Annotated in this window: 56 protein-coding genes (1 of these 56 only partly in view); 41 read left to right on the top strand and 15 right to left on the bottom strand. The window is 73.4% G+C overall.

What is annotated here, in order from left to right; all coding sequences use genetic code 11:
• Positions 1–146, top strand: the end of a protein-coding gene (locus OP86_RS09175) for a hypothetical protein (RefSeq protein WP_030059958.1). Its footprint begins 220 nt before the window's first position; 146 of the gene's 366 nt are visible here — the last part of the coding sequence; its start codon lies off the left edge, out of view; it ends in the stop codon at positions 144–146.
• Between the two features lie 11 nt (positions 147–157).
• Here the strand turns inward: OP86_RS09175 and OP86_RS09170 are convergent, their stop codons facing one another.
• Positions 158–1,057: a HipA family kinase gene (locus tag OP86_RS09170; protein WP_033331428.1), complete on the bottom strand. Its 900-nt coding sequence runs from the start codon at positions 1,055–1,057 to the stop codon at positions 158–160.
• Between the two features lie 91 nt (positions 1,058–1,148).
• Between OP86_RS09170 and OP86_RS09165 the strand changes: the two genes are divergently transcribed.
• The 9 genes from OP86_RS09165 to OP86_RS09125 all read left to right on the top strand — a co-directional run bounded on the left by OP86_RS09165 (position 1,149) and on the right by OP86_RS09125 (position 12,015).
• A complete protein-coding gene (locus OP86_RS09165) occupies positions 1,149–1,589 on the top strand; it encodes an SRPBCC family protein (protein ID WP_030059956.1) in 441 nt (146 codons plus the stop codon).
• A gap of 261 nt (positions 1,590–1,850) precedes the next feature.
• On the top strand, positions 1,851–3,005 hold the full coding sequence (locus OP86_RS09160) for a glycosyltransferase (RefSeq protein ID WP_030059955.1): 1,155 nt from the start codon (positions 1,851–1,853) through the stop codon (positions 3,003–3,005).
• 391 nt (positions 3,006–3,396) lie between these two features.
• Positions 3,397–4,920: a sugar transferase gene (locus OP86_RS09155; protein WP_030059954.1), complete on the top strand. Its 1,524-nt coding sequence runs from the start codon at positions 3,397–3,399 to the stop codon at positions 4,918–4,920.
• 4 nt (positions 4,921–4,924) lie between these two features.
• Positions 4,925–6,271 carry an O-antigen ligase family protein gene (locus tag OP86_RS09150; RefSeq protein WP_030257955.1) on the top strand — a complete coding sequence of 449 codons (1,347 nt, stop codon included), beginning with the start codon at positions 4,925–4,927 and terminating at the stop codon, positions 6,269–6,271.
• Positions 6,268–8,043: a lipid II flippase MurJ gene (locus OP86_RS09145; protein WP_063832332.1), complete on the top strand. Its 1,776-nt coding sequence runs from the start codon at positions 6,268–6,270 to the stop codon at positions 8,041–8,043. The genes OP86_RS09150 and OP86_RS09145 overlap by 4 nt, the downstream gene beginning before the upstream one ends.
• Complete coding sequence (locus OP86_RS09140; RefSeq protein ID WP_078588825.1) at positions 8,033–8,905, top strand: polysaccharide deacetylase family protein; 873 nt, start codon at positions 8,033–8,035, stop codon at positions 8,903–8,905. Before OP86_RS09145 ends, OP86_RS09140 begins: the two co-directional genes overlap by 11 nt.
• Positions 8,902–10,017: a glycosyltransferase gene (locus OP86_RS09135; RefSeq protein ID WP_030257950.1), complete on the top strand. Its 1,116-nt coding sequence runs from the start codon at positions 8,902–8,904 to the stop codon at positions 10,015–10,017. Before OP86_RS09140 ends, OP86_RS09135 begins: the two co-directional genes overlap by 4 nt.
• Before the next feature lie 49 nt (positions 10,018–10,066).
• Positions 10,067–10,858, top strand: coding sequence for a Wzz/FepE/Etk N-terminal domain-containing protein (locus OP86_RS09130; RefSeq protein WP_051829881.1), 792 nt, complete (start codon positions 10,067–10,069; stop codon positions 10,856–10,858).
• On the top strand, positions 10,855–12,015 hold the full coding sequence (locus tag OP86_RS09125; RefSeq protein ID WP_051829880.1) for a GNAT family N-acetyltransferase: 1,161 nt from the start codon (positions 10,855–10,857) through the stop codon (positions 12,013–12,015). The genes OP86_RS09130 and OP86_RS09125 overlap by 4 nt, the downstream gene beginning before the upstream one ends.
• 4 nt (positions 12,016–12,019) lie before the next feature.
• Here OP86_RS09125 and OP86_RS09120 read toward each other — a convergent pair whose 3' ends face one another.
• Positions 12,020–13,261, bottom strand: a complete 1,242-nt coding sequence (locus OP86_RS09120) for a glycoside hydrolase family 26 protein (protein ID WP_106973368.1) — start codon at positions 13,259–13,261, stop codon at positions 12,020–12,022.
• Positions 13,262–13,629: 368 nt separating this feature from the next.
• Here OP86_RS09120 and OP86_RS09115 point away from each other — a divergent pair, with 368 nt between their 5' ends.
• The 9 genes from OP86_RS09115 to OP86_RS33440 all read left to right on the top strand — a co-directional run bounded on the left by OP86_RS09115 (position 13,630) and on the right by OP86_RS33440 (position 20,630).
• Positions 13,630–14,643: a PQQ-binding-like beta-propeller repeat protein gene (locus OP86_RS09115; RefSeq protein WP_030257943.1), complete on the top strand. Its 1,014-nt coding sequence runs from the start codon at positions 13,630–13,632 to the stop codon at positions 14,641–14,643.
• A 219-nt stretch (positions 14,644–14,862) separates the two neighbouring features.
• Entirely contained in the window at positions 14,863–16,461 is a 1,599-nt protein-coding gene (locus OP86_RS09110; RefSeq protein WP_030059941.1) for an ABC-F family ATP-binding cassette domain-containing protein, read from the top strand.
• A gap of 327 nt (positions 16,462–16,788) precedes the next feature.
• Positions 16,789–17,022: a helix-turn-helix domain-containing protein gene (locus tag OP86_RS09105; RefSeq protein ID WP_030059940.1), complete on the top strand. Its 234-nt coding sequence runs from the start codon at positions 16,789–16,791 to the stop codon at positions 17,020–17,022.
• A 262-nt stretch (positions 17,023–17,284) separates the two neighbouring features.
• Positions 17,285–18,091 (top strand): enoyl-CoA hydratase/isomerase family protein, encoded by an 807-nt coding sequence (locus OP86_RS09100; protein WP_030059939.1) that lies wholly within the window; start codon positions 17,285–17,287, stop codon positions 18,089–18,091.
• Between the two features lie 179 nt (positions 18,092–18,270).
• The gene (locus OP86_RS09095; protein ID WP_078588823.1) at positions 18,271–18,780 is read left to right on the top strand and encodes an Asp23/Gls24 family envelope stress response protein; all 510 of its coding nucleotides are present in this window, start codon (positions 18,271–18,273) and stop codon (positions 18,778–18,780) included.
• Between the two features lie 56 nt (positions 18,781–18,836).
• On the top strand, positions 18,837–19,028 hold the full coding sequence (locus OP86_RS09090; protein WP_030059937.1) for a hypothetical protein: 192 nt from the start codon (positions 18,837–18,839) through the stop codon (positions 19,026–19,028).
• The gene (locus tag OP86_RS09085) at positions 19,028–19,375 is read left to right on the top strand and encodes a hypothetical protein (RefSeq protein ID WP_030059936.1); all 348 of its coding nucleotides are present in this window, start codon (positions 19,028–19,030) and stop codon (positions 19,373–19,375) included. Before OP86_RS09090 ends, OP86_RS09085 begins: the two co-directional genes overlap by 1 nt.
• Positions 19,372–19,986 carry a DUF6286 domain-containing protein gene (locus OP86_RS09080; protein WP_051829879.1) on the top strand — a complete coding sequence of 205 codons (615 nt, stop codon included), beginning with the start codon at positions 19,372–19,374 and terminating at the stop codon, positions 19,984–19,986. Before OP86_RS09085 ends, OP86_RS09080 begins: the two co-directional genes overlap by 4 nt.
• Positions 19,983–20,630 carry a hypothetical protein gene (locus OP86_RS33440; RefSeq protein ID WP_051829878.1) on the top strand — a complete coding sequence of 216 codons (648 nt, stop codon included), beginning with the start codon at positions 19,983–19,985 and terminating at the stop codon, positions 20,628–20,630. Before OP86_RS09080 ends, OP86_RS33440 begins: the two co-directional genes overlap by 4 nt.
• Before the next feature lie 22 nt (positions 20,631–20,652).
• On the opposite strand, the gene OP86_RS09070 is transcribed toward OP86_RS33440, so the two are convergent.
• Positions 20,653–21,414 carry an SDR family oxidoreductase gene (locus tag OP86_RS09070; protein ID WP_030059930.1) on the bottom strand — a complete coding sequence of 254 codons (762 nt, stop codon included), beginning with the start codon at positions 21,412–21,414 and terminating at the stop codon, positions 20,653–20,655.
• A 134-nt stretch (positions 21,415–21,548) separates the two neighbouring features.
• On the opposite strand from OP86_RS09070, the gene OP86_RS09065 reads away from it, so the two are divergent.
• Both OP86_RS09065 and trxA read left to right on the top strand, forming a co-directional pair.
• Entirely contained in the window at positions 21,549–21,956 is a 408-nt protein-coding gene (locus tag OP86_RS09065; RefSeq protein ID WP_030059929.1) for a MerR family transcriptional regulator, read from the top strand.
• 3 nt (positions 21,957–21,959) lie between these two features.
• Positions 21,960–22,322, top strand: a complete 363-nt coding sequence (gene trxA, locus OP86_RS09060) for a thioredoxin (protein ID WP_030059927.1) — start codon at positions 21,960–21,962, stop codon at positions 22,320–22,322.
• Here trxA and OP86_RS09055 read toward each other — a convergent pair.
• Both OP86_RS09055 and OP86_RS09050 read right to left on the bottom strand, forming a co-directional pair.
• Positions 22,319–23,119 carry an SURF1 family cytochrome oxidase biogenesis protein gene (locus OP86_RS09055; RefSeq protein WP_030059925.1) on the bottom strand — a complete coding sequence of 267 codons (801 nt, stop codon included), beginning with the start codon at positions 23,117–23,119 and terminating at the stop codon, positions 22,319–22,321. The two genes, trxA and OP86_RS09055, sit on opposite strands and share 4 nt — an antisense overlap.
• A 31-nt stretch (positions 23,120–23,150) precedes the next feature.
• Positions 23,151–24,146, bottom strand: coding sequence for a DEDDh family exonuclease (locus OP86_RS09050; protein ID WP_051829877.1), 996 nt, complete (start codon positions 24,144–24,146; stop codon positions 23,151–23,153).
• Positions 24,147–24,273: 127 nt separating this feature from the next.
• On the opposite strand from OP86_RS09050, the gene OP86_RS09045 reads away from it, so the two are divergent.
• The 4 genes from OP86_RS09045 to moaA all read left to right on the top strand — a co-directional run bounded on the left by OP86_RS09045 (position 24,274) and on the right by moaA (position 28,620).
• Complete coding sequence (locus tag OP86_RS09045; RefSeq protein ID WP_030059922.1) at positions 24,274–25,317, top strand: zinc-dependent alcohol dehydrogenase family protein; 1,044 nt, start codon at positions 24,274–24,276, stop codon at positions 25,315–25,317.
• Between the two features lie 268 nt (positions 25,318–25,585).
• The gene (locus tag OP86_RS09040) at positions 25,586–25,942 is read left to right on the top strand and encodes a DUF485 domain-containing protein (RefSeq protein ID WP_051829876.1); all 357 of its coding nucleotides are present in this window, start codon (positions 25,586–25,588) and stop codon (positions 25,940–25,942) included.
• Complete coding sequence (locus tag OP86_RS09035; protein WP_030059917.1) at positions 25,939–27,558, top strand: solute symporter family protein; 1,620 nt, start codon at positions 25,939–25,941, stop codon at positions 27,556–27,558. The genes OP86_RS09040 and OP86_RS09035 overlap by 4 nt, the downstream gene beginning before the upstream one ends.
• Before the next feature lie 75 nt (positions 27,559–27,633).
• The gene (gene moaA, locus OP86_RS09030) at positions 27,634–28,620 is read left to right on the top strand and encodes a GTP 3',8-cyclase MoaA (RefSeq protein WP_030059915.1); all 987 of its coding nucleotides are present in this window, start codon (positions 27,634–27,636) and stop codon (positions 28,618–28,620) included.
• On the opposite strand, the gene OP86_RS09025 is transcribed toward moaA, so the two are convergent.
• The 6 genes from OP86_RS09025 to OP86_RS09000 all read right to left on the bottom strand — a co-directional run bounded on the left by OP86_RS09025 (position 28,617) and on the right by OP86_RS09000 (position 34,528).
• Positions 28,617–28,862, bottom strand: coding sequence for a hypothetical protein (locus tag OP86_RS09025; protein WP_030059914.1), 246 nt, complete (start codon positions 28,860–28,862; stop codon positions 28,617–28,619). The genes moaA and OP86_RS09025 overlap by 4 nt on opposite strands.
• Positions 28,863–29,137: 275 nt before the next feature.
• On the bottom strand, positions 29,138–29,521 hold the full coding sequence (locus OP86_RS09020; protein WP_030059912.1) for a DUF3099 domain-containing protein: 384 nt from the start codon (positions 29,519–29,521) through the stop codon (positions 29,138–29,140).
• Positions 29,522–29,684: 163 nt separating this feature from the next.
• Positions 29,685–30,233 (bottom strand): RNA 2'-phosphotransferase, encoded by a 549-nt coding sequence (locus tag OP86_RS09015; RefSeq protein WP_030059910.1) that lies wholly within the window; start codon positions 30,231–30,233, stop codon positions 29,685–29,687.
• A 31-nt stretch (positions 30,234–30,264) separates the two neighbouring features.
• Positions 30,265–31,662, bottom strand: coding sequence for a metallopeptidase TldD-related protein (locus OP86_RS09010; protein ID WP_030257929.1), 1,398 nt, complete (start codon positions 31,660–31,662; stop codon positions 30,265–30,267).
• Positions 31,662–33,224 (bottom strand): TldD/PmbA family protein, encoded by a 1,563-nt coding sequence (locus tag OP86_RS09005; RefSeq protein ID WP_418952606.1) that lies wholly within the window; start codon positions 33,222–33,224, stop codon positions 31,662–31,664. Before OP86_RS09005 ends, OP86_RS09010 begins: the two co-directional genes overlap by 1 nt.
• A gap of 158 nt (positions 33,225–33,382) precedes the next feature.
• Positions 33,383–34,528: an MBL fold metallo-hydrolase gene (locus tag OP86_RS09000; RefSeq protein WP_030257922.1), complete on the bottom strand. Its 1,146-nt coding sequence runs from the start codon at positions 34,526–34,528 to the stop codon at positions 33,383–33,385.
• 313 nt (positions 34,529–34,841) lie between these two features.
• Between OP86_RS09000 and fabG the strand changes: the two genes are divergently transcribed.
• Both fabG and fabI read left to right on the top strand, forming a co-directional pair.
• Complete coding sequence (gene fabG, locus OP86_RS08995; protein ID WP_030059898.1) at positions 34,842–35,561, top strand: 3-oxoacyl-[acyl-carrier-protein] reductase; 720 nt, start codon at positions 34,842–34,844, stop codon at positions 35,559–35,561.
• A gap of 2 nt (positions 35,562–35,563) precedes the next feature.
• Positions 35,564–36,331 carry an enoyl-ACP reductase FabI gene (gene fabI / locus OP86_RS08990; protein ID WP_030059896.1) on the top strand — a complete coding sequence of 256 codons (768 nt, stop codon included), beginning with the start codon at positions 35,564–35,566 and terminating at the stop codon, positions 36,329–36,331.
• A gap of 157 nt (positions 36,332–36,488) precedes the next feature.
• Here the strand turns inward: fabI and OP86_RS08985 are convergent, their stop codons facing one another.
• A complete protein-coding gene (locus OP86_RS08985) occupies positions 36,489–37,163 on the bottom strand; it encodes a FadR/GntR family transcriptional regulator (RefSeq protein ID WP_030059894.1) in 675 nt (224 codons plus the stop codon).
• 113 nt (positions 37,164–37,276) lie between these two features.
• On the opposite strand from OP86_RS08985, the gene OP86_RS08980 reads away from it, so the two are divergent.
• The 3 genes from OP86_RS08980 (at position 37,277) to OP86_RS08975 (ending at position 39,460) form a co-directional block, all read left to right on the top strand.
• Positions 37,277–38,584, top strand: coding sequence for a CynX/NimT family MFS transporter (locus OP86_RS08980; protein WP_418952607.1), 1,308 nt, complete (start codon positions 37,277–37,279; stop codon positions 38,582–38,584).
• 102 nt (positions 38,585–38,686) lie between these two features.
• On the top strand, positions 38,687–38,809 hold the full coding sequence (locus OP86_RS38700) for an SGM_5486 family transporter-associated protein (RefSeq protein ID WP_267883116.1): 123 nt from the start codon (positions 38,687–38,689) through the stop codon (positions 38,807–38,809).
• A gap of 123 nt (positions 38,810–38,932) precedes the next feature.
• On the top strand, positions 38,933–39,460 hold the full coding sequence (locus OP86_RS08975; RefSeq protein WP_030059892.1) for a SixA phosphatase family protein: 528 nt from the start codon (positions 38,933–38,935) through the stop codon (positions 39,458–39,460).
• Positions 39,461–39,568: 108 nt separating this feature from the next.
• Here OP86_RS08975 and serB read toward each other — a convergent pair whose 3' ends face one another.
• Positions 39,569–40,825, bottom strand: a complete 1,257-nt coding sequence (serB, locus tag OP86_RS08970; RefSeq protein WP_030059890.1) for a phosphoserine phosphatase SerB — start codon at positions 40,823–40,825, stop codon at positions 39,569–39,571.
• 222 nt (positions 40,826–41,047) lie between these two features.
• Between serB and OP86_RS08965 the strand changes: the two genes are divergently transcribed.
• The 3 genes from OP86_RS08965 to OP86_RS08955 all read left to right on the top strand — a co-directional run bounded on the left by OP86_RS08965 (position 41,048) and on the right by OP86_RS08955 (position 45,820).
• Positions 41,048–43,645 carry an FHA domain-containing protein gene (locus OP86_RS08965; RefSeq protein WP_030257918.1) on the top strand — a complete coding sequence of 866 codons (2,598 nt, stop codon included), beginning with the start codon at positions 41,048–41,050 and terminating at the stop codon, positions 43,643–43,645.
• Between the two features lie 413 nt (positions 43,646–44,058).
• Positions 44,059–45,156: a GAF domain-containing sensor histidine kinase gene (locus tag OP86_RS08960; RefSeq protein WP_234434960.1), complete on the top strand. Its 1,098-nt coding sequence runs from the start codon at positions 44,059–44,061 to the stop codon at positions 45,154–45,156.
• The gene (locus OP86_RS08955) at positions 45,149–45,820 is read left to right on the top strand and encodes a response regulator (protein ID WP_030059885.1); all 672 of its coding nucleotides are present in this window, start codon (positions 45,149–45,151) and stop codon (positions 45,818–45,820) included. The genes OP86_RS08960 and OP86_RS08955 overlap by 8 nt, the downstream gene beginning before the upstream one ends.
• A gap of 156 nt (positions 45,821–45,976) precedes the next feature.
• Here the strand turns inward: OP86_RS08955 and OP86_RS08950 are convergent, their stop codons facing one another.
• The gene (locus tag OP86_RS08950) at positions 45,977–46,780 is read right to left on the bottom strand and encodes a hypothetical protein (RefSeq protein ID WP_030059884.1); all 804 of its coding nucleotides are present in this window, start codon (positions 46,778–46,780) and stop codon (positions 45,977–45,979) included.
• Between the two features lie 150 nt (positions 46,781–46,930).
• Between OP86_RS08950 and OP86_RS08945 the strand changes: the two genes are divergently transcribed.
• From OP86_RS08945 to OP86_RS08915, 7 genes are all read left to right on the top strand, one after another.
• Positions 46,931–47,722, top strand: coding sequence for an ABC transporter ATP-binding protein (locus OP86_RS08945; protein ID WP_030059883.1), 792 nt, complete (start codon positions 46,931–46,933; stop codon positions 47,720–47,722).
• Between the two features lie 120 nt (positions 47,723–47,842).
• Complete coding sequence (locus OP86_RS08940; RefSeq protein ID WP_030059882.1) at positions 47,843–48,265, top strand: NfeD family protein; 423 nt, start codon at positions 47,843–47,845, stop codon at positions 48,263–48,265.
• Between the two features lie 10 nt (positions 48,266–48,275).
• Positions 48,276–49,325 (top strand): SPFH domain-containing protein, encoded by a 1,050-nt coding sequence (locus tag OP86_RS08935; RefSeq protein WP_030059881.1) that lies wholly within the window; start codon positions 48,276–48,278, stop codon positions 49,323–49,325.
• Between the two features lie 238 nt (positions 49,326–49,563).
• Complete coding sequence (locus OP86_RS08930; protein ID WP_030059880.1) at positions 49,564–50,322, top strand: sulfite exporter TauE/SafE family protein; 759 nt, start codon at positions 49,564–49,566, stop codon at positions 50,320–50,322.
• 72 nt (positions 50,323–50,394) lie between these two features.
• A complete protein-coding gene (locus OP86_RS08925) occupies positions 50,395–50,574 on the top strand; it encodes a DUF1272 domain-containing protein (protein ID WP_030059879.1) in 180 nt (59 codons plus the stop codon).
• Positions 50,575–50,619: 45 nt separating this feature from the next.
• Positions 50,620–50,925 (top strand): 4a-hydroxytetrahydrobiopterin dehydratase, encoded by a 306-nt coding sequence (locus tag OP86_RS08920; RefSeq protein WP_030059878.1) that lies wholly within the window; start codon positions 50,620–50,622, stop codon positions 50,923–50,925.
• A 139-nt stretch (positions 50,926–51,064) separates the two neighbouring features.
• Positions 51,065–53,104, top strand: a complete 2,040-nt coding sequence (locus OP86_RS08915) for an outer membrane protein assembly factor BamB family protein (RefSeq protein WP_030257913.1) — start codon at positions 51,065–51,067, stop codon at positions 53,102–53,104.
• A 121-nt stretch (positions 53,105–53,225) separates the two neighbouring features.
• Here the strand turns inward: OP86_RS08915 and OP86_RS08910 are convergent, their stop codons facing one another.
• Positions 53,226–53,756 (bottom strand): HNH endonuclease, encoded by a 531-nt coding sequence (locus OP86_RS08910; RefSeq protein ID WP_030257910.1) that lies wholly within the window; start codon positions 53,754–53,756, stop codon positions 53,226–53,228.
• Positions 53,757–54,049: 293 nt separating this feature from the next.
• Between OP86_RS08910 and tyrS the strand changes: the two genes are divergently transcribed.
• Positions 54,050–55,327: a tyrosine--tRNA ligase gene (gene tyrS, locus OP86_RS08905; RefSeq protein WP_030059875.1), complete on the top strand. Its 1,278-nt coding sequence runs from the start codon at positions 54,050–54,052 to the stop codon at positions 55,325–55,327.
• The last annotated feature ends 425 nt before the right edge of the window (positions 55,328–55,752 follow it).

Below are 55,752 nucleotides of genomic sequence, written 5' to 3'. Positions count from 1 at the left end.
GCCCGCTGGTCGGGCTGGGCCTCGCGGCCCTGATCGCCCGGACACAGGGGCTGCCCCGGGACGTCAGGTTCCCGGTGATCGCCTTCGGCCTGCTGCTCGGCACCGCGGTCGAGTACTTCGGCTGGGTCCGCCCCGCGATCGGCTGACGCCCGGGGCCCTACTCCTCGTCGAAGTGGTGCTCCCAGGCCGTCTCCACCGACGGCTTGCCGTGCAGGTCCGGCACGTCCCGCAGCCAGGCCGGCCGCCCGGCCCGGGTCCGGGCCGCCCGCCGCCGTTCGGCCTCGCGCAGCTGATCGGGCGTGGCGAAGCCCTCCGGGAGCCACTCCTCGGAGAGCACCGCCCGGGCGGCCAGGTGGGCGACGTACGCGTGCCGGACGGCGTCCACCGAGTCGAAGCCGGGCTCGTCGGCCAGCCACTCGTCCGGGACGAGGGCCAGCACCTCCTCCAGCAGCGGCACCGTGACCAGCGGGCCGAGCTCCTCGTCGGCCAGCCGGACGTCCGGGGCCGAGCCGCCGAGCGCGTGCGCGCTGAGGTCGTAGCGCTTGCCGACCGCCGCCTCGGCGCCCGCCCAACGGTGGTGGAAGATCAGCGCGGCGCCGTTGTCGATCAGCCAGAGCCGCTGGTGCCAGACCACCAGGTTGGGGTTGTGCACGGTGCGGTCGACGTTGCCGGTGAGCGCGTCCAGCCAGACCACCCGGCCGGCCTCGACGGAGTCCACCGGGACCAGCCCGGGCCGGTAGTCCCGCGCTCCGGGCAGCAGGTCCATGCCGAGGTTGAGGCCGGCGCTGGCCTTGAGCATGTCCTGGATCTCGGTGTCCGGCTCGTCCGCGGCGACGACCGGGTCGAAGTCCACCAGCCGCAGCTCCGGCACCCGCAGGTCCAGCCGCCGGGCCAGCTCGCCCACGATCACCTCGGCGATCAGCGCCTTGCGGCCCTGCGCGGCCCCGGTGAACTTGACCACGTACGTTCCCAGGTCGTCGGTCTCCACCACACCGGGCACCGAGCCGCCGGCCCGCAGGGGGTCGACGTAGCGCACCGCAGTCACCAGATCGAGCACACCGGCCACCCTATCCCGCCGCGTCACGGGCGTGACCCTGTGATTGGCTTGCCGGTGAGAGCGCGACCCACCACACGAGGAGAGCAAGGTCATGGGACAGGTGCAGGCCACCACCGAGCGGGTCTACGATGCCACCCCCGAGCGGGTGTACGAGGCGCTGGCCGACTACCAGGTGACCCGCCCGAAGCTGCTGCCCGCGCAGTACAGCGAGTACGAGGTCCGGGTCGGCGGCACCGGCGCGGGCACCCAGGTGCACTGGAAGCTGCAGGCCACCGAGAAGCGGGTGCGCGACTGCCTGTTCACCGTCTCGGCGCCCACGCCCGACCGGCTGGTGGAGAAGGACGCCAACTCCAGCATGGTGATCACCTGGACCGTCTCGGCCGTCGGCGAGGGCCGCTCCAAGGTCACCGTGACCGCCACCTGGCAGGGCGCGACCGGCATCGGCGGCTTCTTCGAGCGCACCTTCGCCCCGAAGGGCCTGAACCGGATCCACGACCAGGTGCTGGCCAACCTGGCCGCCGAGGTCCGCTGAGCCCCGCTGAGTTCTGCTGAGGCCCGCCGAATTCCGCTGAGGACCGCCGGAACCGGAATCGCCGGGATCGCCGGGATCACCGTGATCGCCGGGGCCGCGCGAATCGAGCCGTGCATTCTTCAACACGCCTGAATCGCCCCGAAATTCGATTGGCTCGGCCACCCGTACGAGCAGCAAGCCGTACGGGTGGCCGAACCGCCACCTGCGGGTGACGAGGGCCGCTCGGCGCGGGGGAGCCATCCTAGGCTCGCCGCCGTGCATATGACGATCCTTCACATTTCGCAACCGGTGGACGGCGGCGTCGCCCGCGTCGTCACCGACCTGGTCCGGGGGCAGCGCGCCGCCGGCCACCGGGTGCTGGTCGCCTGTCCGCGCGGCGGGCGGCTCGCCGAGGAGGCCACCGCCGTGGGCGCGCTGGTCCAGGACTGGCCGGCCGAGCGCTCGCCCGGCGCGGGCACCGCCGCCGAGGCCTGGCGGCTGCGCCGGATCGTCCGGGCGGCCGCGCCCGACGTGGTCCACCTGCACAGCGCCAAGGCCGGGCTGGCCGGCCGGCTGGCGGTGCGCGGCGCGGTGCCGACCGTCTTCCAGCCGCATGCCTGGTCCTTCGCCGCCGTCGACGGCGCGCTGGCCGCAGCCACCCTGCGCTGGGAGCGCTTCGCCACCCGCTGGGCGCACCGGCTGCTCTGCGTCAGCGTCCAGGAGCGGGCCGACGGTGTGGCCGCCGGGGTGCACGCCGACTGGGCCGTGGTGCCCAACGGCGTGGACGTCCGGCACTACGCGCCCGCCGACCGCCGGGCCGCCCGGATCGCGCTCGGCCTGGACCTGGACGCCCCGCTCGCGGTCTGCGTCGGGCGGCTCTGCCGGCAGAAGGGCCAGGACGTGCTGCTGGCCGCCTGGCCGGAGGTGCTGCGCCGGGTGCCGCAGGCCCGGCTGGCGCTGGTCGGCGGCGGTCCGGAGGAGCAGCGACTGGCGGAGCTGGTCCGGGCGACCCCGGAGCCCTCCCGGGTCCGGCTTGTCGGTGATGTGGCGGACCCGCGCCCGTGGCTGGCGGCGGCGGACCTGGTGGTGCTGCCCTCGCGCTGGGAGGGGATGGCGCTGGCCCCGTTGGAGGCGATGGCGGCCGCCCGTCCGGTGCTGCTGACCGACGTGCCGGGTGCGCGGGAGTGCCTGCCGCCGTCGGAGCGGGAGCAGGCGGTGGTCCCGTCCGAGGACGCCCCGGCCCTCGCCACCCGAATGGCCGAGGCGCTGTCCGATCCGATCGAATGCGAGCGACGCGGCGCACGGCTGCGCGACCACGTCGTCGCCCGTCATGACGTGCGCACCGTGGTCGAACAGGTGGACGTCCTCTACCGCCATCTGCTGGGTGCCGGACCGGCCGCGGGGCGGGGCCGGTCCCGTGTCCCAGAGCGGATCTGATCGTTTCACATGCCGTGAATGCCCGCCGTTTCGGCGTTGTCGTATTCGCACCCTCAACCGGATATGGGGCGAGGCGTCAAATCCGAAGTAACTATTAATGGGTGGCGGGAATGAAACGGCAAGTCAACTTCCAGCCGGTGCCATCGGGTTATGTATGGTCGGATTTCGCCTGCTTCGTTCATATTTTTTTCCGGGAATTCACGGCCGAGCCCCTCGCAACCGAGTCTTTCGTGACCGGTCCCGTCGCGATCGGCCCCGCCGAGGGAGATCCGAACGCCGCCAGCGGCAGCAGGTGCTGTCAGGACCGCGCCCGCCGGGCCGGGACGGCCCCGCGCCAATCGGTGCCGGGGCACCGTCACCCCGGGCACACAGCAGGGGAGATCGTGCGCTGATGACCATTGACCACGACAGTGTGCCGCGAGCGGGCGGGCCGCTGTCCGGCCCCCGCCGACCCGGCACCGGCCTGCTCGACCGCCCGGCCGGAACGGCGCGCCAGCGCGCGGTCCCGGCGCCGCGCCGGCACCGCGGGGCGGTCCGCAACCGGCTGGCCCTGCCGCTCGCCCTGGTCCAGGCCGACACCATCGCGTTGTGCTCCGCCACCGGCATCGCCAACCGGGCCCTCGACCCGGGCGCCCCGCTCGACCCCCTGCTCGGCGTCCCCGCCGTCCTGCCCCTGCTGCTCCTGCTCAACCTGGCCGGCGGCCTCTACCGCTCCCGGCTCACCCTGTCCGTCCTGGACGAACTGCCCGCGCTGGCCGCCCGGGCGGTGGTCGCCGCCGCCTTCGCGGTCACCCTGTCCGGCTGCCTGGGCGGCCACTGGCCCGAGTGCGGCCCGGCCACCCCGGCCCGCCTCACCGTCCTGCTCGGCGCCCAGCTGCTGATCGCCGGCGTCGGCCGCGCGATCCTCTACCACATGGTCCGGCGGATCCGCCGCAGCCGCCCCAGCCCCGTCCTGGTTCTCGGCGCCGGCCGGCTCGGCCGCCGGATCGCCGCCGCCCTCCGCGAGCACCGCCAGTACGGGATGCGCCCGGTCGGCTTCCTCGACACCGCCCCGCCACTGCCGACCGACGACACCGACCTGCCCGTCCTCGGCGGTTGCGAAGTGCTGGAGCGCGAGGTGCGCCGGCACCGGATCCAGCACGTGATCGCCACCGCCGGCGGCGGCGACGAGGCCGAGACCGCCACCGCCCTGCGCGAGGCCGCCCGGCTCGGCTGCCAGGTCTGGCTGGTGCCGGCGCTCCGTGAGTACGGCTCGCTGCCCACCACCCCGATCGCCGGCACCGACCACCTGTGGGGCTTCCCCTGCCTCCGGGTCGGCCGCCCGGCGATGCGCCGCCCCGGCTGGGCCGCCAAGCGTGCCCTGGACATCACCGTCGCCGCGATCGGCCTGCTGCTGCTCGCCCCCGTGCTGGTGCTCTGCGCCCTCGCCGTCCGCTTCGACACCGGCCCCGGCGTGCTCTTCCGCCAGCAGCGCACCGGGCTGGACGGCAAGGTCTTCACCGTCCTCAAGTTCCGCACCCTGCGCCCGAGCAACGAGCACGAGTCGGCGACCCGCTGGAACATCGCCCAGGACCACCGGATGGGCGCCGTCGGCCGACTGATGCGCAAGAGCTCGCTGGACGAGCTGCCGCAGCTGTGGAACGTCCTGCGCGGCGACATGAGCCTGGTCGGCCCGCGCCCCGAACGCCCGTACTTCGTCATGCGGTTCGGCCAGGCCTACCCCGAGTACGCCGACCGCCACCGCGTCCCGGTCGGCCTCACCGGCCTCGCCCAGGTCAACGGCCTGCGCGGGGACACCTCCATCGAGGACCGGGCCCGGTTCGACAACCGGTACATCGAGAGCTGGAGCCTCTGGCAGGACGTCAAGATCCTGTGCCGCACCGCGGTCCTGATGCTCCACCCGGACGGGAGCTGACCGCGTGGCCCTGCCCCTCACGGCCCTTCCCCGCCCATCCTTACGGCGCGCCCTGCCCGCCGTCGCGGACCGGCCCAGCCTGCTCGCCGCGGCCACCGTCCTGCTGGTCTGCGTGCCCACCGGCGAGAAGGACGTCACGGCCGCCGTCCACATCACCGCCGCCGACCTCGCCTCGCTGGCCCTCGTCGCCCTCACCGCGCTGAACCTGCTGCGCGGGCGGCTGCCCGCCGTCGACCGGACCACCTGCCTGCTGTTCGGCGGGATCGTCGTCGCCGCCGCCGTGGCCACCGTCGGCTCGATCGACCCGGCCACCAGCGTCACCGGCTTCGTCCGGCTGACCCAGGTGTTCGTGCTGGTGCCCGCCGGGGTCCTCTGCTCGCTGCGCGACCGCACCGACCAGCGCCTGGTCCTCGGCTCCTTCGTACTCGCCGCCCTGGTCCAGGGCGTGGTCGGCGCGAACCAGTACCTCACCCGCACCGGCGCCTCCTACACCGGCCAGCCGATCCGCGCCGTCGGCACCTTCGGCGCGCTGGACATCATGGCGATGTCCACGGTGGTCAGCTACGGGCTGCTCGCCGCCCTCGCCCTCGCGCTCGGCGAACGCGGCACCGGCGGCAACGCGCGGCTGCGGCGGGCGATGTTCGCCGCCGCCGCCTTCCTCGCCTTCCCACTCGCCGTCTCCTTCAGCCGCGGCAGCTGGATCGCCACCTGCCTCGCCGCCACCGTGCTACTGCTGCGCGCCGACGCCCGGCTCGCCGTCCGCAGCGCCGTCCTCGGCCTGGCCGCCGTGGTCGTGCTGGTCGGCGGCCTCGGCCTCGGCGGCTCCGGCGTCACCAAGCGGATCAGCTCGATCGGCTCCGTCTCCGCCGCCCCCGACCAGTCCGTCTCCGACCGCTACGACCTGTGGGCCACCGCCGGGCGGATCTGGCAGGACCACCCCGTGCACGGCGCCGGCCCCAAGGCCTTCCAGCAGCTGCGCGACAGCCACGCCCCGCTGCGACTGTCCTCCGGCAGCGACGCCGCCGACGCCACCATCGGCTTCCAGCGCGAGCCGCTGCTCTCCCCGCACAACATGTACTTCCTGGTGCTCAGCGAGCAGGGCCTGATCGGCATCGTCGCGTACGCCGCGCTCTTCCTCGCCCTCCTGATCGGCTGCCTGCGCCGCTCCCGCGGCCCCGGCCTCGCGGCGCTCGCCCTGCTCACCTGGGTGCTGGTCGACTTCCTGTACGCCGACATCGGCGGCACCACCACCGTGCTGACCTCCGTCGTCCTCGGCCTGGCCGCCCGCGCCGCCGCCGGGGACGCGGGCCGCCCCGAGCGCCCCGGCGGCGAACGGGCGATGACACCGTGACCACCGACCAGCCGGCCGCCCTGACCCCCGCCCTCCCGGCCCCGCGCAGCGCCCCCGGCGGGCGGTGGGCCCCCGGAGCCGGCCCGCCGCCCCGCGGCGGCTTCCTCGCCAAGGCCTTCGGCGTCACCGCCGTGCTCAGCGCCGCCGGCTCCGGCCTCGGCCTGCTGCGCGACCTCCTGCTGGCCCGCTACTTCGGCGCCAACCAGGGCACCGACGCCTTCCTGGTCGCCTGGACCGTCCCCGAGACGGCCGCACCGCTGCTGATCGAGGACGCCATGTCCTTCCTCATGGTGCCCGCCTTCGCCCTCGCCCTGGTGCTGCGCGAGGAGGACCCGGACGCGCCGGACCCGGTCCGCCAGCTGGTCCGCGCCACCCTGCCCTGGCTGCTGATCGCGCTCAGCGGCCTCTCCCTGGCCGCCGCCCTCGGCGCCCCGCAACTGGTCGAGCTGCTCGCCCCCGGCCTGCCCGACCCGGGCCTGGCCGTCACCTGCACCCGGATCACCGCGATCACCGTGCTGCCCTTCGGCGTCGTCGGCTACCTGGCCGCCGCGCTGCGCGCCCACCACCGCTTCACCGCCCCGGCCGGCATCTACGTCGTCTACAACCTCGGCATCCTCGCCGTCCTGCTCGGCTTCCACTCCGCCCTCGGCGTGAGCTCCGCCGCCCTCGGCGTCGCGGCGGGCAGCCTGCTGATGGCCGGACTGCTGGTCGGCCCGTTCCTGCGCGGGCTGCGCCGGGGCCCGTCCGGCACCGGCCGCGGCCGCGGCCGCCGTCCCCGGCCGGCGCTGGTGCTGATGCCGCTGGCCCTGCTGCCGGTGGGCGCCTTCACCCTGACCCGCCAGTCGCAGGTCTTCGTCGAGCGCTACCTCGGCTCGGCGCTGCCGCCCGGCACCATCTCGCACCTCAACTACGCCGCCAAGGTCTCCCAACTCGCCATGACGGCAGGCATCCTGATCTGCACCGTCACCTTCCCGCTGGTCGCCCGGGCGCTCGCCGCCGGGGACCTCACCGCCGCCCGCGACCGGGTGGAGAAGGACCTCGGCCAGGCGGCGGCCGTCGTCCTGCTCGGCACCGCCTTCCTGATGGCGTGCGCCCCCTCCGTGGTCTCGCTGCTGTTCGAGCGCGGTGCCTTCGGCCCCCACGACACCGCCGCCACCGCCGACGTCATCCGGGTGTACAGCTTCGGCCTGCCGGCCCAGGCGCTGATCGGCGTGATGATCCGCCCGTACTTCTCGCTGCGTCCGGTGGTCCGCCGGGCCGACGACCCGGCCACCGAGGACGGCGGCCGCCGACTGCTGGACTGGTACCCGGCCGCCGCCATGGTGCTCGGCCTCGGCGTCACCGTCGCCACCGGCCTGCTCGCCACGTCCCGTTTCGGCGCCCTGGGGCTCGCGGCCGGAAACGCCGCCGGCATCACCACCACCGCCGCGCTGCTGCTGCGCGGCCTGGTGCTGCGCGGCATCCCGCTGCGGCTGCGCCGGGTGCTCGGCGGCCACGGCCGGCTGGTGGCCGCCGCCGCCGGGGCCAGCCTGCTCGGCACCGCCGCCGCCGGACTGGCCGTCGACCCGCTGCTCTCGACCCTCCTCGGGGGCCTCACCGTGGCGCTGGCCTTCGCCGCCCTCGGCACCGGTCTCGGTGCCCGCGAGGTGCGCGGTCCGGTCCTCGCCGTCGCCCGGGCCGTTGGGCCGGCCCGGACCCCGCCAACCGCCGCCGAGCCAACCGCCGCCGAGCCAACCATCGGCGAAGAAGGGAAGCGTCCCGATGGACAATGAACGGGGAACCGTCCGTTCGGCCCGGAAGGGCGTCGGCAGTGTCCCGCCGCACCGGGCACGACTGCCCAGGAGCCGTCACCCGGTCGGCGAACCACCGAACCCGGGCTCCGGCTCGCCGTGGATCCTGATGTACCACTCGGTGGCGGTCGAGAAGGAGGACCCGTACCAACTGACCGTCAGCCCCGAGCGGTTCGCCGAGCAGATCGCCTGGCTGCACCGGACCGGCCGGCGCGGCGTCGCGGTCCGCGAGCTGATGCGGGCCCACGCCCTCGGCCGGGACGACCGGCTGGTCGGCCTCACCTTCGACGACGGCTACGCCGATTTCGCCCGGTACGCCGTGCCGATCCTCCAGGCGTACGGCTTCACCGCCACCGCGTACGTGGTCCCCGACCTGCTCGGGCGGGACAACGACTGGGACGTCGAGGGCCCGCGCAAGAAGCTGCTCACCGTCCATGAGGTCACCGAACTCGCCGCCGCCGGCTGGGAGATCGGCTCGCACGGCCTCGGCCACCAGGCGCTGCCCGGCCTGCCGGCCGAGGACCTGGCGGTGCAGGCCCGGGAGAGCCGGCGCCTACTGGAGGAGGTCGTCGGCGGCCCGGTCACCGGCTTCTGCTACCCGTACGGCGCCGTCGACCTGCCCGCCGCCCAGGCCGTCCGTGACGCCGGCTACGACTACGCCTGTGCCATCGCGCACTCCCCGCTCACCGGCCGCTTCGCCCTGCCCCGCTGCTACGTCGGCGACCGCGACGGCGCCTGGCGGCTGCGTGCCAAGAAGGGCCGGCTCCGGCTGCGCGACGCCGTCACCGAGCTACGCCGCGCGCGCCGTGAAGGCGAGCGGGCGGGGACGGAGCGCCGGCCATGAAGGTGCTGCACATCGTCACCGGGCTCGCCTCCGGCGGCGCGGAGCGCCAACTCCAGCTGCTGCTGCGGCACTTGCCGGCGCACCAGCAGTGCGAGGTGCTCGCCCTGACCAACCCCGGCACGGTCGCCGCGGCCCTGCGCGCCGACGGCGTGACCGTCCACCACCTCGGCATGCGCGGCAACCGGGACCTCGGCGCGCTGCCCCGGCTGGTCCGGCTGGTCCGGGCCGGCCGCTACGACCTGGTGCACACCCACCTCTACCGGGCGCAGCTGTACGGCCGGCTGGCCGCGCGGCTGGCCGGGGTGCGTGCGGTGGTCTCCACCGAGCACTCGCTGCACGCCGGGGTGATCGAGGGCCGCCCGGTCACCCGGGGCGTCAAGGGCCTCTACCTGGCGGCCGAGCGGCTCGGCAGCACCACCGTCGCGGTCTCCCGCCAGGTCGCCCAGACCCTGCGCGCCTGGGGCGTCCCGCCGGCCCGGATCGAGCTGATCCCCAACGGCATCGACACCGGCCGCTACCGCCTCCCGCCCGTCGAGCGGGCCGCCGCGCGCCGCCGGCTGCGGGCCGAACTCGGCCTGCCGCAGGGGAGCTGGGTGGTCGGCGGGGTGGGCCGGCTGGTCCCCGGCAAGCGCTTCGAGGTGCTGGTGGAGGCGCTCGCCGAGCTCGACCCGGCGACCCGGCTGGTGCTGGTCGGCGAGGGCCCGGAGCGCGCCGCGCTGCAGCGCCGGGCCGACGAACTCGGCGTCCGGGAGCGGCTGCTGCTCACCGGCGAACGCGACGACGTGCCCGAGCTGCTGACCGCCCTGGACATGCTGGCTGCGCCCTCCACCGCGGAGACCTTCGGCCTCGGCGTCCTGGAGGGCCTCGCGGCCGGGCTGCCGGTGCGGCACAGCGCCTGCCCGGCGCTCGACGAACTGCCGCCCAGCGCAGCCCCGCAGGCCCGCCGCATCCCCTCCGAGCCCGGCGCCTACGCCGCCGCGCTGCGCGACCTGCGGCACCTGAGCGAGCACATCGCCGACCCGCTGCCGCACCCCCCGGCCGTCGGCCACTACGACATCGCCCGGGTCGCCGCCGACCTGGGCGCCCTCTACGACCGGCTGGCCCGCGCCTGACCGCCCGCCACCGCCGGAACCGCCGTCCCATCCCCAAGGAGCCACACCCATGACCACACCGCGTCGAACCGCCCGCCGCCTGGCCCGCCGTTGGTGGCCGGTGGCGCTCGCGGTGCCGCTGGGCGCCGCGGCCGGCGCCGGGTACGCCGTCGTCTCGCACCCCTCGTACTCCGCCAGCGCCTACGTCCTGGTGGTCCCGCAGAACCCGGGCGAGGCCGCGACCGCGACCAACTTCGCCCAGGCGTACGGGCGGCTGGCGGGCCAGCCGCAGGTGCTCGCGGTGGCGGCCGGCGAGACCGGCCACACCCGGACCGAGCTGGAGTCCCTGGTGCACGGGACGACCTCCCCGGACGCGCCGATGATCGAGATCACCGGCACCGGGCCGCGCGCCCAGGAGGCCGCCCGGACGGCCGACGCGGTGGCGGACTCGCTCGTCGCCTTCGCCAACACCAGCAGCAAGGACACCAACGTCCGGTTGGTGACGCTGGCCCCGGCCGCCGCGCCGGACAAGCCGACCACGCCCTCCGGGAAGCTGGACGTCGCGGTCGGCGGCGCGGCCGGGTTGCTGCTCGGCGCGCTGGTGATGACGACCCGCCGCCGGGGCGGGGCCGGGGCGCCGGAGGTCGCCGAAGGCACCGGGAGCCCGGACGGCGCCGCGGCCCCCGAGTCGACAGCCGCCCCCGAGCCGGCCGAGGCCCCCGTGACGCCGCGCCCGCGCAGCGAGGAGCAGCCGGCCGAGGCCGAGGAAGGCGCGAAGGCCGCCCCGAAGGCCGGCGCCAAGAGCGACCCGAAGACCGGAGCGAAGGCCGGCGCGAAGGCCGCGGCCGGGAGCGGACGATGAGTACCGAGACCTGCGGCGCCGACCTGCCGGCCCAGGCCGCGGCGCCGTCCTGGACCACCGAGCTGCGCCGCGAGGACGACGCCCTGGACACCGTCGCCGAGGAGTGGGACGACCTGGCGGCCCGCTGCCGGATGGCCACCTTCTTCCAGGCCGCCGACTGGCAGCGCTCCTGGTGGCGCCAGTACGGCCGCCCGGGCGCCCTGCTCGTGGTGCTGGTCCGCCGGGACGGCCGGCTGGTCGGCGCCGGCGCCTTCATGCGCCGCGGCGGCCCGCTCGGCGGCCTGACCGGCCTCGGCTCCGGGCTGGTCGACTACACCGACGTCCTGCTCGACGACGAGTGCGCCGACCGGGCCGCCGCCGAATTCGCCGCCGCCCTCCCGCTGACCCGCCCCTGGCACTCGCTGGAGCTGCGCGAGGTGCACCCCGAGGCCGCGGTGCAGCGGGTGTACGAGCACTGGCGGGGCAGTCGCCGCCGCTTCCAGGACTCGCTCTGCCAGTACCTGCCCGCCGTCCCGATGGAGCGGCTGCTCAAGCGGCTGCCCGGCAAGACCGCCCAGCGCAGCCGGGTGAAGCTGCGCAAGATCGCCGAAGCCGGGGTGCAGGTCCGCTCGACGCCGCCGGCGGAGGTGCCGGAGGCGCTGGAAGGGCTGCTGCGGCTGCACTTCCTGCAGTGGCAGCAGCGCGGTGTCACCCCGGAGCACCGCACCGAGCGCTTCGCCCGGCACCTGATCGAGTCCACCACCGGCCTGGTCGCCACCGGCAAGGCCGTCGTCCACCAGTTCCACCTGGACGGCCAGCTGGTCGCGGTGAACCTGCTGCTGCTCTGCCCGTCCTTCGGCGGGCTGTACCTGTACGGCGCGCACCCGGTGCTGCGCGAGCGGCTGGACATCGCCGGGCTGCTGTTCACCGCGGCGCTGGACGAGACGGTCGGCGCGGGCATCCCGGTGCTCGGCCTGCTGCGCGGCCGGGAGCCGTACAAGCAGCGCTGGCGGCCGGACGCGCTGCCCAACCAGCGGCTGCTGCTCGGCCCCGCGGGGGCGGCGCCGGTGGCGGCCGTCCGGGCCGGGGCGGTGCGGGCCCGGCAGGAGGCGGCGCTCCAGCTGCGCACCCGCTTCCCCCGGCTCAAGGAGGCGCTGCTGGCCCGCCGCCGCAGCTGACCGCTCAGCGCCGGGTCGGCGTCGGGGCCGCCGAGGGGCTCGCGGCCGGGCTCGGCGTCGGCCTCGGTGTCGTCGGAGTCGGAGTCGGCGTCGGGGTCGGCGTCGGGGTCGGCGTCGAGGTCGGCAGGGCGGGGATGCTCGGCGTGGCGGGCACGGAGGGCAGTGCCGGGACGGTGGGGACCGGGGGCGCGGTCGGCACCACCACCGGCGCGCCCTTCGAGCCGGACATCAGCTGCTTGAACCGCGCCGTCGAGCGCGGATTGCCGGAGCACTGGAAGAAGCCGTGCGGGCAGTAGTCGGTCACGGTCTGGTAGGCGGTGTCATGGGTGCGCATCCACTCGACCATCCGCTGCACGTACTCGGGGTTGTCGCCGTTGCGGAACAGCCCCCACTCCGGGTACGAGACGGGCTTGCCGCGCCGGGCGGCGAACTCGACCTGGTCCTGAAGGCCGTACGGCTCGCGGACGTAGTCGTCGAAGGTGCCCCCGGCGGGCTGGTCGTAGCTGTCCATGCCGATGATGTCGACCACGTCGTCGCCGGGGTAGCACCTGGTCCACGGGATCGCGTCCAGGCCCCGGCTGGGGGCGAAGTCGAAGCGGAACCGCTGCCCGGGCACCGAGCGCATCACGCCGACGATCCGCCGCCAGTACGACTTCCAGGCTGAGGGGTCGGGCTTGCAGCGGTGGGTGTAGGTGGTGCCGTTCATCTCCCAGCCGAGGGTCAGCACGGTGTCCGCGCCGCCCAGCGCGACCAGCCGCCGCGCGAGCTTGAGGAAGTGTCTGTCGAAGTCCCCGCGCGCGCCCTGGGCGAGCAGCCTGGCCACCTCGCCGTCGGGCACGTCCGCCTCGTTGGGCACCAGCATCGGCACGCCGAGCACGAGCAGCCGGGACGGGTCGTCCAGCCGCCACTGCGACCACATGCCGAGGACCACCGGCTCGCCCTCGATGTCGGCCCAGCCGTTGCCCGCCAGGTAGGTGTGGCCGACCTGCATGTTCGCGCCGCCCAGCCATTGCGCGTACCGGCCGATCTGCGGGATGTAGTCGTCCCAGGAGCCGACGAAGGCGCCGAACGGCGGCTCGTGCCTGGGCCGCTGCACCGGCGGGCGGGGGGCGGCGCCGCGGGGCTCGAAGGCGTCCGAGGAGAGGGAGTGCCGGTCGGTCTGGCTGAACGGCGTCCCGGCCGGGACGCTGGCGGTGGCCATCAGCAGCAGGGCGGCGGCGGCCAGCGTCAGGCGGCCGATTCGCATGGTCTCTCCTCCGGACGTCGCGTTGGCGGGGCGCGCGGCCTCGGCGTGGACGGACCGTGGCGCCCCGGTCGCCGACAGTAGGCCCGGCGGGGGAAGGGAAAGCCGAATGTCACCCTAAAGTGGGCGATAATCGAACGCCGTCTGCCGCAACGGCGGCCGGCCCCCCGCCATGTATCAGCTCTGTAACGGTCCGGCCGGGCCCGCGCGGGCCGCTCCGGCACGCCCCGCGGAGCGGCCGGGGCGCCGACGACGCAGGTGGGCGGGCGGACGTCCGGGCGAGTCGGCCGGGCCAGGGCCCGCGGTCGGCGGCTCGGGCGGGGGAGTGAACCGAGCTGACTCGCGTGCCCGCCGAAAGGTACGCTCCGGCCGTGTCCCGGAAGCCGATGCGTGTACTGACCCCCCGCTCGATCCTGCCTGCCCTGGCGGTGATGCTGGTCCTTGCGGCCGGCGCGGCGGCACACGCGAACAAGCCGGTGCCGTTCGGCGACCGGGTGGCGGGACCGGGCGCGGAGGCGACGCCGGTGAACTCGGAGTCGCTCAGCGCGGCCGACCTGGACCTCCGGGTGGGCCCGGGCCTGGAGGCCTTCCACAAGCAGACCGGCGAGCAGGCCTGGTCCTACCGCCGCGAGGGCGCCGAGGCGCTCTACCTGGCGATGGCCGGGGACAGCGCGATCGTGGTCTGGGACGACGGCCTGGTCACCTCGGTGCGCCCCGGCGACCACGAGGTGCGCTGGCACCGCGCGGTGCCCGGCCTGGCGGACTGGCTGCGCGGCGACGGCGAGCCCGGCGCCGACAAGCGGACCGACGCCCAGCGCAAGCAGCTCGCCAAGCAGCGGGCCGCGGCCGCGCTGCACACCGTCCAGCGGGACGGCTCGCCCTGGCTGGCCCTGGTGACGCCCAACCTGACCATGGGCCTGCGCGACGCCGACGGCGACCTGCGCTACAACGACAGGCCGTCCAACGGCTGCGTCTACGACCCGCTGCGCGCCGTGCACACCGACTACGCGGTGCTCATCCCGCGCACCTGCACCAACAGCGCCGGGCAGGCCGTCTCCGGCGGCATCACCGGCTACCGGCTGGACAGCAACGGCTGGGCGACGAGCACCGGCCCGGCCGCGACGGTCAAGGTGCTGGACCGCAGCCGGGTGGAGATCACCGACGGCCCGGTCGTCCCGCCCCGGGTGTTCGACACCAAGGCGGCCGCGCCCGAGACGGCCTGCGGCAGCCTGGACGCGCCGTTCGCCGCGGTCCGTCCGCAGGGCGGCTGCGCGGACCCGGCGGCGACCCCGACCGTGGACGCCCCGGTGGCCCCGGTGGCCCCGGCCGGGTCGGACGCCCCGGCGGACTCCGCGGGGGACCAGCCGGCCGCGCAGCAGCAGTAACCGGCGGTTCGTCGGGCCGGTCGGCACCCGGGGCGGTCGTCCCCCAAAGGGGTGTTCCGGACGGCCCGGTAGACTTGCCGCCATGGCTATCTTCTCCGGGCAATAGCGGGCGGCGGCGCTCCGTGTGCCGCGCCGACCGTCGATGAAGCCCCTTCCCGCCAGCCCGGCCCCGGGCCCCCACCCGGCCGCCCGCCCACGTCCCAGGAGTAGTTCCCAGCCATGATTTCCGCCAACGCCCTAGAGCTGCGCGCCGGTGCCCGGATCCTGATCGAGTCCGCGAGCTTCAAGGTCGCCGCCGGCGACCGGATCGGCCTGGTCGGGCGCAACGGCGCCGGCAAGACCACGCTCACCAAGGTGCTGGCCGGCGAGGGCCTGCCCGCCGCCGGGACCGTCACCCGTTCGGGCGAGGTCGGCTACCTCCCGCAGGACCCGCGCACCGGCGACCTGGACGTCCTCGCCAAGGACCGCATCCTGTCCGCCCGCGGCCTCGACACCGTGCTGAAGAAGATGCGCGAGAACGAGGACCGGATGGCGAACGGTCAGGGCGCCACCCGGGACAACGCGATGAAGAAGTACGCCCGGCTGGAGACCGAGTTCCTCACCAAGGGCGGTTACGCCGCCGAGGCCGAGGCCGCCACCATCGCCGCCGCGCTGGGCCTGCCGGACCGCATCCTCGGCCAGCCGCTGCACACCCTCTCCGGTGGTCAGCGCCGCCGCGTCGAGCTCGCCCGGATCCTCTTCTCGGACTCCGACGTGCTGCTCCTCGACGAGCCCACCAACCACCTGGACGCGGACTCGATCGCCTGGCTGCGGGACTTCCTGAAGACGTACAAGGGCGGCTTCATCGTCATCTCGCACGACGTCGACCTGGTCGAGACGGTCGTCAACAAGGTCTTCTACCTGGACGCCAACCGCTCCGCGATCGACGTCTACAACATGGGCTGGAAGCAGTACCAGCAGCAGCGCGAGGACGACGAGAAGCGCCGCAAGCGCGAGCGGGCCAACGCCGAGAAGAAGGCCGCGACCCTCAACGCGCAGGCCGACAAGATGCGCGCCAAGGCGACCAAGACGGTGGCCGCGCAGAACATGGCCCGCCGCGCCGAGAAGCTGCTCACCGGGCTGGAGCAGGTGCGGCAGAGCGACAAGGTCGCCAAGCTGCGTTTCCCGGACCCGGCCCCCTGCGGCAAGACCCCGCTGACGGCCAGCGGGCTCTCCAAGTCCTACGGCTCGCTGGAGATCTTCACCGACGTCGGCCTGGCCATCGACCGCGGCTCGCGGGTCGTCATCCTCGGCCTCAACGGTGCCGGCAAGACCACCCTGCTGCGGATGCTGGCCGGGGTGGAGCAGCCGGACACCGGCGAGGTGATCCCGGGTCACGGCCTGAAGATCGGCTACTACGCCCAGGAGCACGAGACGCTGGACCCGGAGCGCTCGGTGCTGGAGAACATGCGCTCCTCGGCGCCGGACACCGACCTGGTGCAGATCCGCAAGATCCTCGGCTCCTTCCTGTTCTCCGGCGACGACGTCGACAAGCCGGCCGGGGTGCTCTCCGGTGGTGAGAAGACCCGTCTGGCGCTGGCCACCCTGGTGGTGTCCTCCGCCAACGTGCTGCTGCTCGACGAGCCCACCAACAACCTCGACCCGGCCAGCCGCGAGGAGATCCTGGGCGCGTTGCGCGAGTTCTCCGGCGCGGTCGTGCTGGTCACCCACGACGAGGGCGCGGTCGACGCGCTCCAGCCGGAGCGGATCATCCTGCTGCCGGACGGCGTGGAGGACCTCTGGAGCCCGGCCTACGCCGATCTGGTCTCGCTGGCCTGACCGGAAGTAGACGCGGCATCCGCTTTTCGGACCAGAAAAACTAGTCCTTACGGCGTGTCCGGGAATGAAGTAGACCCGGATTCCGTTTAAGGACTTCCTGTCGGCCCGCCACTCGATCGTGGTCGGGCCGACGCTGCTGATCAGCTCTTTCTCGGCGAACGGCGGCACCCGCCCGGGGGCGTGCACTCTGCGTGAGCGCCCTGGTGCGCTCGGATCACCACCGGAGGACCACGCATTTCCGACATCGACCTTGTCGAATGGGTGGCCAGGACGCGGTGGATGGGTGATCATGGGAATCTGACCGAGCAACGCTACGAGGAGGCACGGGTGGCCGAGACTCTGAAAAAGGGCAGCCGGGTGACCGGTGCCGCGCGTGAGAAGCTCGCGGCCGATCTCAAGAAGAAGTACGACTCCGGGGCGAGCATTCGCGCTCTCGCGGAGGAGACCGGTCGTTCGTACGGCTTCGTGCACCGGATGCTGAGCGAGTCCGGAGTGATCCTCCGGGGCCGCGGCGGTGCCACGCGGGGCAAGAACAAAGCGACTGCCGGGGCCGGTTCCTGACGGTTCATCAGTCATTGGCTGGATGACGCGGCGGCAGGGCGCCGACCGAGGAGACGACAGCTGGACCGTCAGCTGGGCGTCCGCCCTCGGGTCGTGTGGACCGGCCGCCGATCGTCATGTCCGGGGTGTCGTCCGCCCCCTCCTCTCCCTTTCCGGCGGTGCCCGAAGGCCCCGCCGATCTTTCCGGGCCGGGCCCCTGCCCTCGCGCGCCCAGGTTTGTTACTCTCCGGTAGCCACGTCCCTCGCCACCGGAGGTCCCCGCATGACCGCCCCCGCCACCGAACCGCAGGCCCCGAGCTGGGAGCGGGACGGCGTCCGCCTGGAGATCGAAGGCGAACTCGCCGTCGTCACCCTCTGTCAGCCCAAGCGGCGCAACGCCCAGTCGCCCGCGCTCTGGCGCGCCCTCGCCGCCGCCGGCCGCGAGCTGCCCGGCAGCGTCCGGGTGGTCCTGCTGCGCGCGGAGGGCGTCTCCTTCTCGGCCGGTCTCGACCGGGCCATGTTCACCGCCGAGGGCATCCCGGGCGAGCCCACCTTCCTCCAGCTCGCCGCCGCCGGCGACAAGGAACTGGACGACACCATCGCCTCGTACCAGGAGGCCTTCACCTGGTGGCGCCGCCCGGACCTGATCTCCATCGCCGTCGTCCAGGGCCACGCCGTCGGCGCGGGCTTCCAGCTGGCGCTCGGCTGCGACCTGCGGGTCGTCGCCGAGGACGTCCAGTTCGCGATGAAGGAGACCTCGCTGGGCCTCGTCCCCGACCTGGCCGGAACCAAGCCGCTCACCGAACTCGTCGGCTACGCCCGGGCGCTGGAGATCTGCGCCACCGGCCGCTGGGTCGGCGCCGAGGAGGCCGCCGCGATCGGGCTGGCCAACCTGGCCGTGCCGGGGGCGGAGCTGGACGCCGCCGCCCGCGACCTCGCGGGGGCCCTGATGGCCGCTCCGCGCGGCGCGGTGATCGAGACCAAGGCGCTGCTGCAGGGGGCCGCCGGGCGCTCCTTCGAGGAGCAGCGTACGGCCGAACGGGCGGCCCAGGCCCGTCGGCTGCGGGAGCTGGCCGGGATCGGCGACTGACCTTCCGTCGCCGATCGGAGGCCCGGCCCCGGGGACACCCCCGGGGCCGGGCCTTCCGCGTTTCCGGGGTGCTCCGGGGGAGTCGGAGGGGCGCCGCTCGGCGGGCGGGGAACGTGGCGAAATGCCAGAGTTGGGGAGGTTTGCGATATAGCTGGAGCCGTACGACGGGAGATTCGCCCATGCCTGACACTCCGACGCCCGCGACCCTGCACAAGAACGCCGGTGGCACCCCGACCCCCGGACCGCCGCCGAGCGCCGGCGGCGGGAAGCCGATCGGGGAGCGCGGTCGTACGGCGCTGGCCGTCGGCGTGGTGGAGAAGATCGCCGGGATGGCCGCCCGGGAGGTCCCCGGGATCCACGCGCTGGGCTCCGGGCTCGCCCGGACCTTCGGCGCGATGCGGGACCGGGTGCCCGGCGGACGGCCCAGTGTCGGCCGGGGCATCAAGGCCGAGGTCGGCGAGAAGCAGACCGCGATCGACATCGCCCTGGTCGTCGAGTACGGCGTGGTCATTCCCGAACTCGCCCGCCAGGTGCGGGAGAACATCATCAACGCGGTCGAGCGGATGACCGGCCTGGAAGTCGTCGAGGTCAACATCGCGGTCAACGACGTCCACCTCCCGGACGAACCGGAGTTCGAGGAGGAAGAGGAGCCGGTGTCGGTGTCGGGGCAGCGGCCCAAGCTCAAGTAGGGCCCGCCCGGGCGGGCCCTGACAGGACGAGGCAGCGCGGAACGAGGGAGTAGCGGATGAACCTGGCCATCGTCGGCCTGGTGGTGGGCATGGCCCTCGGCTTCGCCGGGTACTTCGGGGGGTTCGCGGCGTTCCTGCTGGTGGGCGTACTCGGACTGGTCGGCTTCGTGATCGGACGTCTACTGGAAGGCGACATCGAGCCGGGCGAGCTCGGGGACCTGCTCCGCGGCCGCGACCGGCGCCGCTGATGGCGACCCCCGTTCCCGCGGCCGTCCCCGCTTCGGGGCGCCGGGGGCGGCTGCGGGTCGCCGACCGCGTCTACGCCCGGATCGCGGCCCGGGCCGCCCGGGAGGTGCTGGCCGAGGCCTGGCCCGCCGGGCGGGCGAAGGGGGCGCCGCCGCACGTCACGGTGGCCGTGCCGGGCAGCACGGTGACGGTGCGGGTCGCGGTCGAGCTGCCGTTCCCGTCCGATGTCGCGGCGCTGGCCGGGGCGGTGCGCGCGCGGATCGCGGCGCGGGTGGTGGGGCTGACCGGGACGCGGGTGTCGGACGTGGTGATCGTGGTCGAGAAGCTGGTGACGGGGGGAGCGTCGTGAGCTCGGAGGCGGCCGAGGGCGAGGCCGACGGGGCCGGCGAGGCAGGTGGGGCGGGGAAGGCCGAGCGGCTGCGGGCGCCGCGGACGGCGGCCGCGGCCCTGGTGGCGACGGGGCTGCTGGTGCTCGCGGTGGCGCTGCTGTACGACGTGATCGCGGTCCGGGCCGGGCGGCCGGCGCGCAGGTGGCGGGCGCAGATCGTGGACGAGCTGGCGACACGGCACCTCGACGACCTGGGGGTGCTGGTGGGGGCCGGGGTGGTGACGCTGCTCGGCGGATGGCTGCTGTGGCTGGCGATCGCGCCCGGGCTTCGGCGGTGGCTGGTGCTGCGGCCGTACGGCGGGACGGCCGCGGTCATCGAGCGGACCGGGATCGGGCACCTGCTGGCGGACCGGGCGGCGGGGCTGGACGGGATCGACCACCTGCGGATCCGGGTCGGGCGGCGGAAGGTCCGGGTGTCGCTGGTCGGGCGGGCGGACCCGGCGGCGGTGGAGCGGCAGTTGCGGGACGAGCTGGGGAGGGTGGGGCTGGCACGGCCGCCGCGGCTGGACGTACGGGCGGCGGGCGGCCGGGCCGCCGGCGGAGCGGGGGAGAGCACGGAGGTGGCGGAGTGAGGCGGGCGGTCGTCAACCGGGTGCTGCTGGGGGCGGTGGGGGCGGTACTGCTGGGAGTCGGGGTGCTGGTCCTGCTGGGCGGGCTCGACCTGTACCGGCGGGTGGGCCTGCACCCGCCGGGGTGGTGGCCGCTCACGTCCCCGGACCAGCCGGTGGTGAGCGCGCGGTCGCGGGGGCGGTGGGTGTCGTCCTCGTGGTGGTGGCCGACGGTGATCGGCGGGCTGACCGTGCTGGTGGCGGGCATGGCGTGGTGGCTGGTGGCGCAGCTGCGGCGGACCGGGCTGTCGAGCATCACGGTGCCGACGCCGGAGGTGAGCGGGCTTCGACTGCGCGTCAGCGCGCGGGCGTTGGAGGAGGCGCTGGAGACCGGGACGGCGGTGCTGCCGGAGGTCGAGCGGGCGGGGGTGCGGCTGGTGCGGGCGCCCGGGCACCCCCGCCTGCGCGGGGCCGTGCGGTTGACGCCGGGCGGGGACCCGGCGGCGCTGGTGGAGCACTTCGAGGACGGGCCCCGGACCGATGCGCTCTGCAGTCTGCGGCTGCCCGAGCTGCCCGCCGACCTGCGGATCCGGGTGCTGCAGGCGGCCCCCGCCGAGCCGCGGCACCGGTGGCCCCGGCGGCGCCGGAGGCAATCGAGGGTGGTGTAGGGCGGCGGGGGCCGGACAGGCCCTAGAGGGTGCGGAGGGCGCCGCCGTCGACCGGGATCATGACGCCGGTCAGGTAGGAGGCGGCGGGGGAGAGCAGGAAGGCGGCGACCTTGCCGAACTCCTCGGGGGTGCCGTAGCGGCCCAGCGGGATGCCGGCGCTGGCCTGGGCGCGGGCGGCCGAAGGGTCGGCGGCGAGGGAGTCGAGCTCGCGGACCCGGTCGGTGTCGATCCGGGCGGGGAGCAGGCCGACCACCCGGATGCCGCGGGGGCCGAGTTCGTCGGCGAGGGCCTTGGCGGCCATCGCCAGGCCGGGACGCAGGCCGTTGGAGATGCCCAGCCCGGGGATCGGCTGGCGGACTGAGCTGGAGAGCACGAAGCCGATCACACCGCCGTCGGAGAGCGCGGCGGCGGCGGTGCGGGCGAGACGGAGGGCGCCGAGGAAGACGGACTCGAAGGCGTCGCGCCAGGCCTCCTCGGGGGTCGTCTCGACCGGGCCGGCCTGGGGGCCGCCGACGCTGATCAGGATGCCGTCGAGACGGCCGAAGTGGTTCCGGGCCTCGGCGATGAGGCGCTCGGGGGTGTCGGGGGCGGCGTTGTCGGCGACCAGGCCCCGGGCGGTGCCGAGGGTGTCGAGTCCGGCGACGGCGGCGTCCACCGCCGCCTGGGTGCGGCCGCTGACCAGGACGCGGGCGCCGTCGGCGGCGAGCTCGCGGGCGGCGGCGAGGCCGAGGCCCCGGGTGGCGCCGGTGACGATGTAGGCCTTGTCTTTCAGTCCGAGATCCATGGGGGACATCTTGCCGGGTGGGCGGGACCGGGGGTCGGGGGTGGGGCGCCCGGAAGGGCGCCGGTCGGGGCTGGCGTTGACGTCGGGGGCAAGGTTTACGGTCGGTACCGGCTGTTCGGGAGGAGTGGTTCGGCATGCGGATCGGGGAGTTGGCGGAGCGGGCGGGGACGACCACGCGGGCGTTGCGGTACTACGAGCAGCTGGGGCTGCTGCCGGCCCGGCGGGCGGGCAACGGGTACCGGGCGTACGACGAGGCGGACCTGCGGCTGCTCCGGGAGATCCGGATGCTGCAGGACGTCGGGTTCGAGCTGGAGGAGACCCGGCCGTTCGTGGAGTGCCTGCGGGCGGGGCACCCGGAGGGGGACTCGTGCCAGGCCTCGCTGGAGGTGTACGAGCGCAAGCTCGCGGAGCTGGACGACTGCATCGCACGGCTCCGGGAGGCGCGGGCGCGCGTGGCCGGGCAGTTCGAGCGGGCGGTGCGGGCACGGGACGGACTCGCGGCCTCCGAGCAGCCGCCACGGTGTGAACTGACGAGGGAGTAGGCGATGGTGGAGATCGCGGGTGTGCCGGCGGTGACGGACGAGACGTTCGCCGCGGAGGTGCTGGCGGCGGACGGGCCGGTGCTGGTGGACTTCACGGCGGACTGGTGCCCGCCGTGCCGGATGATGGCGCCGGTGCTGGCGGACATCGCGCGGGAGGAGGCGCACCGGCTGCGGGTGGTGAGCGTGGACGTGGACCGCAATCCGCGGACGCAGGCCGCGTACGGGGTGCTGTCGATGCCGACGCTGATGGTGTTCCGGGGCGGGGAGCCGGTGCGGTCGGTGGTGGGGGCGCGGGCGAAGGCGCGGTTGCTGCGGGAGCTGGACGACGTGCTCCGGGACGACGTGCCCCAGGACGACGTGCGCTAGACCGGGACGGGTTCGGTGACCGTCTCGGGCTCGGCGGCCTGCTTGGCGCGGTCCCTGGCCTCGCGGCGGGCGAGGATCCAGACACCGACCGGGATCATCGCGGTGAACAGCCACCACTGGATGGCGTAGGCCATGTGCGGGCCGATGTCGGAGTGGTTGGGCTCGGGGATGAGCTGGGGCTGGTCGGCCGGGGCCGGGGTGGTGGCGGCCAGTTCGAGGTAGCCGCCGAGGAGGGTGGCGCCGGTCTCCTTGGCCTGCTGGTCGGTGTTGATCAGGTTGAACTGCCGGTCCGGCAGGCCGGCGCGGTCCTTGATGCCGCTGGCGCCGTACGTCTCCTCGGCGCGCAGCCGGCCGGTGAGGGTGACCTCGCCGGCGGGGGCGGCCGGGACGGGCGGGTACTCGGTGGCGGTGGCGCCGGAGGCGACCCAACCGCGGTTGACCAGGACGGTGCCCTTGCCGTCGGAGAGCTTCAGTGGGGTCACCACGAAGTAGCCGATGGTGTCCCCGCTGGAGTCGGTCCGCTTGCGGACCACGAACTCGTGCGCCGGGTCGTACTGGCCGGTGGCCGTCACCGCGCGCCAGGTGAGGTCCTTGGGGACCGCGAAGCCCGGGGCCGGCGACAGGCTGTCGTACGGGACGGGCGGGTCGGTGAGGGCCTTGCCGATCAGCTCGTTCCGGGCCACCCGTGCCTCGTGGCGGTGCAGCTGCCAGAAACCCAGCTTGATCGTCGCGGGGATCAGCAGCAGCGCGATCAGCATGGTGATCAGCCACTGGCGGGTCAGCAGAAAACGGTACACATGGGAACCGTACGCCGACCTCACAAGCGGCTCACGCACCGGGGTGCGGGGCGACCTCGCGCAGCAGTTGGAGGAAGGCGTCCTCGGTGACCACCGGGGTGCCGACCTCGCGGGCCTTGCGGGCCTTGCCGCTCCAGCTGTCCGGCTCGTTGGTGACCAGCAGGCTGGTGAGGCGGCTCACCGAGGTGGCGATGTGCAGGCCGGCCTCGACGGCGCGGTCCTCCAGGAGTTCGCGGTCGGTGGAGGTGTCGCCGGTGAAGGCCACCCGCATGCCCTGGACGAGCGGCTTGCCGTCCTCCCAGCGCCCCGGGTTGGGGTACGGGCAGGCCGGGCGCTTCCGGGCCTGGCGGTAGGCGGCGCCCGTCCAGGAGGCGCGGCTGGGGCCGGCGGGCTCGTCCTCGCCGAGGTCGGTGACCGCGACGCAGTTCTGCAGCGGCAGGGCGACCCCGCCCAGGCGGGCCAGGTGCAGGCTGGGGCGGAACGCCTCGGCGAGCACCCGGGCGTCGTCCAGGGCGTTGTGGGCGTGGCGCTGCCGGACGCCGAAGTGGGCGGCGAGCGAGGACAGCTTGCCGTTGGGCAGCGGCAGGCGAAGGTCGCGGGAGAGGACCATGGTGCACAGCCGCTGCTCGACCGGGGCGTGCAGGCCGGCCCGGGAGAACTCGCGGGAGATCATGTTCCAGTCGAAGAGCGCGTTGTGCGCGACCAGGACCCGGCCGCGCAGCCGGTCGGCGAACGCGTCGGCGATCTGCGGGAAGGTCGGCGCGGTGGCGAGCAGTTCGGCGGTGAGGCCGTGGATCCAGACCGGGCCCGGATCCCGCTCGGGGTTGACCAGGGTGTACCAGTGGTCGGTGACCTCGCCGTCGGCGTCCAGCTGGTAGACGCCCGCCGAGATGACGCGGTCCGAGCGACCGAGACCGGTGGTCTCGACGTCGACCACCGCGAAGCCCTCGGTGGGGGCGGCGGAGCGCTGGGCGGGGACCGGGGTGGTCCGCGGCGCGCCGTACGTCTCGGGCTGGATCGGTTGCATGGTCCAACAGGATAAGGGGCGGGACGGAGGGGCCCGGCCGAAATGTTCCGACCGGGGGCCCGGAATAGAGTGGTCGAAGGGGATGTCGTACACCTGGTCGAGTTCGTTTCCAGCTAAGGAACAGCGCATGCGTGCCACCGTGATCCACGGCCCCAACGACATCCGGATCGAAGAGGTACCGGACCCGGTGATCCAGCACCCGACGGACGTGGTGCTCCGGGTGGTGAACGCCTGCATCTGCGGCAGCGACCTGTGGGCCTACCGCGGGGTGGCGCAGCGGGTGGCCGGGCAGCGGATCGGGCACGAGTTCCTGGGCGTGGTCGAGGAGGTCGGCGCCGAGGTGCGCGGCTTCGCCAAGGGCGACCTGGTGGTGGCGCCGTTCGTCTGGTCGGACGGGACGTGTGATTTCTGTCGCGAGGGCCTGCAGACCTCCTGTCCGCACGGCGGCTTCTGGGGCCAGGTCGGCTCGGACGGCGGCCAGGGCGAGGCCGTGCGGGTGCCGTTCGCGGACGGGACGCTGGTGAAGCTGCCGAAGGAGGCGGCGGGCGACGAGAAGCTGCTGCCCGGGCTGCTGGCGCTGTCCGACGTGATGTCGACCGGGCACCACGCGGCGGTCTCGGCGGGGGTGCGGCCCGGTGCGACGGTCGCGGTGGTCGGCGACGGCGCGGTGGGCCTGTGCGGCGTGCTGGCGGCGCACCGGCTGGGCGCGGGCCGGATCATCGCGATGGGGCGGCACACCGCCCGCACCGAGCTGGCCCGGCGCTTCGGCGCGACGGACGTGGTGGCCGAGCGCGGGGACGCCGCGATCGAGGCGGTCAAGGAGCTGACCGGCGGCCAGGGCGCGCACGCGGTGCTGGAGGCGGTGGGCACCGAGGAGTCGATGCGGACGGCGGTCTCGATCACCCGGGACGGCGGCGCGGTCGGGTACGTCGGGGTGCCGCACGGCGGCAGCGCGGGCGTGGACATCGGCCAGATGTTCGGCCGAAACGTTTCGCTGAACGGTGGCGTCGCGCCGGCCCGCGCGTACATCCCCGAGCTGCTGCCGGACGTCCTCTCGGGCGCCATCGAGCCGGGCCTGGTCTTCGACCGCACCGTCGACCTGGACGGCGTGCCGGACGGCTACCGGGCGATGCACGACCGCTCGGCCCTGAAGGTCCGGATCGCGTTCTGACGCTTCGTCAAGAGGGGCGGCACCGTTGGCCGGTGTCGCCCCTTCGGCATGCGGAGAGGGTGCTCCGAGGGGCTCCGAGGGGCTCCGAATGGTGGTTTTCGGCCATTCGGGTGGCGTGAGGGGGTGAACGTCCGACTGATCGCCGTCAACCCCTTTCGGGGTGGGCGCGACGCTCCTAGCATTGCGCGGCGCACCCGAGGATTGTGACGCCCCTCACGTCCGCTCGTTCCCTCGTGTGACCGCTACGCCGAAGGAGTGAGGAGACAGAGTGGATTCGCCGCCGATCACCACTGGCCCTACGGAAGTCCAACTCATCGATGACAGTGAGGAGTTCCGGACCCTGAGGCGCTCGTTCCGGAGCTTCGCCTTCCCGGTCACCATCGGCTTCGTGCTCTGGTACCTGCTCTACGTCCTGCTCTCGTGCTACGCCCCCGGCCTGATGCGCGCCAAGGTCATCGGGCACATCAACGTGGCGCTGGTGCTCGGGCTGCTGCAGTTCGCCACCACCTTCGCCATCGCCGCCTGGTACGCCCGCTACGCGGACCGGCGGATCGACCCGGCCGCCACCGCGATCCGCGAGGCGCACGGTGCCGTCGTCCACGCCCCCCGGGAGTCCGCCGAATGACATTGCTCGCCAGCTCCGCCACCGAGCACCGCACCCTGACGATGACCCTGTTCGGGGTCTTCGTGGCGGCCACCCTGGTCATCACCGTCTGGGCCGGGCGGCAGAACCGGAGCGCCTCCGACTTCTACGCCGGCGGCCGCGGCTTCACCGGCTTCCAGAACGGCCTGGCCATCTCCGGCGACTACATGTCCGCCGCCTCCTTCCTCGGCATCGCCGGGCTGATCGCGCTCAACGGCTACGACGGCTTCCTGTACTCGATCGGCTTCCTGGTCGCCTGGCTGGTCGCGCTGCTGCTGATCGCCGAACCGCTGCGCAACTCCGGCCGGTTCACCATGGCGGACGTCCTCGCGTTCCGGATGCGCCAGCGCCCGGTGCGCACCGCGGCGGGCATCTCCACCATCGTGGTGTCGATCTTCTACCTGCTCGCCCAGATGGTCGGCGCCGGGGCGCTGGTGGCCCTGCTGCTGGGGGTCACCGGGGACGGCGCCAAGCGCTGGACCATCCTCGCGGTGGGCGCGCTGATGATCATCTACGTGGTGATAGGGGGCATGAAGGGCACCACCTGGGTGCAGATCGTCAAGGCGGTGCTGTTGATCGCCGGCGCCGCGCTGATGACCGTCCTGGTGCTCGCCAAGTACCACTTCAACCCCTCGGAGCTGCTCGGCGCGGCCGCCTCCGCCAGCGGGAAGGGCGCGGCCTTCCTCGAACCGGGGCTGAAGTACGGGGCCACCAACACCTCCAAGCTCGACTTCATCAGCCTCGGGATCGCACTGGTGCTCGGCACCGCCGGCCTGCCGCACATCCTGGTCCGCTTCTACACCGTCCCCACCGCCAAGACCGCCCGGAAGTCGGTGCTGTGGGCGATCGGCATCATCGGCGTCTTCTACCTGATGACCCTGGCGCTCGGCTTCGGTGCGGCGGCGCTGGTCGGCCGCAGCGGCATGGTCGCCGTCGAGGGCAAGACGCCGTCCGGGAACACCGCGGCGCCGCTGCTCGCCGAGCAGCTCGGCGGCGGGACCGGCAGCACCGGCGGGGCGATCATGCTCGCGGTGATCTCGGCGGTCGCCTTCGCCACCATCCTCGCCGTGGTGGCCGGGCTCACCCTCGCCTCCTCGGCCTCCTTCGCGCACGACCTGTACGCCAACGTGATCCGGCGCGGGAAGGCGAGCGAGAAGGAGGAGGTGCGCTCGGCGAAGTGGGCCGCGGTCGCGATCGGCGCCGTCGCCATCGTGCTCAGCCTCTACGCGGGCAAGCTCAGCACCGCCGCCCTGGTGGCGCTGGCCTTCGCGGTGGCCGCCTCGGCGAACCTGCCGACCCTGCTCTACTCGCTGTTCTGGAAGCGCTTCACCACCGCCGGCGCGGTCAGCTCGGTCTACGCCGGGCTGATCTCCTCGGTGGTGCTGGTGGTGTTCTCCCCGGTGCTGTCCGGGGCCAAGAACTCCCTCTTCCAGGGCGTCGACTTCCACTGGTTCCCGCTGGAGAACCCCGGCCTGGTCTCCATCCCGATCGGGTTCCTGGCCGGCTGGCTCGGCACCCTGCTCTCCGCGGAACGCCCCGACCCGGAGAAGTACGCTGAACTGGAGGTCCGCTCACTGACCGGACTGGGCGCCCATTGATCGTCCCGCGATGACTATGCTGGCCCGGCCCGCCGTGACGGTGGCCGGGCCGGCCGCTTCTCGGGAAGGACGCACGTGCTGCTCGACACCTTCGGACGCCAGGCCGTCGACCTGCGGGTCTCCCTCACGGACCGGTGCAACCTGCGGTGCACCTACTGCATGCCCGAAGAGGGCCTGCAGTGGCTGGCCAAACCGGACCTGCTGACCGACGAGGAGATCGTCCGGCTGGTCACGGTCGCCGTGCGCGACCTGGGCGTCCGCGAGGTCCGCTTCACCGGCGGCGAACCGCTGCTGCGCCCTGGGCTGGTCGCCGTCGTGGCCGCCTGCTCGGAGCTGGAGCCGCGCCCCGAGCTCTCGCTGACCACCAACGGCATCGGTTTGGCCCGCACCGCGACGGCGCTGCGGGAGGCCGGGCTCGACCGGGTCAACGTCTCGCTGGACACCCTCGACCCCGAGGTGTTCCACACCCTCACCCGCCGCCACCGCCACCAGGACGTGCTGGACGGGCTGGCCGCCGCCGAGGCCGCCGGGCTGGCGCCGGTGAAGCTGAACGCGGTGCTGATGCGCGGGGTCAACGACCACGAGGCCGCCGACCTGCTGGCCTGGTGCCTGGAACGCGGCTACGAGCTGCGCTTCATCGAGCAGATGCCACTGGACGCCCAGCACGGCTGGGACCGTTCGTCGATGGTCACCGCGACGGAGATCCTCGACCTGCTGCGCGCCCGCTTCACGCTCACCCCGGAGCCGTCCGCCCGGGGCGCGGCGCCCGCCGAGCGCTGGCTGGTGGACGGCGGCCCGGGCCGGGTGGGCGTGATCGCCTCCGTCACCCGGCCGTTCTGCCGGGCCTGCGACCGGACCCGGCTGACCGCCGACGGCCAGGTGCGCAACTGCCTGTTCGCGACCGGGGAGACGGACCTGCGCACCGCGCTGCGCTCGGGCGCGGACGACGCCGAGCTGGCCGCGCTGTGGCGGGCGGCGATGTGGGGCAAGAAGGCCGGGGCCGGGATCGACGACCCGGAGTTCCTGCAGCCCGAGCGGCCGATGTCCGCGATCGGCGGCTAGGCCGGCTCTGCGGGGGCTTCAGGCCCCTCGGGAGTCCTGGGGTAGTCGGCGAAGGCGACGACCTCCTTGAGGAAGCCGCGCACGCCGAGGAACTGGGACAGGTGCTCGCGGTGCTCGTCGCAGGCGAGCCAGGTCTTGCGGCGGTCCGGGGTGTGCAGCTTGGGGTTGTTCCACACCAGTACCCAGCCGGCGTCCGCCCGGCAGCCCTTGGCGGAGCAGATCGGCGGCTGCGGGGTGTCCATCGGGCGTCCTCAACGGTAGGCGGGAAGTCTGCGCCGCCAGTCTGTCACGCCCGGTCGAGGCGCCTGGCCGAGGCGTCCGGATCCGGGCATGGCGACGCCGGGCAGCCACGGGGGGAGCCGCCCGGCGTCGGTCCGTCGCTCCGACGGGGGATGCGGAGCGCGTACGCAGTATGTCACGCCAGGACCCTCGGATGGGGAGGTCTTGCATGATTAATCTGAGCTTCTTCTGAGCTTTCCGCGGGCCGTACGGGGGTGAAGCGGGGTGAAACGGACGGTCAGTTCACGTCCTGTGAAGGATCGGTGGCAGGCGCCTTTGCCTCTCCTGTACCGGCTGTCGCACCGGCCCCTCCCCTCCCACCGGGGCCCAGCATCAGCGGGGTGTCCAGCGGGATGTCGAAGGTGCTCGGCAGGCCCGGCGCCCGCTCCCGGCCCGCGTTGGCGATCAGCACCGCGAAGTACGGCAGCAGCACGGCGCCCGCCAGCGCCCCGAACGCCAGCCACCGCTGGACGTCCCACAGCACCACCGCGAGCAGCACGCAGACCGTACGGAGCAGCATCGAGATGACGTAGCGGCGCTGGCGCCCCCGGACGTCCTCGCTGAGGCTGCTGCGCGCTCCCGTGATCCGGAAGACCTGCCCGTCGTCGGCGCTCTTGCCCATGTGTCCTACCGCCCTCGTGACGCCCCCCGCGCGCCTTGCCGCGCGGCCTCCTCACGGTACGCCCGGGCGCCCGCGGCGACGAGACCGGGTGGGGCGGACGCACCCGGTCGGGTACGCGAAGGGCCTGTCCGGCGGAGCGGACAGGCCCTTCGGGGACGCCGGGCTAGGAGCGCCGGGAGAGGTACTGCGGGGGTACGGCGCCGGTGAGCCAGACGCCGTTCTCGCTGAGCCGGAACTCGTGGCCGGCCGCCGTCATCGCGGCCGCGTTGACGGTCAGCACCACCGGGCGGCCGTGCCGGGCGCCGACCCCGGTGGCCGTCTCGGTGTCCGCCGAGAGGTGGACGTCCTGGCGGGCCATCGGACGCAGGCCCTCGCGGAAGATCGCCGCCAGGTGCCGGTCGGCGGTGCCGTGGTAGAGCACGTGGGGCGGCACGGCGGCGGCCAGACCGAGGTCGACCGCCACCGTGTGGCCCTGGTTCGCGCGGATCGAGAGACCGTCCGGTGAGTAGCCGAAGCGGCGCTTGTTGTTGGTGGCCACGACGTGGTCCAGCTCGGCCCTGGTCAGCCGGTTGCCCTTCGCCCTGAGCGCGGCGAGCAGCACGTCGATCCGGACCCAGCCGGCCTCGTCCAGCGTGACGCCCACCCGGTCCGGGTCGTGCCGCAGGATGCGCGACAGCATCTTGCTCGTCTTGACCAGCCGTTTCTCGTCCATCATGTCTCTCGTATCCCCCGTCGGTCAGCGGCTAAGAGGCCTGGCTGACCGAACTCATGTTGAAGTCCGCGACACGCACGGGTGGCATCGCGGTGCGGGTGAAGTAGTCGCTCCACTCGCGGGGCAGGCAGCGTTCGGTGCGGCCCGCCTCGGTGATCCGGCCGAGCAGGTCGACCGGGGACTCGTTGAACCGGAAGTTGTTGACCGCGCCGACGACCTCGCCGTTCTCCACCAGGTAGACGCCGTCCCGGGTGAGGCCGGTGAGCAGCAGCGTCGCCGGGTCGACCTCGCGGATGTACCACAGGCAGGTGAGCAGCAGGCCGCGCTCGGTGCGGGCGATCATCTCGTCCAGGGTCGGCGCCGACTCCTGGTCGGCCGTCTCCAGCACGAGGTTGTCGATGGCCGGGCGCACCGGCAGGCCGGTGAGGCCGGCCGCGTGGCGGCTCGTGATCAGCTCGTGGAGCACGCCCTCGCGGATCCACTCGGTGGCGGCGATCGGCTCGCCGTTGTCGAAGACCGAGACGTCCCCGCCGCTGGAGTGCGCGAGGACGAACGGCGGGGCCTGCAGGCCGGGCTCGTGCGGGTCGGAGCGCAGCGTCAGCGGCAGGCCGCTGAGCTTGTCGCCGAGCCGGGTGCCTCCGCCGGGCTTGGAGAAGACCGTCCGGCCCTCGTGGGCGTCCCGGCCGCCGGAGGCCCAGTTGAGGCAGATCAGCAGGTCGGCGACGGCCGAGGGCGGCAGCAGCGTCTCGTAGCGGCCGGCCGGCAGGTCCACCTTGCGGGCGCCCCAGCCGAGGCGCTTGGTCAGCTCGGTGTGCAGGGCCGGGACGTCGATGTCGGCGAAGTCCCGGGTGGCGGCGCCGACCCAGGCCGAACCGGACAGGTCGGCGGTCTTGGCGTTGATCTCGACCATGCCGGTCGGCTGGTCGTGGCGCAGCCGCAGGCCGGTGGAGCTGCCCAGGTAGCTGGTGGTGAGCTCGTGCCGGGCGAAGCCGTACAGCAGCTCGCCCTGGGCGGCGGCGCGGGCGAACGCCTCGCCGAGGGCCGGGCCGAAGGCCTCGAACACCTCGATCGAGGTCTGCGCGGGCGGCCGGGTGAACTCCGGGGACGACGGCTGGTCGGCGACCAGGGGCTGGGCGTCCTCGGCCGGGCCGGCCGCGCGGGCGGCCTCCTCGGCGGCCCGCACCAGGGACTCCACCTCCTCCGGCGTGACGGCCTCGCGGGAGACCACGCCGGAGGCGGTGCCCTCGGCGCCGGCCACGGTGGCGATCACGGTCAGCCGGCGGCCGCGGGTGACGCCGTTGGTGGTCAGGGCGTTGGCCGCCCAGCGCAGGTTGGCGGTGGACTCCTCGTCGGCGATCACCACGCAGCCGTCGGCGCGGGAGAGGCCGAGCGCCAGCTCGACGAGTTCGTGGGGCTGCATCGCGGTCATCAGTGACCCGCCTCCTGCTGGGTGTTGAGCACGTTGACGTTCCGGAACAGCGCCGACGGGCAGCCGTGGCTGACCGCCGCGATCTGGCCGGGCTGCGCCTTGCCGCAGTTGAAGGCGCCGCCGAGGACGTAGGTCTGCGGGCCGCCGACCGCCGCCATCGAGCCCCAGAAGTCGGTGGTGGTGGCCTGGTAGGCGAAGTCCTTGACCTGGCCCGCGAGTTCGCCGTTCTTGATGGCGTAGGCCCGCTGGCCGGTGAACTGGAAGTTGTAGCGCTGCATGTCGATCGACCAGGAGCGGTCGCCGACGATGTACAGGCCGTTCTCCACCCCGGCGAACAGGCCCTCGGTGTCCGGGCCGTCGGCGGCGGGCCGGAGCGAGACGTTGGCCATCCGCTGGACCGGGACGTGCGCGGGGGAGTCCGCGAAGGCGCAGCCGTTGGAGCGCTCGAAGCCCTTCAACTTGGCCATGCCGCGGTCGAGTTGGTAGCCGACCAGGACGCCGTCCCGGATCAGGTCCCAGGACTGGGTGGCGACGCCCTCGTCGTCGTAGCCGATGGTGGACAGGCCGTGCTCGGCGGTGCGGTCGCCGGTGACGTGCATCAGGTCCGAGCCGTACCTGAGGCTGCCGAGCCGCTCGAAGGTGGCGAAGGACGTACCGGCGTAGGCGGCCTCGTAGCCGAGCGCGCGGTCCAGCTCGGTGGCGTGGCCGATCGACTCGTGGATGGTCAGCCAGAGGTTGGACGGGTCGATGACCAGGTCGTAGCGGCCGGCCTCGACGCTCGGCGCCTTCATCTTCTCGGCCAGCAGGACGGGCAGTTCGGCGAGCTCCGCGTCCCAGTCCCACTCGGTGCCGGTCACGTACTCGTACCCGCGGCCGACCGGCGGGGCGAGGGTGCGCATCGAGTCGAAGGCGCCGGTGCGCTCGTCGACCGAGGTGGCCTCCAGCTCGGATTCGAGCCGGATCCGCTGCTGGGTCGTCACGGTGCCCGCGGTGTCCGCGTAGAACTTGTTCTCCTGGACGGTCCGCAGGGCCGCCTGGACGTGCGAGACGCCCTCGGCGGCCAGCAGCCGGGCGCTCCGCTCGGCGAGCAGCGCGGTCTTCTCGGCGTCCGGCACCTCGAACGGGTTGATCTCGTACGAGGAGACCCAGGTGACGTCCCGGTGGACGGGCTCCTCGGCCAGCTCGACCCGCTCGGCGGTGCCGGCCGCCCGGCTGATCCCGCCGGAGAGGCGGGCCACCGCGACGGCCTGCTCGGCGACCCGGGCCGCCGTGCCTGGGTTGAGGTCGACACCGGCGGCGAAGCCCCAGGCGCCGTCCAGCAGCACCCGGACGGCGAAGCCGAGTTGCACGCTGTCGGAGGTGCCGGCCGGGCGGGCGTCGCGCAGCCGCCAGGAGGCGCTGCGGATCCGCTCCAGGCGGAAGTCGGCGTGGCTCGCGCCGAGTTCGCGGGCCCGGGTGAGGGCGGCGTCGGCGAGGGTGCGCAGCGGCAGGGCGAGGAACAGCGGATCGACGGCGCGCCCGGGCGCGGCGCCGGCGCGGTCGGCCGGAAGGATCGGAGGCAATCGGGCTCCCAGGTCGCGGAGGGTGACGGTGCGGCGCCACAGGGCGCCCACACCGCATCATTTCCCGTCCACCGGGTTTCCGGCCAGCGCATTTCGACCGGTGCGCTGCGGTTTCGGCCAGCGACGGCGCCGCCCCGTCGGCGCCGTCGGGCGGGGCGTCAGCCGACGGACTCCCACCAGCTGTCGAGCTCCGGCGGGTTGTCGACGTCCACCCGCTCGCCGGGGCGCGGCACGGCCAGCGGGACGGCGTGCTCCTTGGCCTCCGCCACCAGCCGCTCGACCGGCTCGGCCCAGCGGTGCAGGCCGAGGTTGAAGGTGCACCAGTGGACGGGCACCAGCAGGCCGGCGGTGAGGTCGCGGTGCGCGAGGACGGCGTCCTCGGGGGTCATGTGGATGTCCGCCCAGGCCTCGTCGTAGGCGCCGATCTGGACCAGCGCGGCGTCGAACGGGCCGTGCTGCTCGCCGATCCGGGCGTAGCCCTCGAAGTAGCCGGAGTCGCCGGTGTAGAAGACCTTGCGGTTCGGGCCGGCGATCACCCAGGAGCCCCACAGGGTGGTGTTGCGGGTCAGGCCGCGGCCGGAGAAGTGGTGCGCGGACGTCAGGGTGAGGACCAGCTCGCCCAGGTTGCAGGTCTCGTCCCAGTCCAGCTCGATGATCCGGTGCTCCGGGACGCCCCAGCGGCGCAGGTGGGCGCCGATGCCGAGCGGCACCGCGAAGGGCGCGGACTGGCTGCGCACCAGGCGCTTGACCGTCGCCATGTCGAGGTGGTCGTAGTGGTCGTGCGAGATCAGCACGGCGTCGACCGGCGGCAGCTCCTCCAGCTCGACCGGCACCGGGTGCAGCCGCTTGGGGCCGACGTGCGCGGAGGGCGAGCAGCGGTCGCTCCAGATCGGGTCGAGCAGCACCCGGAAGCCCTCGATCTCCACCAGCGCGGAGGCGTGCCCGTACCAGGTGAGCTCCACGCCCTCGGCGGCCGGGCCGGGAGGGGTGGCCGGGCGGACGGTCGGCACCGGGTGGGCGGGGACGCGGCCCTCGCGCTCGAAGAGCATCCGGCGGGCGGTGGCGCGGTCGAAGCCGGGGGCGCCGGCGTTGCGGGCGAGCGTGGACGGCGCGTTGTGGAAGACGCCGTCGCGGTACTGCGGGGAGTTGCGCACCCGCTCCTCGCGCTCGCCGTCCGGCCGGCGCCCGAACGCCGCCGGAAGGTCGCGCAGCGACCAGGCGGCCGCGCCCAGGCCGGTGGCCAGGGCGGTGAGGGTCAGCAGTCGTCCGCGTCGGTGGGTGCTCCCGGGCCGTGCCTTGGTCATCCGCTCTGCCTTCGTCGCTCGCCGGGATGGGTCGGGTGAACGGTACGACAGGCCCGGGCCGGTCCCTACCTCGGGGGCAACGGGTGCAGCGGCCCGTGTTGTTCCCGTACAGTCGCCCCGATCCGGGCAGGGCCCGGGCCTGGTGCGCTGTCGCCGACCGGACGGGAACGGCGGGCGCGGATTGTCGGATTGCGACAGTTCCTTCCGTGCGGCGCTGTGGGAGACCGATGCGCCGCCACCGCCGACCGCCCGATAGCGTCACAGTGCGTACGCATTCCGACGTATGCGCTCATACACGGAGAGAGGTGGATCGTTGAGCCGCTCGGTTCTCGTCACCGGAGGAAACCGGGGCATCGGCCTCGCGATCGCCCAGGCCTTCGCCGAGGCGGGCGACAAGGTGGCCATCACCAGCCGCTCGGGCGAGGTGCCCGAGGCCCTGGTGAAGTACGACGTCCTCGCGGTCCGCTGTGACATCACGGACGCCGCGCAGGTCGACGCCGCCTTCACCGAGATCGAGCAGAAGCACGGCGCGGTCGAGGTGCTGGTCGCCAACGCGGGCATCACCAACGACACCCTGCTGCTGCGCATGTCGGAGGAGGACTTCACCTCCGTCGTGGACACCAACCTGACCGGCACCTTCCGGGTGGTCAAGCGCGCCTCGAAGCTGATGATGCGCGCCAAGAAGGGCCGCGTCGTGCTGATCTCCTCCGTGGTGGGCCTGTCCGGCTCGCCGGGCCAGTCCAACTACGCCGCCTCCAAGGCCGGCCTGGTGGGCTTCGCCCGGTCGCTGGCGCGCGAACTCGGCCCGCGCAACATCACCGTCAACGTGGTCGCGCCCGGCTTCGTCGACACCGACATGACCGCCGTGCTCACCGATGAGCGCCGCGCGCAGATCGTCGCGGACGTGCCGCTGGGCCGCTACGCGGCGCCCGCCGAGGTCGCCTCCACCGTGCGGTTCCTCGGGTCGGACGAGGCCGCGTACATCACCGGAGCCGTCATTCCCGTCGACGGCGGATTGGGCATGGGTCACTGAACATGAGCGGAATCCTCGAAGGCAAGCGGATCCTGATCACCGGCGTGCTGATGGAGTCCTCCATCGCCTTCCACGCCGCGAAGCTCGCGCAGGAGCAGGGCGCGGAGATCATCCTCACCGCCTTCCCGCGCCCGAGCCTGACCGAGCGGATCGCCAAGAAGCTGCCGAAGCCGGTCAAGGTGCTGTCGCTGGACGTCTCCAGCGAGGAGGACCTGGCGGGCATCGCCGACCAGGTCCGCGAGCACCTGCCGACCCTGGACGGCATCGTCCACTCGATCGGCTTCGCCCCGCAGGACGCCCTGGGCGGCAACTTCCTGAACACCCCGTGGGAGTCGGTGGCCACCGCGATGAACGTCTCGGCGTTCTCGCTGAAGTCGCTGACCATGGCGCTGCTGCCGCTGATGCCGGACGGCGGCTCGGTCGTCGGCCTGACCTTCGACGCGCAGTACGCCTGGCCGCAGTACGACTGGATGGGCCCGGCCAAGGCCGCCCTGGAGTCGACCAACCGCTACCTGGCGCGCTACCTGGCCGAGCGGGACATCCGCTGCAACCTGATCTCGGCCGGTCCGATCGGCTCGATGGCCGCCAAGTCCATCCCGGGCTTCAGCGACCTGGCCGACACCTGGAACCACCGCTCCCCGCTGAAGTGGGACCTGAGCGACCCGGAGCCGGCCGGCCGCGGCATCGTCGCCCTGCTGTCGGACTGGTTCCCGAAGACCACCGGCGAGATCATCCACGTCGACGGCGGTCTGCACGCCATCGGCGCCTGACGCTCCGCCCGTACGCCGCTGCCCGGTACCCCTCGTGGGGTGCCGGGCAGCGGCGTTCCTGCTGTTCGGGGGGCTGGAAGGCGGGCCCTTGCGCGTCGGCTCTCCGTCTCGGCCGTCACGCGTCGGCTCTCACGTCTCGGCCGTCACGTCTCGGCCGTCACGCGTCGGCCGTCCCGCAGGCGCCGATGGCGCGGCCGGCCTCGACCGAGGCGCGCTGGGCGTCGCCGGCCCGGATGGCGTCCAGGATGGTGTCGTGGCCGATGTAGCGCTCGGCGATCAGCTCCGGGCCGACGTCGTGCCGCAGGTGGGCGCGGGTGACCTCGCCGAGGTCGGCGTAGACGGCGAGCAGCACGTCGTTGTGGGCGGCGGCCACCACGGCCTGGTGGAAGGCGGCGTCGGCCTGGATGAAGTCCTCGGCCTCGCCGGACTGCCAGGCGGCCTCCCGGCGGGCCAGGGCGCCGTCCAGCAGCTCCAGGTCGCGCTCGGTGCGGCGGTGGGCGGCCAGGCCGGCCGCGGAGGTCTCCAGGGCCGCGCGCAGCTCGGCGACCTGCGCCTGGTCGGCGTCGGCGAAGCGGCGGTGCATCACTCCGGCCAGCTCGCTGGTGGCCAGGACGTAGGTGCCGGAGCCCTGCCGGATGTCGAGCAGGCCGTTGTGCGCGAGGGCGCGGACGGCCTCGCGCACGGTGTTGCGGGCGACGCCCAACTGTTCGACCAGGGCGGCCTCGGTGGGGATGCGCGAGCCGACCGGCCACTCCCCGGACGTGATCTGGGCACGCAGCTGTGCGATCACCTGGTCGGACAGCGGGGTGCGCCTCGGCGAGGACAGCGCCACGGGGACTCCTTGCGACTACGGATCGGGGGGCCTGGGTGGAAGGTGGCCGGTGGATGAACGGTCGGCACATCATGCCAATTCCGAGGTGCGTCAATTCATCCCATCATTCTATGATGGCCCGTATGCCCGCAGCAGACACCGCCGCTTCCCCGCGGAACGAGGCCCGGCCGCAGACCGAGCGGCCCGCCGGTTCCGCCCCTTCCACCCCCTCCACCAGGTACCTGGGCTGGCTGTTCGCCATCGCGATCGCCGCCGCCGCGTTCAACCTGCGCCCCGTGGTCACCAGCCTCGGGCCGCTGCTCGACCAGGTCCGCGCCGACCTCGGGATGAACCCCACCCTCGCCGGGCTGCTCACCGCCGTGCCCTCGCTCTGCTTCGGACTGTTCGGCTTCGCCGCGCCCGCGATGGCCCGGCGGATCGGCCCGATCGCGGTGATCACCGCCGGCCTGGGTGCGATCACCGCGGGCGTGCTGGCCCGCTCCTTCGCCGGCGGCACCGCGGTGTTCCTGCTGCTGACCGCGCTCGCGCTGGCCGGGGTGGCGGTCTCCAACGTGCTGATCCCGGTGGTGATCAAGCGGTACTTCCCGCAGAAGGTCGGTCCGATGATCGGCCTCTACTCGATGGCGCTGTCCGCCGGCACCGCGCTGGCCGCCGCCGTCACCGTGCCGCTGACCAGCTCCCTCGGCGGCGACTGGCGCTACGGCCTGGGCATCTGGGCCGCGCTCGGCGCGCTCGCGCTGGCGCTCTGGCTGCCGGTGCTGATCACCAGGCGCGAGCGCGGCGAGCGGGCCGGCGGGGCCGCGGCCCCGGCCAGGCTGCCGATCGCCCGCAGCCGTACGGCCTGGGCGATGGCCTGCTTCTTCGGCCTGCAGGCCACCGGCGCGTACGTGGTGATGGGCTGGCTGCCGAAGATCTTCCAGGACGCCGGGATCGACAAGGGCACCTCCGGGGTGCTGCTCGCGGTGACCATGGTGATCGGCGTGCCGGTCTCCTTCGTGCTGCCCAACCTGGCCGCCCGCCGGGGCGACCAGCGGCTGTTCGTGGTGGTGCTGGCCTCCTGCGGGATCGCCGGGTACGCCGGGCTGGCGCTCGCCCCGGCCGGTGCGCCCTGGGTCTGGTCGGTCCTGGTGGGCCTGTCCAACTGCGCCTTCCCGCTGGTGCTGACGATGATCGGGCTGCGCGCCCGGACGGCGGGCGGGGTGGCGCAGCTGTCCGCCTTCGCCCAGAGCGTCGGCTACCTGATCTCCATCCCCGGCCCGATCCTGATCGGCCGGATCTACCAGGTCACCGGCGAGTGGTACTGGCCGCTGGGCTTCCTCGCGGTGCTGCTGGTCCCGCAGATGCTGTTCGGCCTGCGGGCCGCGATGCCCCGGCACGTCGAGGACGAGGCGCTCCGGGCGGCGGGGCCGGTCAAGGCCTGACGGCGGGGCCGGTCAAGGCCTCACGGCGGGGCCGGTCAAGGCCTGACCAAGAACGCGGGGCCACCTCGGGACGGGCGTGTCAGGGATGGGAGAATTCCCGACATGCCCGTTCTCGACCCGAACCCGACCGACGGCCGCAAGCAGCTCGGCCGTATCGCCCTGGCCTTCGCCGCCATCGTGGTGCTGGTGGCGGTCATCGCCTCCGTCGCCACCTCGATGGGCTGACCGCCGACCGTCCGCCGTCCGACACCCCGGTGAACGGGGCGTGACGGCACCCGCCACCCCTGCGAGTGGCGGCATCCGGGAGCATCGCGCCCCCGGGCGGCTTTTCTGCCAAGCTTGCTGGGTATGAGCGCCGACACGCCCCGCAGGATCATCGTTCTCCGCCATGCCAAGGCCGACTGGCCGAACGGCGTGGACGACCATGAGCGGCCGCTGGCCGACCGGGGCCGCCACCAGGCCCCGGACGCCGGCCGCTGGCTGGTCGACTCCGGCATCAATCCCGACTACGTGCTCTGCTCCACCGCCCTGCGCACCCGCGAGACGTGGAAGCTGGCGGCGCACGAGTTGCCCAAGCGGGCCCGCAAGACCGTCTACGAGGACCGGATCTACGAGGCCAGCCCCGGCGAGATCATCGCCGTCCTCCAGGAGACCCCGGAGGAGTACGCGGACGTGGTGCTGGTCGGCCACAACCCCGGGGTGCTGGGGCTGACCCAGGTGCTGGCGGGGGACGCGGGCGACCGGGACGCGCTGGAGCGGCTGCGCCTCGGCGGCTTCCCGACGGCGGCGATCGCGGTGCTCAGCTTCGACGGCTCGTGGAAGGGCGTCGAGCCGGGCGTGGCCGAGCTGGTCTCGTACTACACGCCGCAGGACTGACCTCGGGAACGCGGGATTGACGTCCGGAACGGACGTGAGGGCGCGCGGATCGATCCGCGCGCCCTCACGTCCGTCCGTGGGCCCTCCTCGGGAGCCCGGGAGGGTCCGTCACTCGGTGGGGGTGCCGTGCAGCGCGTCGGCCGCCTCGACCTCCTCACGGGTGATGCCCAGCAGGTACAGCACGGTGTCCAGGAACGGCACGTTCACCGCGGTGTCGGCGGCCTCGCGCACCACCGGCTTGGCGTTGAAGGCCACCCCGAGCCCGGCCGCGTTCAGCATGTCCAGGTCGTTGGCGCCGTCGCCGATCGCCACCGTCTGCTCCAGCGGCACCTTCGCCTGCTCGGCGAAGCGGGCCAGCCAGCGGGCCTTGCCGGCCCGGTCCACGATCTCGCCGACCACCCGGCCGGTGAACTTGCCGTCCACCACCTCCAGGGTGTTGGCGGCCGCGAAGTCCAGCCCCAGCTCCGCCACCAGGTGGTCGGTGACCTGGGTGAACCCGCCGGACACCACCGCGACCTGGAAGCCCAGGCGCTGCAGCGTACGGATCAGGGTGCGCGCGCCCGGCGTGAAGCGGACCTCCGCGCGGACCTTCTCGGTCACCGAGGCGTCCAGCCCGGCCAGCAGCGCCACCCGGGCGTGCAGCGACTCGGCGAAGTCCAGCTCGCCGCGCATCGCCGCCGCCGTCACCTCGGCGACCTGCTCCTCGCAGCCCGCGTGGGCGGCGAACAGCTCGATCACCTCGTCCTGGATGAGCGTGGAGTCGACGTCCATGACCACCAGGCGCTTGGCCCGGCGCTCCAGCCCGGCCGCCACCACGGCGACGTCCACCCGCTGGGCGGCCGCCTCCTGGGCCAGCTCGGCCCGCAGTTCGTCGGTGGCGACACCGGAGACGAACAGTTCGACCGCCGTCACCGGGTACTTGGCGAGTCGGAAGACACGGTCGATGTTGCCGCCCGCCGCGGTGATCCGGGAGGTCAGCGCGGAGACGGCGGCGGCGGTCAGCGGGTTGCCGAGCACCGTGACGTGCGAACGGCCCTCGCGGCGCGGCCGGTTGTCGCCGATGCCGGAGAGGATCTCGGCCTGGAGCTTCTGCGCCTCGGCCCAGCGGTGGACGGTGGCCCGCAGCCCACCCTCGGCACCGGGGGCGGTGGGCGGGGTGACCAGGGCACACAGCGTGATGCGCCCACGGGTCACGACCTGCTCGATGTCGATGACGTCGACGCCGAAGCCGGCCAGCGTCGCGAAGAGGCCGGCGGTGATGCCGGGGCGGTCCTTGCCGAACACCTTGACGAGCAGGGTGCGCTCGTCCGCGGTCCGGTGCTGGGCGGCGGGGAGGGGCTCAGCGGCCAGGGGCGATGCGTTCATGGTGCCTCCCACGCTACCCGTCGCGCGGTGCGCCGAGAGCACCTGTCCCACCTCGCGGGACGCCGCGGGTCAGGGCTCCGGTAGCAGCCTGGTCACAGTCACCCGGGGTGACTTTCATCGACGGTCGGCGGGCTGGAATGATTCCCCCCGTCAGTCACAGGAACATCGCCCTCCCGGCCGGGGGCACAATTCGGGGGACCGAGAGAGCGGGGCAGGCGAGCAGTGCCGCAACTCGTCATCGAGATCAACGGACAGCAGCGGACTCTTGAGCCCGGGCGGTCCTACACCATCGGGCGCAACCCGCAGTCGGACTTCCCGTTCGACGACGCCAGGGTCTCCTGGCACCACGGGACCATCAGCTTCAACGGCAGCGGTTGGCAGCTGGACGACCACGGCAGCACCAACGGCACGTACGTGGCCGGCGCCCGCACCATGCAGGCCCAGCTGTTCCCCGGAGCCGTGGTCAACCTGGGCAACCCGGAGAACGGCCCCCGGCTCGGCTTCTCCGCGCCCGCGCACGCCGCGGCCCCGCAGGCCACCCCGATCCACGAGGCCGCGACCAGCCGCGGCCCGGTGCCGACGCCGCAGCAGCCGGGTTGGCAGCAGCAGGACCCGTACCAGCAGCAGGCACCGCAGCAGCAGGGCTGGGCGGGCCAGCCGCAGGCCCAGCAGGCGTTCCCGCAGCAGCAGCCGTACGCGCCGCAGCCCCAGCCGCAGCAGGGCGGCTTCCCGCAGGACCAGGGCTTCCCGCAGCAGCAGGGCTTCACGCCCCCGCCGCAGCACGGGGGCGGCGGCCCGCAGCCGACGATGATCCGCAACCTGACCTCGTCGATGCGCACCGCCCGGATCGGTCGCGCGCTCGACAACGACATCGTCGTGTCCGACCTCCAGGTCTCCCGCCACCACGCCGAGCTGCGCCAGCTCCCGGACGGCCGCTACGAGATCGTCGACCTCGGCAGCCACAACGGCATCTTCCTCAACGGCCAGCGGGTGCAGCGTCAGCTGATGGGCCCGCAGGACCGGCTGACCGTCGGCCACTCCAGCTTCGTGCTGGTCGGCGACCAGCTGCAGGAGTTCGTCGACACCGGCGCGGTCTCCTTCTCCGCCCGCCACCTGACCGTCGAGGTCGAGCACAAGGGCGCCAAGAAGATCCTGCTCAACGACGTCAGCTTCGGCGTCCCGGAGAAGTCGCTGGTCGCCGTCATCGGCCCGTCCGGCTCCGGCAAGTCCACGCTGCTGCGCGCCCTCACCGGCTACCGCCCCGCCGACCGCGGCGAGGTGCTGTACGACGGGCGCAACCTCTACAAGCAGTTCGCCGAACTCCGCTCGCGCATCGGCCTGGTGCCGCAGTCCGAGATCCTGCACCGTGAGCTCACCGTCCGGAAGGGCCTCAAGTACGCGGCCCGGCTGCGCTTCCCCGGCGACACCGAGGCCCGCGAGCGCGACGCCCGGATCGACGAGGTGCTGTACGAGCTGCGCCTGGACAAGCGCGCCGACAACAAGATCACCGCGCTCTCGGGCGGCCAGCAGAAGCGCGTCTCGGTCGCCCTGGAGCTGCTCACCAAGCCCTCGCTGATCTTCCTGGACGAGCCCACCTCGGGCCTCGACCCGGGCATGGACCGCGAGGTCATGCAGATGCTGCGCGGCCTGGCCGACGACGGCCGCACCATCCTGGTCGTCACCCACTCGGTGGCCGAACTCGCGCTCTGCGACCGGCTGCTGGTGATGGCGCCGGGCGGCTCGGTGGCCTACTTCGGCCCGCCGGACGAGGCGCTGCACTTCTTCGGGTACGAGACCTGGGCCGACGTCTTCCAGGCCTTCGAGAACTACCCGGACCACGACTGGGCCGGCCGCTACCGCGGCTCGGTGCACTACCAGCAGTACTCCGCCCCCACCGTGGAGGCGGGCGAGGTGCAGCACGTCCAGGTGGCCCAGGAGGCGATCCGCCCGCCCAAGCCGCAGAGCTGGGGCTCCCAGCTGTGGACGCTGATGCGGCGCTACATGTCCGTGCTCGCCTCGGACCGCGGCTTCCTCGCGCTGTCGGTGCTGCTGCCCGCGGTCATCGGCGCGGTCAGCGTGCTGATCCCCAACGCGCCGGGGCTCGCGCCCAACCCGAAGTCGCAGCTCGGCCTCAACAGCGGAGCCGCGACGATCATGCTGATCCTGGCGATCGGCGCCTGCTTCTCCGGCGCGGCCAACTCGGTCCGCGAGTTGATCAAGGAGCGGGCGATCTACGAGCGAGAACGGGCCACCGGCCTCTCCCGCTCGGCGTACATGATGTCCAAGATCATCGTGCTGGGCATCTTCAGCGTGATCCAGGGCGCCATCATCTCCGCCGTCGGCTTCCTGCCGCGCAAGCTCCCCGCGCACGGCCTGATCGTCAAGAACCTGCCGATCATCGAGATGACCATCGGCATGATCCTGCTGAGCTTCGCCGCGATGATGTTCGGCCTGATGATCTCCGCGCTGGTGAAGACCGCCGAGAAGACCATGCCGCTGCTGGTCATGTTCGCCATCGTCCAGGTCGTCTTCACCGGCTGCCTCTTCCAGATCTTCAGCAAGCCCGGCCTGGAGCAGGTCGCCTGGCTGATGCCCGCCCGCTGGGGCACCGGCATCGTCTCCACCACGCTCGACCTGTCGAAGTTGATGGGCCCCTGGAACAAGGACTTCCAGAACCCCAAGTACGACCCGCTGTGGGACCACACCATCGCCCAGTGGTCGATCGACGCGGGCGTGCTGGTCGTGATCTCGGTCGTGATCGGCGTCATCGTGACCCGGCTCCAGCGCCGGCACGAGCCGGAGGTCATGCAGAAGGGCTGATGCCCGGACCGGATGCCTGAAGGGCGGCCCTCCCCACCCGGGGAGGGCCGCCCTTCAGTTATTCGCCCGCTCGCCTCCGGGGCGCTCGGACCCGGTGCCGACGGTCGGCGCTCCGATGCCCCTGTCCCCCAGCCTTCGGCCGGGGGTACCCCCATCTCGGGGCCTCCTCGCTTCTCCCTTTCGGCACCGGCGCGCCCCTTCGGCTCGGGGCGGGCGGGCCCAGCGGACTAGGTCCCCGGACCTGCGGCCGGGGCGGCCGCAGGCGGACGCGACCGCCCCGGCCGCGGCGGTAGTTTGGCGGTATGTCCAGCACCATCGGAGACCACCGGGACCACCGGGCCCACCACGGCCCGTTGCCCGCCTGCGAGCCCTGCCTGTCCGGGATCGAGGCCGTCAGCCAGGCGCTCCTCGCCATGAGCCGGCACCTGGAGGTCCGCGAGGTGCTGCGCCGCATCACCGCCTCCGCCCGGGACCTGCTCGGCGCCGAGTACGCCGCCCTGGGCGTGCCCGACGACCACGGCGGCTTCGCCCAGTTCGTGGTCGACGGCATCACCGACGAGCAGTGGCGGGCGATCGGCCCGCTGCCCCGCCAGCACGGGGTGCTCGCCGCGATGCTCCACGAGACCGGACCCACCCGCCTCGCCGACGTCCGCAAGGCGCCGGCCTTCGGCGGCTGGCCCTCCGCCCACCCCGACATGGACGCCTTCCTCGGCATGCCCATCCTGGACACCGACGCGGCCGAGGACGAACCGCAGGTGATGGGCGTCATCTTCCTCGCCAACAAGCGCATCGGCGGCCTGTTCACCGACCACGACGAGGAACTGCTGCGGATCCTCGCCGCGCACGCCGCCCTCGCCCTGTCCAACGCCCGGCTGTACGAGCGCAGCCGGGAGCTCACCCTGGCCGGCGAGCGCGCCCGGATCGCCCACGACCTGCACGACGCCGTCTCGCAGAAGCTCTTCTCGCTGCGGCTGACCGCCAAGGCCGCCGCCAAGCTCGTCGACCGCGACCCGGCCCGGGCCCGGGCCGAACTCGCCGAGGTCGCCCGGCTGGCCGCCGAGGCCGCCGACGAACTGCGCGCCGTCGTGGTCGAACTGCGCCCGGCCGCGCTGGAGGAGGACGGGCTGAGCGCCACCCTCGCCTCCCAGGTGCAGGTCCTCGACCGGGCGCACACCGCCGACGTCGCCTTCGCCGCCGACGGCGTCCGCGCCCTGCCGCCCGCCCAGGAGGCCGCCCTGCTGCGCGTCGCCCAGGAGGCGCTGCACAACGCGCTGCGCCACTCCGGCGCCCGCCGGGTCACCGTCACCCTGGCCGGGACGCCCGCGCGCGGCGCCGTACTGCGGGTGCACGACGACGGGCACGGCTTCGACCCCGAATCCGTCCGCCGGGCCGGCCGCCACCTCGGCCTGGCCTCGATGCGCGACCGCGCGGCCGCCGTCGGCGGCACGCTCACCCTGGAGTCGGCCCCCGGCCGGGGGACGCTCGTCGAGATGGAGGTCCCCGGTGCCTGAGAGCACACCGTCGATCCGCGTCCTGCTGGTCGACGACCACCAGGTGGTCCGGCGCGGACTGCGCACCTTCCTGGAGGTCCAGGACGACATCGAGGTGGTCGGGGAGGCCGCCGACGGGGCGGAGGGCGTCGACCGGGCCCGCGAACTGGACCCCGACGTCGTCCTGATGGACCTCAAGATGCCCGGCGTCGACGGGATCGAGGCGCTGCGCACGCTCAAGGGGGAGGGCAGCCGGGCCCGGATCCTGATCGTCACCAGCTTCACCGAGCACCGCACGATGGTCCCCGCGCTGCGGGCCGGCGCCGCCGGGTACGTCTACAAGGACGTGGACCCGGAGGCCCTGGCCGGTGCGATCCGCTCGGTGCACGCCGGCCACGTGCTGCTCCAGCCGGAGCTGGCCGAGGCCCTGCTCTCCGAGGACGGCCCGCGCGCGCCGCAGGGCCGCGGCGGCACCCTCACCGAGCGCGAGCGCGAGGTGCTCGGCCACATCGCCGACGGCCGCTCCAACCGGGAGATCGCGCGCAGCCTGCACCTGTCGGAGAAGACGGTGAAGACCCACGTCTCCAACATCCTGATGAAGCTGGACCTCGCCGACCGCACCCAGGCCGCGCTCTGGGCCGTGCGCAACGGCGAGGCCCGGGAGGGCGCCGGCCCCCACGCCTGACGGATTGTCAGTGTCGTGTGCAAGGGTGGCCGCTGACGCCGCAGCACGCGGCGGCACGGCACATGACACCGGAGCGGGGAGGGGGCGCCGTGGGGAGTCGAGCAGTGGGTACGGGGGCGGTTTCCGGCCAGGTGTCGGAGCGGCTCCGGCGGGCCGTCAGTGCGACTCGCGCTCGTCCACCAGGGCGTTGTAGGCGGCCACCTGGGCCCGCCGGGCGGTGCGCCGCAGCGGCGCCAGGACGGACTGCCGCGCGGCCATCTCGGAGGCACTGACGGCCGCGCCGTGGCCGCCGGAGGCGATCGCCAGCAGGGCGGACACCTGGCGGGCCGACTCCAGGACCCGGACGGCCCGCGGCGGGTAACCCGGCGCGAGCAGCTCGGCGTGCCCGCGTCGGCGGTACGCCTCCAGGGCGCGCAGGGCCTCCGGCCCGGCGCCGGCCACGTCGAGCCGGGTGAGCAGGACGGTCGCCTCGCGCAGCCCGTCCGCCAGCTCGCGCTCGGCCTCGTGCAGCGACGGCACGTCCGCCGGCGGCGCGTCGACGACCTCGGAGCAGCGCCACAGCACGGTCGCCGAGCGGTCCCCGACCGGGCCGTACACCTCCACCTCCGGCACCAGCCCGAGCGGGACGCCCACCGCCAGGACGGCCTCGCCCGCGGCCATGGCGCGCTCGTTGAACGGCGCCGGACCGCTCAGCCCCAGCGGATGCCCGGCCGAGGGCAGCGCCAGGCGCAGGCCCTTCACCCCGAGCACCCGCAGCCGGCCCAGCGCCCAGGTCAGCCCGTGCTGCTCGCCCGGCTCGTCCCCGGGCAGCCCGGTCACCCGGTGGCTCTCATCGGCGCCCAGCACAGCCGTGGCCGCGTCGTCGGGTGCCACCAGGCCCGCCAGCAGGGCGTTGCCCCAGGCGGTCAGCCGCCCCGAACGGGGCTCTTCGTACGGATTGTCGGCAGGAGTCACGAGCATCCGGCCAGCCTACGGAATCGGCGGTCATCCGCGTGGCGTAGGTTTGCCCATGCGTGTGCGGCGCACCCACCCCGTGCCCACCGGCTGCCGGAGTAGGCTCGCCGCCCGCATCGACGGCCGAGATTGTTGTTTTTTGGGGAAGGCGTGGGCATGAGCGACGTGCTGGAGCTGGTGGACGTATCCGTGGTCCGGGAGGGGCGCGCGCTGGTCGACCAGGTCTCGTGGTCCATCTCCGAGGGTGAGCGCTGGGTCATCCTGGGCCCGAACGGCGCCGGCAAGACCACCCTGCTGCAGATCGCCTCCTCGTACCTGTTCCCGACCTCGGGCAAGGTCTCCGTGCTGGGCGAGAAGCTGGGCGAGGTCGACGTCTTCGAGCTGCGCTCCCGGATCGGCCTGGCCGGCGCCGCCATGTTCGACAAGCTGCCGGCCGAGCAGACCGTGCTGCAGACGGTGCTCACCGCCGCGTACGGCATGACGGTGAGCTGGCAGGAGACCTACGAGCAGTCGGACGAGGGCCGGGCCCTCGCGCTGCTCGACCGCCTCGGCATGGCCGGCCTCACCGGCCGCAAGTTCGGCACCCTCTCCGAGGGCGAGCGCAAGCGCACCCTGATCGCCCGCGCCCTGATGACCGACCCCGAGCTGCTGCTGCTCGACGAGCCCGCGGCCGGCCTGGACCTCGGCGGCCGCGAGGACCTGGTCCGCCGGCTCGGGGCGCTCGCCCAGGACGAGTTCGCCCCGGCCATGGCGATGGTCACCCACCACGTCGAGGAGATCGCGCCGGGCTTCACCCACGTCCTGATGATCCGCCAGGGCAAGGTGCTCACGGCCGGGCCGATCGACACCGAGCTGACCGCCCGCAACCTCTCCAAGTGCTTCGGCCTGCCGCTCACCCTGGAGCGCCACGGCGACCGCTGGTCGGCGCAGGGCCTGCCGCTCGGCTGAGGCCCCGTCCGCGAGCTTCTCGGGGAGGCCGTCGGAACCGGTCGCACGTGCGACCGGTTTCCGCCCCTCGACCTGCGGGAACTGTCCGCCTCGAAGGCCTTCGCTCCCTAGGATGGACACGTGGACAGCTGGATCTGGTGGCTCCTGGCCGCCGCAGGGCTCGGCATACCGCTGGTGCTGACCGCGATGCCGGAGTTCGCCATGTTCGCGGTGGGAGCGCTGGCCGCCGCGGGAGTGGCCGGGCTCGGCGGGGGAGTGGTCCTGGAGGCCGTGACCTTCCTGGTGGTCTCGGTCGCGTTGGTGGTCTTCGTCCGCCCGATCGCCTACCGGCAGCTGCAGAAGGGCCCGCAGATCAAGATGGGCATCGAGGCGCTGCAGGGCGCCACCGCGGTCGTCGCGGAAACCGTCGACGGGGAGGGCGGACGGATCAAGTTGAACGGCGAGATCTGGTCGGCCCGCGCGCTCCATCCGGACCAGGTGTACCGGCCCGGGCAGCAGGTCGACGTCGTCGAAATCCAGGGCGCGACCGCCCTGGTCGTCTAGGGGAGAGTCCGTGGAACCCGTCCTTATCGTCCTGGTCGTCCTGGTCGTGGTGGCCTTCATCGCGCTGATCAAGACGATCCAGGTCATCCCACAGGCCAGCGCGGCGATCGTGGAGCGCTTCGGCCGCTACACCCGGACGCTCAACGCAGGGCTGAACATCGTCGTCCCGTTCATCGACCGCGTCCGGAACCGGATCGACCTGCGCGAGCAGGTCGTGCCGTTCCCGCCGCAGCCGGTGATCACCCAGGACAACCTGGTCGTCAACATCGACACCGTCATCTACTACCAGGTCACCGACCCCCGGGCGGCCACCTACGAGGTCGCCAGCTACATCCAGGCGATCGAGCAGCTGACCGTCACCACGCTGCGCAACATCATCGGCTCGATGGACCTGGAGTCCACCCTGACCTCGCGCGAGGTCATCAACGCCGGCCTGCGCGGCGTCCTGGACGAGGCCACCGGCAAGTGGGGCATCCGGGTCAACCGCGTCGAGCTGAAGGCGATCGAGCCGCCGACCTCCATCCAGGACTCGATGGAGAAGCAGATGCGCGCCGACCGTGACAAGCGCGCCGCGATCCTCACCGCCGAGGGCCAGCGCCAGGCGCAGATCCTCAAGGCCGAGGGTGAGAAGCAGGCGGACGTGCTCAGGGCCGAGGGTGAGGCGCAGGCCGCGGTGCTGCGCGCCGACGGTGAGGCGGCCGCGATCCGGACGGTCTTCGAGGCCATCCACGACGGCGACGCCGACCAGAAGCTGCTCGCCTACCAGTACCTGCAGACCCTGCCCGAGCTGGCCAAGGGCGACTCCAACAAGCTGTGGATCATCCCCAGCGAGGTCGGCGACGCGCTCAAGGGCCTCGGCGGTGCCTTCACCGGCCTGGCCGGCAACGGCGGCGGGGCCAACGGCGGCGCGGTCGCGGCGCCCAGCGTCCCGAAGGGCGCCCCGGCCACCCAGGTGCCGATCGACCCGGCCGCCGGGCCGCGGCCGGTGGACACCGACAAGGGCGCCGCCCGTCCCCGGGTGGAACCGACCCGGGAGTACCCCAAGATCGACCCGGAGTGAGCGGAGCGACCGGAGTGACCCCGGAGTGACCGGAGTGAGTGGAGCGACCCGAGCGGGTGGCTGAGCGTGCTTCGCCGAGGGCCCGCCGCCGTACGTGTTCCGTACGGTGGCGGGCCCTCGGGCTTTCCGTCTGCGGCGCGGCCGTGTGGCGTACGTCCCGAATGGTGGGCGGGCCTGGTCCGGCGGTCCGGTGGTCCGGCATGATCGCCTCGGACAGGACCGAGAGGAGAGGTGACCCATGACGCTCTGGGAGGCGATCGCCGTCCTGGTGGCCGGAGTCGGCGCCGGGATGATCAACGTGATCGTCGGTTCCGGAACCCTGATCACCTTCCCGGTCCTGCTCGCCATCGGCCTCCCGCCGGTCACCGCCAACGTCTCCAACACCTTCGGCCTGGTGCCCGGTTCGCTCAGCGGCGTGATCGGCTACCGCCGCGAACTGGCCGACCAGGGCCGCCGGGTGCTGCGCCTGGGCACCGCCTCGCTGCTCGGCGGGCTGGTCGGCGCGCTGCTGCTGACCAAGCTGCCGAGCGGGGCCTTCGACGCGATCGTCCCGGTGCTGATCCTGCTCGCGCTCGTCCTGGTGGTGATCCAGCCCCGGGTGGCCAAGGCCGTCGCCGCCCGCCGCCGGCCCGGCGGCGACCCGGACGGCAGCCCGGTGCTGCTGGCCGGGGTGTTCCTCACCGGCATCTACGGCGGCTACTTCGGCGCGGCGCAGGGCGTCCTGCTGATGGCGCTGATGGGCATGCTGCTGCAGGAGGAGCTGCAGCGGATCAACGCGGTGAAGAACGCCCTGGCGCTGATCGTCAACGCCGTCGCGGCGCTGTTCTTCCTCTTCACCTCGACCGTGAACTGGGCGGCTGCCGGGCTGATCGCGGCGGGCTCGGTGGTCGGCGGGCTGCTCGGGGCCAAGGTCGGCCGCCGCCTTCCGCCGGCCGCGTTGCGCGGGGTGATCGTGGTGGTCGGCCTCGCGGCCGTCACCAAGCTGCTGGTGGGTTGAACGACCGTCGGATCATGACGTCGGATCATTGCGTCGGATCGTATGAATGCCTGAACGTCGAAGGAGTGTGCCGTGGCCCTGGAGATGCGTGAGACCTGCGAGCGCTGCGCGGTGTCGCTGACCGCCGAAGGCCCCGCCTCGATATGTTCCTTCGAGTGCACCTTCTGCCCGGACTGCACCGAGGCCATGGCCGGCAACTGCCCCAACTGCGGCGGCGAACTGGTGGCCCGTCCGCGTCGGAAGGCCGCCTGACACCTCCGGGGTGATCCGGACCGACGACGCACCAGGAGCACAGCGATGAGCAGCAGGGCACGGCTGAGCGAGGACGAGATCACGGCGGCGCTGGCGGCGCTGCCGCAGTGGACGCGGGAGGGCGACGCCATCGCCCGCAGCGCCGACGCCCCGGACTTCCCGGCGGCGATCCGGGTGGTCGTCGCCGTCGCCGAGCAGGCCGAGGCGCTCGACCACCACCCCGACATCGACATCCGCTGGCGCACCCTGCGCTTCGTGCTGTCCACCCACAGCGCGGGCGGCCTCACCGGCCTGGACGTCACCCTGGCCGCCCGCATCGACGAGGCCCTGAGCGCCGAGTCCGCGGCCTGACGCCGTGCCGTCCCGGTGCCCGGCCCGCGCCCGGCCGGGCACCGGGACGGTAGGCCGAGGGCCCGGGTCGTGCCTCCGGACGGGCGTGAGATGCTGACTGCCGCATCGGCAGGCAGGCGGCTCGGGAGGGACGGAACGGATGGCGCAGGAGCCCTTCGGAGACGCCCACTCCCCGCAGCAGTGGCACCCCCAGGGCCAGTCGGACTGGCAGGGCGGCGGCTCCTACGGGCAGCAGCCGCAGGAGCAGGTGCACTGGCAGCAGCAGACGGGGTACGGCTCGGCCGGGTACGGGCCGCAGCCGTCGTACGACCAGGCGGGCTACGGCCAGAGCGGCTATCAGACCGGCCATCAGACCGGCCATGACCAGAGCTCCTACGGGCAGACCGGGTACGTCGAGGGCGCATACGTCGAGGGCGGCTACGTCCAAGGGCAGTACGGCGGCCAGGAGCAGTACCAGCCGTACCCGGAATATGCGGAGCACCCGCAGCAGTTCCCGCAGTCCCCGCAGTACGTCGATCACGCGCAGCAGCAGTACGCGCCGTACGCCTCCCCGGAGCAGCCCGCCGGGGAGGGGCTGTACGTCCCGGCGGGGGCGGAGTACTCGGCGGACGGCTACGTGCACGTCGAGGAGGCCGAGCCGGAGCCCGCGCCGGCCGGCCCGGAGAAGACTTCGGAGAAGGCCTCGGGAAGGGCCTCGGGGAAGACCCCGGAGCGGGCCGCGGAGTCCGCGGCCGGGCCCGGCGCCGGGCGGTCCCGGAGCGCCGGGCGGCGGGGCGGTGACGGTGGGGCCGGTTCGGGCTCCGGCTCCGGCTCCGGCTCCTCCTTCTCGGCCAAGGCCCGGAAGGCCGCCGACGCGGTGCTGACCGGGGAGCACGTGCCCAGCCGGAAGGCCCTGCTGGTGCGGGCCGGCGCCGGGGTGGCCGCGCTCGGGGTGCTGGTGGCGGCCGGGCTGATGGTCGGTGCCGAGGGCGGCGGCAGCGCGGCGGCGAGCAGTGGCGGCGAGCCGGGGTTCGCGGTGGCGCACACCCGGGCGTGGTCCGCGCAGCCCGCCGCGACGGGGCAGCCCGCGGGTGACGACACACTGGTCGGCAGCTGGCTGCTCACGGACGCGGTGGTCCGGGCCGACGGCTCCGGGGTGCACGCCTACGACCGCGCCGGCGGCAAGCCGACCTGGTCGGTGGAGCCCCCGGCCGCCGGGGCCGTTCCGTGCGGGCTGTCGACGGGCGTGAACCAGGCGGGCCTGGGCGCGGTGCTGTTCCGGCCGCAGGCCGATCCGAAGAGTCCCTGCGCGCTGGTGGCGGCCGTGGACACCAAGACCGGCAAGACCGCGTGGACCAAGTCCGTCTCGGATGCCAAGGGCGCCTACTCGGCGCGGGTCGGCGTCACCGAGGACAAGGTGATCGCGATCGGCGACGACCGCGCGGTGGCCTGGGCCTCGGCGGACGGCAAGGACATCTGGCAGTACACCGGCCAGGGCAAGTTCTGCACCCTCTCCGGCGGGGTCAGCGGCAAGACCGTGCTGGTCGCCTCCTCCTGCGCCGACTCGACGCCCGCCGACCAGGCCGTCGCGCTGAACACCGCGGACGGCAAGGTCGGCTGGTGGCGGGGCCTGAACAACCAGCCGAAGACGGTGACCGTGCTCTCCGCGGAGCCGGCCGTGGTCCTCACCACCGGCGTCAAGCCGGAGAACGACCGGGTGTTCGCCTGGGGCGCCGCCGGTGACCCGGCCGCCGAGATCCCGGTGGTCACGGACGGCGGCCGGCTGGACGTCGCCCACGGTGCGTTCGCGGCGACCCCCGAGGTGTTCTTCGAGGGCCGCACGATGGTCACCACCCTCACGCCGGCCAACGGCGGCGGGCCGGTGGCCGCGGTCGGCTACGACCTGGACACCGGCAAGCAGCGCTGGAAGGCGCCGACCGCCGCCAAGGGCACCGTCCGGGCGGTCGGCATCGACGGCGGCTCGCTGGTGCTCGCCGCCGACGAACGCCGCGACCAGCCCGCCCGCCTCGGCCGGTTCCCGCTGATGGGCGGCCAGGAGGCGACCGGCGGCAACTTCCCGGCCGGCACCGGCTCGCTGCTGGTCTCCGGGCGGGTGCTGATCGGCGGCGGGCAGGTGGTCGTGGTGCCCGAGCACTCGGCCAACTACGGCACGGCGGCCGGGTACCAGGCGAAGGGCTGAGGCTGCCTCGTACGTGGGCACCCGGCCCTCGTACGTGGCTGCCCGGCCCTTATGCGTGGCTGCCCGGCCCTTATGCGTGACTGCGCGGCCCCGCGTGTGGCCACCCGGCCCTCGTGCATGACTACGCGGCCGGGGCGGGCACGCCCGGTACCGGCGGCAGCCAGTCGGAGAGCTCCCGCACCTCCGCGCTGCGCAGGCCGAGCGCCAGCATCAGACTGGCCTGCGGGGTCGGCACGAATGGCCGGCGCAGCAGCTGCATCCCGGCCTGCTCCGGTGTCCGGTCCGCCTTGCGCTGGTTGTCATCCGCGCACGCGGCCACGGTGTTCAGCCAACTGTCCGCGCCACCACGCGACTTGGGCTGTAGGTGGTCCACCGTGGTGGCCCGCCGCCCGCAGTACGCGCACAGGTGCTGGTCCCGGGCCAGGACACCCCGCCGAGACCACGGAGCCTGTTGTCGGAACGGCACCCGTACGTACCGTTGCAGTCTGATCACCCTCGGGACCGGAACGGCTACGCCCGTCCCCCGGATCGAGCGCAGCGGATGCGCCTGCTCCACCACCGCCTTGTCCTGGAGCACCAGGACGACGGCGCGCTGAAGCGACACCGTCGTCAGGGGCTCGTAGCTCGCGTTCAGAACCAGCGTGTTGCGCACTCGGCACACCCTTCCCACGGGCGTGCCACGGCGGCACGACCGTCTCCACACACGTCACTGCCGCCGCACGGCGGTGACACCACTCTGAATGGACCCACAGCCGACGAACAACGGAATTTCCGGTATCGCGGAGGCACCCGGGGGAGTGGGCCGGCGGGCCGGAGGGGGCGCCTCGGGGAAAACTCGCCGGTCGGAACCGCGTAGGCTCTGACAGGCTGGAGTCGTTCCGACCCGGGGCCCTACCGAACCGGGCCGCCGCCGGGCGGACGCCCGACAGAAGGAGAAGCGTGACCGTGACGGACATCGTCGACGAGCTGCAGTGGCGTGGGCTGATCGCCCTGTCCACTGACGAGGACGCACTGCGCAAGGCGTTCGCGGACGGCCCGGTCACGTTCTATTGCGGCTTCGACCCGACGGCCCCCAGCCTGCACCTCGGCAACCTCGTGCAGATCCTCACCATGCGCCGCATCCAGCATGCGGGGAACCTCCCGCTCGGCCTGGTCGGCGGCGCCACGGGCCTGATCGGCGACCCGAAGCCCACCGCCGAGCGCGTGCTCAACGACCCCGAGACGGTGGCCGGCTGGGTCGAGCGCCTGCGCGGGCAGATCTCCCGGTTCCTCGACTTCGAGGGCCCGTACGCGGCGCGCATGGTCAACAACCTGGACTGGACGTCCGGGATGTCGGCCATCAGCCTGCTGCGCGACGTGGGCAAGTACTTCCGGGTCAACAACATGATCGCCAAGGAGGCCGTCGCCCGGCGGCTCAACTCCGACGCGGGCATCAGCTACACCGAGTTCAGCTACCAGATCCTCCAGGGCATGGACTACCTGGAGCTGAACCGCCGCTACGGCTGCGCCCTGCAGACCGGCGGCAGCGACCAGTGGGGCAACCTGACCGCCGGCACGGACCTGATCCGCAAGGCCGACGGGAAGTCCGTCCACGCGCTGGCCACGCCGCTGATCGTCAAGGCCGACGGCACCAAGTTCGGCAAGACCGAGTCCGGCACGGTCTGGCTCGACCCCGAGCTGACCACCCCGTACGCGTTCTACCAGTTCTGGCTGAACGCGGACGACCGGGACGTCTCCAACTTCCTGCGGATCTTCAGCTTCCGCTCGAAGGAGGAGATCGAGGAGCTGGAGCGCGAGACCACCGAGCGCCCCGCCGCCCGCCTCGCCCAGCGCGCCCTCGCCGAGGAGCTCACCACCCTCGTCCACGGCGCCGAGCAGTACGAGCGCGCGGTCGCCGCGTCCAAGGCGCTGTTCGGCCAGGGCGACCTCGCCGACCTGGAGGCCCCGACCCTGGCCGCCGCCCTGGCCGAGGTCCCCAAGGCCGAGGTGCCCGAACTCCAGCCGGTGGTCGACCTGTTGGTCGCCGTCGGCCTGGCGCCGAGCCGCTCGGCCGCCCGCCGGACGATCAAGGAAGGCGGTGCCTACCTCAACAACGTCAAGGTGACGGACGAGGAGGCGGTGCCGACCGAGGCCGACCTGCTGCACGGCCGCTGGCTGGTGCTGCGACGCGGCAAGCGGAACCTCGCGGCAGCTGAGCTGGCGCCGGCGTCCGCGTCGGCGTGACCGAAATTCGACGCTGCTGACCTGCGGCTTCGACAGTCGAGGGCGGGATCCAGCCGGATCCCGCCCTCGACGTTTGACGATGTCGTCCAGGTGGCCTAGTGTTGAACGAGTCGCTGAAGCGGCCACCTCACTCAGCAGGACCCACCCTCACACTCTCGATGCCCATTCGTTTGGGTTCGTTGGCGTTTTCGTCAACCGGGTGTGAGCGTGAATTTCGAGTAACTCTCGGAATGCGCTAGCGTAGTGGTCGTCGCGGAAAGCGGCCCCGGCCAGTTCGGGAAATTCGGATGAATGAAGTTCCGGAAAACGGAGCGGAAATCGTCTGGTAAGCTGGGAACACGAAAGAACGAAGCCCGGAGGGTCCGCTGGAAGGCGGTCCGAAGGAAGCGTCCGTTCCTTGAGAACTCAACAGCGTGCCAAAAGTC

It is taken from the genome of Streptomyces novaecaesareae (assembly GCF_000716875.1).
In the GTDB taxonomy this organism is placed as follows: domain Bacteria; phylum Actinomycetota; class Actinomycetes; order Streptomycetales; family Streptomycetaceae; genus Kitasatospora; species Kitasatospora novaecaesareae.
The sequence above is the reverse complement of the archived record's forward strand: the minus strand, read 5'-3'. Positions and strand labels throughout refer to the sequence as shown.

Bases quoted from the DNA above. Each gene is read 5' to 3' on its own strand.
- OP86_RS09085 (WP_030059936.1), top strand. From the start codon at position 19,028: ATGGCGACCCCCGTTCCCGCGGCCGTCCCCGCTTCGGGGCGCCGGGGG.
- OP86_RS08960 (WP_234434960.1), top strand. From the start codon at position 44,059: ATGAGCCGGCACCTGGAGGTCCGCGAGGTGCTGCGCCGCATCACCGCC.
- serB (WP_030059890.1), bottom strand. From the start codon at position 40,825: ATGAACGCATCGCCCCTGGCCGCTGAGCCCCTCCCCGCCGCCCAGCAC.
- fabI (WP_030059896.1), top strand. From the start codon at position 35,564: ATGAGCGGAATCCTCGAAGGCAAGCGGATCCTGATCACCGGCGTGCTG.
- OP86_RS09160 (WP_030059955.1), top strand. From the start codon at position 1,851: ATGACGATCCTTCACATTTCGCAACCGGTGGACGGCGGCGTCGCCCGC.
- OP86_RS08950 (WP_030059884.1), bottom strand. From the start codon at position 46,780: ATGCTCGTGACTCCTGCCGACAATCCGTACGAAGAGCCCCGTTCGGGG.
- trxA (WP_030059927.1), top strand. From the start codon at position 21,960: ATGGTGGAGATCGCGGGTGTGCCGGCGGTGACGGACGAGACGTTCGCC.
- OP86_RS09120 (WP_106973368.1), bottom strand. From the start codon at position 13,261: ATGCGAATCGGCCGCCTGACGCTGGCCGCCGCCGCCCTGCTGCTGATG.
- OP86_RS09025 (WP_030059914.1), bottom strand. From the start codon at position 28,862: ATGGACACCCCGCAGCCGCCGATCTGCTCCGCCAAGGGCTGCCGGGCG.
- OP86_RS09015 (WP_030059910.1), bottom strand. From the start codon at position 30,233: ATGGACGAGAAACGGCTGGTCAAGACGAGCAAGATGCTGTCGCGCATC.
- OP86_RS09100 (WP_030059939.1), top strand. From the start codon at position 17,285: ATGACCGCCCCCGCCACCGAACCGCAGGCCCCGAGCTGGGAGCGGGAC.
- OP86_RS09070 (WP_030059930.1), bottom strand. From the start codon at position 21,414: ATGGATCTCGGACTGAAAGACAAGGCCTACATCGTCACCGGCGCCACC.
- OP86_RS09020 (WP_030059912.1), bottom strand. From the start codon at position 29,521: ATGGGCAAGAGCGCCGACGACGGGCAGGTCTTCCGGATCACGGGAGCG.
- OP86_RS09110 (WP_030059941.1), top strand. From the start codon at position 14,863: ATGATTTCCGCCAACGCCCTAGAGCTGCGCGCCGGTGCCCGGATCCTG.
- OP86_RS08915 (WP_030257913.1), top strand. From the start codon at position 51,065: ATGGCGCAGGAGCCCTTCGGAGACGCCCACTCCCCGCAGCAGTGGCAC.
- OP86_RS08945 (WP_030059883.1), top strand. From the start codon at position 46,931: ATGAGCGACGTGCTGGAGCTGGTGGACGTATCCGTGGTCCGGGAGGGG.
- OP86_RS09095 (WP_078588823.1), top strand. From the start codon at position 18,271: ATGCCTGACACTCCGACGCCCGCGACCCTGCACAAGAACGCCGGTGGC.
- OP86_RS09035 (WP_030059917.1), top strand. From the start codon at position 25,939: ATGACATTGCTCGCCAGCTCCGCCACCGAGCACCGCACCCTGACGATG.
- OP86_RS08975 (WP_030059892.1), top strand. From the start codon at position 38,933: ATGAGCGCCGACACGCCCCGCAGGATCATCGTTCTCCGCCATGCCAAG.
- OP86_RS09140 (WP_078588825.1), top strand. From the start codon at position 8,033: ATGGACAATGAACGGGGAACCGTCCGTTCGGCCCGGAAGGGCGTCGGC.
- OP86_RS09090 (WP_030059937.1), top strand. From the start codon at position 18,837: ATGAACCTGGCCATCGTCGGCCTGGTGGTGGGCATGGCCCTCGGCTTC.
- OP86_RS08980 (WP_418952607.1), top strand. From the start codon at position 37,277: ATGGCCCGTATGCCCGCAGCAGACACCGCCGCTTCCCCGCGGAACGAG.
- OP86_RS09130 (WP_051829881.1), top strand. From the start codon at position 10,067: ATGACCACACCGCGTCGAACCGCCCGCCGCCTGGCCCGCCGTTGGTGG.
- OP86_RS08920 (WP_030059878.1), top strand. From the start codon at position 50,620: ATGAGCAGCAGGGCACGGCTGAGCGAGGACGAGATCACGGCGGCGCTG.
- OP86_RS09065 (WP_030059929.1), top strand. From the start codon at position 21,549: ATGCGGATCGGGGAGTTGGCGGAGCGGGCGGGGACGACCACGCGGGCG.
- OP86_RS09050 (WP_051829877.1), bottom strand. From the start codon at position 24,146: ATGCAACCGATCCAGCCCGAGACGTACGGCGCGCCGCGGACCACCCCG.
- OP86_RS08930 (WP_030059880.1), top strand. From the start codon at position 49,564: ATGACGCTCTGGGAGGCGATCGCCGTCCTGGTGGCCGGAGTCGGCGCC.
- OP86_RS09010 (WP_030257929.1), bottom strand. From the start codon at position 31,662: ATGACCGCGATGCAGCCCCACGAACTCGTCGAGCTGGCGCTCGGCCTC.
- OP86_RS09135 (WP_030257950.1), top strand. From the start codon at position 8,902: ATGAAGGTGCTGCACATCGTCACCGGGCTCGCCTCCGGCGGCGCGGAG.
- OP86_RS38700 (WP_267883116.1), top strand. From the start codon at position 38,687: ATGCCCGTTCTCGACCCGAACCCGACCGACGGCCGCAAGCAGCTCGGC.
- OP86_RS09155 (WP_030059954.1), top strand. From the start codon at position 3,397: ATGACCATTGACCACGACAGTGTGCCGCGAGCGGGCGGGCCGCTGTCC.
- OP86_RS09045 (WP_030059922.1), top strand. From the start codon at position 24,274: ATGCGTGCCACCGTGATCCACGGCCCCAACGACATCCGGATCGAAGAG.
- OP86_RS09125 (WP_051829880.1), top strand. From the start codon at position 10,855: ATGAGTACCGAGACCTGCGGCGCCGACCTGCCGGCCCAGGCCGCGGCG.
- OP86_RS09000 (WP_030257922.1), bottom strand. From the start codon at position 34,528: ATGACCAAGGCACGGCCCGGGAGCACCCACCGACGCGGACGACTGCTG.
- OP86_RS09165 (WP_030059956.1), top strand. From the start codon at position 1,149: ATGGGACAGGTGCAGGCCACCACCGAGCGGGTCTACGATGCCACCCCC.